54 protein-coding genes, 8 tRNA genes and 1 pseudogene (1 of these 63 running past the window's edge) are annotated in these 57,671 nt (G+C 36.3%); 30 read left to right on the forward strand and 33 right to left on the reverse strand.

The features are described from left to right. Positions 1 to 161: 161 nt before the first annotated feature. Together CQ046_RS19130 and CQ046_RS19135 are read right to left on the reverse strand one after the other, a co-directional pair. Positions 162 to 881, reverse strand: coding sequence for a hypothetical protein (locus CQ046_RS19130; RefSeq protein WP_105703821.1), 720 nt, complete (start codon positions 879 to 881; stop codon positions 162 to 164). A 303-nt stretch (positions 882 to 1,184) separates the two neighbouring features. After that, positions 1,185 to 4,901 (reverse strand): metallophosphoesterase, encoded by a 3,717-nt coding sequence (locus CQ046_RS19135; RefSeq protein WP_105703822.1) that lies wholly within the window; start codon positions 4,899 to 4,901, stop codon positions 1,185 to 1,187. A 26-nt stretch (positions 4,902 to 4,927) separates the two neighbouring features. On the opposite strand from CQ046_RS19135, the gene CQ046_RS19140 reads away from it, so the two are divergent. Together CQ046_RS19140 and CQ046_RS19145 are read left to right on the forward strand one after the other, a co-directional pair. Beyond that, positions 4,928 to 6,103: a Pycsar system effector family protein gene (locus CQ046_RS19140; RefSeq protein ID WP_105703823.1), complete on the forward strand. Its 1,176-nt coding sequence runs from the start codon at positions 4,928 to 4,930 to the stop codon at positions 6,101 to 6,103. Positions 6,104 to 6,119: 16 nt separating this feature from the next. Further along, the gene (locus CQ046_RS19145) at positions 6,120 to 7,043 is read left to right on the forward strand and encodes a bestrophin family protein (protein ID WP_105703824.1); all 924 of its coding nucleotides are present in this window, start codon (positions 6,120 to 6,122) and stop codon (positions 7,041 to 7,043) included. Here the strand turns inward: CQ046_RS19145 and CQ046_RS24075 are convergent. After that, positions 7,040 to 7,186 (reverse strand): annotated as a pseudogene (locus CQ046_RS24075) (helix-turn-helix domain-containing protein); the annotation flags it as partial. The gene CQ046_RS19145 and the pseudogene CQ046_RS24075 sit on opposite strands and share 4 nt — an antisense overlap. Positions 7,187 to 7,635: 449 nt before the next feature. Here CQ046_RS24075 and CQ046_RS19155 point away from each other — a divergent pair. The 3 genes from CQ046_RS19155 to CQ046_RS19165 all read left to right on the forward strand — a co-directional run bounded on the left by CQ046_RS19155 (position 7,636) and on the right by CQ046_RS19165 (position 9,926). Further along, a complete protein-coding gene (locus tag CQ046_RS19155; protein WP_105703826.1) occupies positions 7,636 to 8,793 on the forward strand; it encodes a hypothetical protein in 1,158 nt (385 codons plus the stop codon). A gap of 18 nt (positions 8,794 to 8,811) precedes the next feature. Continuing rightward, positions 8,812 to 9,378: a DUF6705 family protein gene (locus tag CQ046_RS19160; RefSeq protein WP_105703827.1), complete on the forward strand. Its 567-nt coding sequence runs from the start codon at positions 8,812 to 8,814 to the stop codon at positions 9,376 to 9,378. Between the two features lie 125 nt (positions 9,379 to 9,503). Beyond that, positions 9,504 to 9,926: a hypothetical protein gene (locus tag CQ046_RS19165; protein WP_123906651.1), complete on the forward strand. Its 423-nt coding sequence runs from the start codon at positions 9,504 to 9,506 to the stop codon at positions 9,924 to 9,926. Between the two features lie 31 nt (positions 9,927 to 9,957). On the opposite strand, the gene CQ046_RS19170 is transcribed toward CQ046_RS19165, so the two are convergent. The 18 genes from CQ046_RS19170 to CQ046_RS19250 form a co-directional block, all read right to left on the reverse strand. Next, on the reverse strand, positions 9,958 to 12,270 hold the full coding sequence (locus tag CQ046_RS19170; protein WP_105703829.1) for a GAF domain-containing protein: 2,313 nt from the start codon (positions 12,268 to 12,270) through the stop codon (positions 9,958 to 9,960). Between the two features lie 213 nt (positions 12,271 to 12,483). Beyond that, entirely contained in the window at positions 12,484 to 13,863 is a 1,380-nt protein-coding gene (locus tag CQ046_RS19175; RefSeq protein WP_105703830.1) for an NADH-quinone oxidoreductase subunit N, read from the reverse strand. Between the two features lie 16 nt (positions 13,864 to 13,879). Further along, entirely contained in the window at positions 13,880 to 15,373 is a 1,494-nt protein-coding gene (locus tag CQ046_RS19180) for a NuoM family protein (RefSeq protein ID WP_105703831.1), read from the reverse strand. Between the two features lie 2 nt (positions 15,374 to 15,375). Then, the gene (nuoL, locus tag CQ046_RS19185; protein WP_105703832.1) at positions 15,376 to 17,289 is read right to left on the reverse strand and encodes an NADH-quinone oxidoreductase subunit L; all 1,914 of its coding nucleotides are present in this window, start codon (positions 17,287 to 17,289) and stop codon (positions 15,376 to 15,378) included. 2 nt (positions 17,290 to 17,291) lie between these two features. Next, the gene (nuoK, locus tag CQ046_RS19190) at positions 17,292 to 17,621 is read right to left on the reverse strand and encodes an NADH-quinone oxidoreductase subunit NuoK (RefSeq protein ID WP_089696983.1); all 330 of its coding nucleotides are present in this window, start codon (positions 17,619 to 17,621) and stop codon (positions 17,292 to 17,294) included. 4 nt (positions 17,622 to 17,625) lie between these two features. Beyond that, positions 17,626 to 18,123, reverse strand: a complete 498-nt coding sequence (locus CQ046_RS19195) for an NADH-quinone oxidoreductase subunit J (RefSeq protein ID WP_105703833.1) — start codon at positions 18,121 to 18,123, stop codon at positions 17,626 to 17,628. After that, on the reverse strand, positions 18,123 to 18,680 hold the full coding sequence (locus CQ046_RS19200; protein ID WP_040996950.1) for a NuoI/complex I 23 kDa subunit family protein: 558 nt from the start codon (positions 18,678 to 18,680) through the stop codon (positions 18,123 to 18,125). The genes CQ046_RS19195 and CQ046_RS19200 overlap by 1 nt, the downstream gene beginning before the upstream one ends. Before the next feature lie 151 nt (positions 18,681 to 18,831). Continuing rightward, entirely contained in the window at positions 18,832 to 19,896 is a 1,065-nt protein-coding gene (gene nuoH / locus CQ046_RS19205) for an NADH-quinone oxidoreductase subunit NuoH (RefSeq protein WP_105703834.1), read from the reverse strand. 99 nt (positions 19,897 to 19,995) lie between these two features. Then, positions 19,996 to 20,994, reverse strand: a complete 999-nt coding sequence (locus CQ046_RS19210) for a 2Fe-2S iron-sulfur cluster-binding protein (RefSeq protein WP_105703835.1) — start codon at positions 20,992 to 20,994, stop codon at positions 19,996 to 19,998. A 41-nt stretch (positions 20,995 to 21,035) separates the two neighbouring features. Continuing rightward, on the reverse strand, positions 21,036 to 21,947 hold the full coding sequence (locus tag CQ046_RS19215; protein ID WP_185126210.1) for a hypothetical protein: 912 nt from the start codon (positions 21,945 to 21,947) through the stop codon (positions 21,036 to 21,038). A gap of 5 nt (positions 21,948 to 21,952) precedes the next feature. Next, positions 21,953 to 23,311 carry an NADH-quinone oxidoreductase subunit NuoF gene (gene nuoF / locus CQ046_RS19220; RefSeq protein WP_105703836.1) on the reverse strand — a complete coding sequence of 453 codons (1,359 nt, stop codon included), beginning with the start codon at positions 23,309 to 23,311 and terminating at the stop codon, positions 21,953 to 21,955. Between the two features lie 77 nt (positions 23,312 to 23,388). Next, positions 23,389 to 23,898 (reverse strand): complex I 24 kDa subunit family protein, encoded by a 510-nt coding sequence (gene nuoE / locus CQ046_RS19225; protein ID WP_034693429.1) that lies wholly within the window; start codon positions 23,896 to 23,898, stop codon positions 23,389 to 23,391. 91 nt (positions 23,899 to 23,989) lie between these two features. After that, positions 23,990 to 25,213 carry an NADH dehydrogenase (quinone) subunit D gene (gene nuoD / locus CQ046_RS19230; RefSeq protein WP_047096007.1) on the reverse strand — a complete coding sequence of 408 codons (1,224 nt, stop codon included), beginning with the start codon at positions 25,211 to 25,213 and terminating at the stop codon, positions 23,990 to 23,992. 76 nt (positions 25,214 to 25,289) lie between these two features. Further along, positions 25,290 to 25,784 (reverse strand): NADH-quinone oxidoreductase subunit C, encoded by a 495-nt coding sequence (locus CQ046_RS19235; protein WP_105703837.1) that lies wholly within the window; start codon positions 25,782 to 25,784, stop codon positions 25,290 to 25,292. Positions 25,785 to 25,790: 6 nt separating this feature from the next. Then, positions 25,791 to 26,351, reverse strand: a complete 561-nt coding sequence (locus CQ046_RS19240) for an NADH-quinone oxidoreductase subunit B (RefSeq protein WP_002983540.1) — start codon at positions 26,349 to 26,351, stop codon at positions 25,791 to 25,793. 92 nt (positions 26,352 to 26,443) lie between these two features. Continuing rightward, positions 26,444 to 26,815 carry an NADH-quinone oxidoreductase subunit A gene (locus CQ046_RS19245; protein ID WP_047428392.1) on the reverse strand — a complete coding sequence of 124 codons (372 nt, stop codon included), beginning with the start codon at positions 26,813 to 26,815 and terminating at the stop codon, positions 26,444 to 26,446. A gap of 272 nt (positions 26,816 to 27,087) precedes the next feature. Beyond that, on the reverse strand, positions 27,088 to 27,264 hold the full coding sequence (locus CQ046_RS23685; RefSeq protein WP_165790554.1) for a hypothetical protein: 177 nt from the start codon (positions 27,262 to 27,264) through the stop codon (positions 27,088 to 27,090). A 54-nt stretch (positions 27,265 to 27,318) separates the two neighbouring features. Next, the gene (locus tag CQ046_RS19250; protein WP_105703838.1) at positions 27,319 to 28,449 is read right to left on the reverse strand and encodes a GNAT family N-acetyltransferase; all 1,131 of its coding nucleotides are present in this window, start codon (positions 28,447 to 28,449) and stop codon (positions 27,319 to 27,321) included. A gap of 105 nt (positions 28,450 to 28,554) precedes the next feature. Between CQ046_RS19250 and CQ046_RS19255 the strand changes: the two genes are divergently transcribed. Continuing rightward, positions 28,555 to 29,265, forward strand: a complete 711-nt coding sequence (locus CQ046_RS19255; protein ID WP_185126212.1) for a zinc metallopeptidase — start codon at positions 28,555 to 28,557, stop codon at positions 29,263 to 29,265. Here CQ046_RS19255 and CQ046_RS19260 read toward each other — a convergent pair. The 9 genes from CQ046_RS19260 to rbfA all read right to left on the reverse strand — a co-directional run bounded on the left by CQ046_RS19260 (position 29,262) and on the right by rbfA (position 37,631). Beyond that, positions 29,262 to 29,867 carry an IMPACT family protein gene (locus CQ046_RS19260; protein ID WP_105703839.1) on the reverse strand — a complete coding sequence of 202 codons (606 nt, stop codon included), beginning with the start codon at positions 29,865 to 29,867 and terminating at the stop codon, positions 29,262 to 29,264. The two genes, CQ046_RS19255 and CQ046_RS19260, sit on opposite strands and share 4 nt — an antisense overlap. 116 nt (positions 29,868 to 29,983) lie before the next feature. Further along, entirely contained in the window at positions 29,984 to 30,166 is a 183-nt protein-coding gene (locus CQ046_RS19265) for a bacteriocin-like protein (protein ID WP_105703840.1), read from the reverse strand. 28 nt (positions 30,167 to 30,194) lie between these two features. Then, positions 30,195 to 30,359: a bacteriocin-like protein gene (locus CQ046_RS23690; RefSeq protein WP_165790553.1), complete on the reverse strand. Its 165-nt coding sequence runs from the start codon at positions 30,357 to 30,359 to the stop codon at positions 30,195 to 30,197. Positions 30,360 to 30,424: 65 nt separating this feature from the next. Then, positions 30,425 to 31,450: a bifunctional diaminohydroxyphosphoribosylaminopyrimidine deaminase/5-amino-6-(5-phosphoribosylamino)uracil reductase RibD gene (ribD, locus tag CQ046_RS19270; protein ID WP_105703841.1), complete on the reverse strand. Its 1,026-nt coding sequence runs from the start codon at positions 31,448 to 31,450 to the stop codon at positions 30,425 to 30,427. Positions 31,451 to 31,514: 64 nt separating this feature from the next. After that, positions 31,515 to 33,317 carry a DUF349 domain-containing protein gene (locus tag CQ046_RS19275; protein WP_105703842.1) on the reverse strand — a complete coding sequence of 601 codons (1,803 nt, stop codon included), beginning with the start codon at positions 33,315 to 33,317 and terminating at the stop codon, positions 31,515 to 31,517. Positions 33,318 to 33,391: 74 nt separating this feature from the next. Further along, complete coding sequence (locus CQ046_RS19280) at positions 33,392 to 34,129, reverse strand: shikimate dehydrogenase family protein (RefSeq protein ID WP_105703843.1); 738 nt, start codon at positions 34,127 to 34,129, stop codon at positions 33,392 to 33,394. 62 nt (positions 34,130 to 34,191) lie between these two features. Next, entirely contained in the window at positions 34,192 to 35,982 is a 1,791-nt protein-coding gene (locus CQ046_RS19285) for an endonuclease (protein WP_105703844.1), read from the reverse strand. Positions 35,983 to 36,062: 80 nt separating this feature from the next. Continuing rightward, positions 36,063 to 37,268 carry an ABC transporter permease gene (locus tag CQ046_RS19290; protein WP_105703845.1) on the reverse strand — a complete coding sequence of 402 codons (1,206 nt, stop codon included), beginning with the start codon at positions 37,266 to 37,268 and terminating at the stop codon, positions 36,063 to 36,065. Positions 37,269 to 37,271: 3 nt separating this feature from the next. Next, on the reverse strand, positions 37,272 to 37,631 hold the full coding sequence (gene rbfA / locus CQ046_RS19295) for a 30S ribosome-binding factor RbfA (RefSeq protein ID WP_027373534.1): 360 nt from the start codon (positions 37,629 to 37,631) through the stop codon (positions 37,272 to 37,274). Positions 37,632 to 37,725: 94 nt separating this feature from the next. Here rbfA and mce point away from each other — a divergent pair, with 94 nt between their 5' ends. Both mce and CQ046_RS19305 read left to right on the forward strand, forming a co-directional pair. Then, a complete protein-coding gene (gene mce, locus CQ046_RS19300) occupies positions 37,726 to 38,124 on the forward strand; it encodes a methylmalonyl-CoA epimerase (RefSeq protein ID WP_105703846.1) in 399 nt (132 codons plus the stop codon). Between the two features lie 62 nt (positions 38,125 to 38,186). Beyond that, a tRNA-Ile gene (locus CQ046_RS19305) sits at positions 38,187 to 38,260 on the forward strand. A 53-nt stretch (positions 38,261 to 38,313) separates the two neighbouring features. On the opposite strand, the gene CQ046_RS19310 is transcribed toward CQ046_RS19305, so the two are convergent. Continuing rightward, entirely contained in the window at positions 38,314 to 38,820 is a 507-nt protein-coding gene (locus tag CQ046_RS19310) for a hypothetical protein (protein WP_105703847.1), read from the reverse strand. A gap of 225 nt (positions 38,821 to 39,045) precedes the next feature. On the opposite strand from CQ046_RS19310, the gene CQ046_RS19315 reads away from it, so the two are divergent. The 3 genes from CQ046_RS19315 to CQ046_RS19325 all read left to right on the forward strand — a co-directional run bounded on the left by CQ046_RS19315 (position 39,046) and on the right by CQ046_RS19325 (position 42,770). Further along, positions 39,046 to 40,797, forward strand: a complete 1,752-nt coding sequence (locus tag CQ046_RS19315) for an alkaline phosphatase D family protein (protein ID WP_105703848.1) — start codon at positions 39,046 to 39,048, stop codon at positions 40,795 to 40,797. A 97-nt stretch (positions 40,798 to 40,894) separates the two neighbouring features. Then, positions 40,895 to 41,590 carry a hypothetical protein gene (locus CQ046_RS19320; RefSeq protein WP_105703849.1) on the forward strand — a complete coding sequence of 232 codons (696 nt, stop codon included), beginning with the start codon at positions 40,895 to 40,897 and terminating at the stop codon, positions 41,588 to 41,590. 130 nt (positions 41,591 to 41,720) lie between these two features. Then, complete coding sequence (locus tag CQ046_RS19325) at positions 41,721 to 42,770, forward strand: MBL fold metallo-hydrolase (RefSeq protein WP_105703850.1); 1,050 nt, start codon at positions 41,721 to 41,723, stop codon at positions 42,768 to 42,770. Between the two features lie 81 nt (positions 42,771 to 42,851). Here the strand turns inward: CQ046_RS19325 and CQ046_RS19330 are convergent, their stop codons facing one another. Further along, the gene (locus tag CQ046_RS19330; RefSeq protein ID WP_105703851.1) at positions 42,852 to 43,691 is read right to left on the reverse strand and encodes a DUF4822 domain-containing protein; all 840 of its coding nucleotides are present in this window, start codon (positions 43,689 to 43,691) and stop codon (positions 42,852 to 42,854) included. Between the two features lie 268 nt (positions 43,692 to 43,959). On the opposite strand from CQ046_RS19330, the gene CQ046_RS19335 reads away from it, so the two are divergent. The 3 genes from CQ046_RS19335 (at position 43,960) to CQ046_RS19345 (ending at position 46,337) form a co-directional block, all read left to right on the forward strand. Beyond that, positions 43,960 to 44,673 carry a DUF434 domain-containing protein gene (locus tag CQ046_RS19335; RefSeq protein ID WP_165790555.1) on the forward strand — a complete coding sequence of 238 codons (714 nt, stop codon included), beginning with the start codon at positions 43,960 to 43,962 and terminating at the stop codon, positions 44,671 to 44,673. A 2-nt stretch (positions 44,674 to 44,675) separates the two neighbouring features. Beyond that, positions 44,676 to 45,326: a hypothetical protein gene (locus CQ046_RS19340; RefSeq protein WP_105703853.1), complete on the forward strand. Its 651-nt coding sequence runs from the start codon at positions 44,676 to 44,678 to the stop codon at positions 45,324 to 45,326. Positions 45,327 to 45,551: 225 nt separating this feature from the next. Further along, the gene (locus CQ046_RS19345) at positions 45,552 to 46,337 is read left to right on the forward strand and encodes a TatD family hydrolase (RefSeq protein WP_105703854.1); all 786 of its coding nucleotides are present in this window, start codon (positions 45,552 to 45,554) and stop codon (positions 46,335 to 46,337) included. Positions 46,338 to 46,389: 52 nt separating this feature from the next. Here the strand turns inward: CQ046_RS19345 and deoD are convergent, their stop codons facing one another. Further along, on the reverse strand, positions 46,390 to 47,100 hold the full coding sequence (gene deoD / locus CQ046_RS19350) for a purine-nucleoside phosphorylase (RefSeq protein WP_105703855.1): 711 nt from the start codon (positions 47,098 to 47,100) through the stop codon (positions 46,390 to 46,392). Positions 47,101 to 47,362: 262 nt separating this feature from the next. Between deoD and CQ046_RS19355 the strand changes: the two genes are divergently transcribed. The 16 genes from CQ046_RS19355 to CQ046_RS19430 all read left to right on the forward strand — a co-directional run. Beyond that, a complete protein-coding gene (locus CQ046_RS19355) occupies positions 47,363 to 47,755 on the forward strand; it encodes a VOC family protein (protein ID WP_105703856.1) in 393 nt (130 codons plus the stop codon). 177 nt (positions 47,756 to 47,932) lie between these two features. Then, positions 47,933 to 48,589, forward strand: a complete 657-nt coding sequence (locus tag CQ046_RS19360; RefSeq protein ID WP_165790556.1) for a hypothetical protein — start codon at positions 47,933 to 47,935, stop codon at positions 48,587 to 48,589. Further along, positions 48,576 to 49,157: a DUF4919 domain-containing protein gene (locus CQ046_RS19365; protein WP_105703857.1), complete on the forward strand. Its 582-nt coding sequence runs from the start codon at positions 48,576 to 48,578 to the stop codon at positions 49,155 to 49,157. Before CQ046_RS19360 ends, CQ046_RS19365 begins: the two co-directional genes overlap by 14 nt. Positions 49,158 to 49,169: 12 nt before the next feature. Further along, the gene (locus CQ046_RS19370) at positions 49,170 to 50,303 is read left to right on the forward strand and encodes an AAA family ATPase (RefSeq protein WP_105703858.1); all 1,134 of its coding nucleotides are present in this window, start codon (positions 49,170 to 49,172) and stop codon (positions 50,301 to 50,303) included. Beyond that, on the forward strand, positions 50,276 to 51,019 hold the full coding sequence (locus tag CQ046_RS19375) for a hypothetical protein (protein WP_105703859.1): 744 nt from the start codon (positions 50,276 to 50,278) through the stop codon (positions 51,017 to 51,019). The genes CQ046_RS19370 and CQ046_RS19375 overlap by 28 nt, the downstream gene beginning before the upstream one ends. After that, the gene (locus tag CQ046_RS19380) at positions 51,010 to 53,388 is read left to right on the forward strand and encodes a hypothetical protein (RefSeq protein WP_105703860.1); all 2,379 of its coding nucleotides are present in this window, start codon (positions 51,010 to 51,012) and stop codon (positions 53,386 to 53,388) included. Before CQ046_RS19375 ends, CQ046_RS19380 begins: the two co-directional genes overlap by 10 nt. Next, positions 53,378 to 55,075, forward strand: a complete 1,698-nt coding sequence (locus CQ046_RS19385; protein ID WP_105703861.1) for a hypothetical protein — start codon at positions 53,378 to 53,380, stop codon at positions 55,073 to 55,075. Before CQ046_RS19380 ends, CQ046_RS19385 begins: the two co-directional genes overlap by 11 nt. Continuing rightward, positions 55,068 to 56,090, forward strand: a complete 1,023-nt coding sequence (locus CQ046_RS19390; RefSeq protein ID WP_105703862.1) for a hypothetical protein — start codon at positions 55,068 to 55,070, stop codon at positions 56,088 to 56,090. Before CQ046_RS19385 ends, CQ046_RS19390 begins: the two co-directional genes overlap by 8 nt. 225 nt (positions 56,091 to 56,315) lie before the next feature. After that, entirely contained in the window at positions 56,316 to 56,444 is a 129-nt protein-coding gene (locus CQ046_RS19395) for a penicillin-binding protein (RefSeq protein ID WP_164976820.1), read from the forward strand. Positions 56,445 to 57,019: 575 nt separating this feature from the next. Beyond that, a tRNA-His gene (locus CQ046_RS19405) sits at positions 57,020 to 57,087 on the forward strand. 8 nt (positions 57,088 to 57,095) lie between these two features. After that, positions 57,096 to 57,169, forward strand: a tRNA-Arg gene (locus CQ046_RS19410). Positions 57,170 to 57,244: 75 nt separating this feature from the next. After that, positions 57,245 to 57,318: transfer RNA gene (locus CQ046_RS19415), tRNA-Lys, on the forward strand. A gap of 7 nt (positions 57,319 to 57,325) precedes the next feature. Continuing rightward, positions 57,326 to 57,399, forward strand: a tRNA-Arg gene (locus CQ046_RS19420). A gap of 68 nt (positions 57,400 to 57,467) precedes the next feature. Continuing rightward, positions 57,468 to 57,539: transfer RNA gene (locus tag CQ046_RS23695), tRNA-Pro, on the forward strand. A 6-nt stretch (positions 57,540 to 57,545) separates the two neighbouring features. Further along, positions 57,546 to 57,620 (forward strand) — tRNA-Glu (locus CQ046_RS19425). A gap of 2 nt (positions 57,621 to 57,622) precedes the next feature. Continuing rightward, positions 57,623 to 57,671 (forward strand) — tRNA-Ile (locus CQ046_RS19430) (it continues 25 nt past the right edge of the window).

The raw sequence follows: 57,671 nt of genomic DNA on the forward strand, positions 1-57,671 counted from the left end.
TTAGCGACTCTAATTTCCTAATCCCTTTTTTTATTTCAAATAAAAAATATAATTTTTGAAAAAGTCAAGATGACTTCTTTATTATAAACAAAAAAGCCACAGATTTACTCTATGGCTTTTGAATATATGAATGTAATTGAAGTGATTGAAGTTGATGTTGGTTACGGAGTAAGGTAAGATATGTGAATATTTCCACTTGACAGTCTGAAATTCTGAGTATAACGGCAGCGTATTCTGAAGGTTTCTCCTGTATTGAAAAAGTTAATGGAAGAAAGGTTATGATTCAGTCCTGTAGTACGTTCTCCGTGACCTGTTGAAATACCGGTTAATGTTGTCTGTGTAGGAGAAACTTTCTGGATATAAGAATTGGCTGTTCCGGCGGTTTGTCCGGATGGATTCAGATTCAGGTCATAAGTAGCATAAGGAACAATATTATAAAATCCGGGTTTTACTACTGTGAATAGACCTGTCGTAGAGCTATATGTTAAATAAGCGGTATCAATCTTATTACTCACATTGAAAACATAGGTTTGTGAATAACTTTCATGAGTACTAACAGGAGTAGAGTGAGTACCCGTATAGCTTCCGCTCGCCGGGCTGATATTTGTTTTGTTTCCAACATAAACCACCTTTAAAAAATTTTCTGATTCAATCGTTTTCCAAACCGGAGTATTTCCCGCTCCATTTGACATTAAGACCTCACCTTTGTTTCCGGAATTCCCTTTTGTTTTGTCATCTCCACCTACATTCAGGTCTTTAACTACCTGCAGTGAGCCGTTAACATGTAAAGTACTTTGTGGTGTGGGAGTTTTAATCCCTATTTGCGCACATAGGTGTAAGGACATGATAGATAATACCATATATAGTAGCTTTTTTTTCATCTAATTGTTGATTTTTTGTTGGGACAAATATAAACTGTTTTAAAAATGTCTATTTTTTAAAGAATTAATAAACATATAAAACTATGTGTGGATTTGACCTATGTAGCTGAAAATATGACTTTTAAATAAAAGCCATATTTGTTTTATTTATGAAAAATGCTATTTGAAAATTAGAATTATTAAATTCGAATAAAATTCATTTTTTTTCGAATAATTGATTTTGTTTTAATGTAAATTGTTGATTTGCAATATTTTATGTATTTATTGCGTAGATTTGGGTTAATTTCTTTTTAAGAAGATCATTTAAAACTTCATTCCTATTCCTGCAGAAAGTCTTCCACCATCAGAACCATAGAAATAGTTTAATCTTGCAGACATCATTTCTACAATGCTTAGCCATACACCAGCCCCGGCAGATTGATGCCATTTTCTGGAATTTTCACTGTCGTTCCATACACGGCCGATATCATACCCGATAAGGATTCCCATATTGGCAGGAGCAATATTGTTTCTTACTCTTCCAAAATCCCATCTGATTTCCGAGTTATTGGTAAAATATGATCTTCCTGCAAATCTTTCATTTCTGAAAGCTCTCATTCCATTGTTTCCTCCAATAGCAGCAGCCTGATAGAATTCAAAATTGTTGTTATTGATCCACATGACGTTACTGGAATTGGCAAATACAAATTTCCCCTTTTTATCAATTCTGTGGTCAACGGCCAGTTTTCCTTTTACAGTTACAAAGTTTTTATTGAAGTCAGAAAGAGTGGCTTTCCAGTCTGCATTCAACATAAATTCAAGCCCAAGAGTAGGGAAGGCAGCATTATCGGCATTTTTATAATCAAATGTATAATTGGCTCCAACAAACTGCTGACTGTTAAATACCCCTGGTCTTACATCTGGAGACTGATTGATGAAACGATCAGCTTTTCTTTGTACCTTATTATCTTCAAAAGTCAGCTGAAATTGGTGGCTCAGGTTCATCCAGCTTTTCTTAGAGATAGAAGGAGCAAAGTTGAACTTAGAAATGCGGGCTCTGTTGTATTCTCTTTCGGTATTTTCTTTGTCATATTCACTGTCATTCGAAAGTCCAAAGAAGTTTTGAGAGAATCTTGGAGTGGTATAAAATGCATCAAGATTGAAATCCCAACCCGAGATGGCCTTTTTAAATACTCCTTTATACATAAGACTGAATCCTGCAGTAGCCGTATAAAAATTAGCTTTTAAGCTGTGTCTTTGGGTGAAAGGATCACGAATGAAATTATTTACAGTATAATTGGCCAAAACACCTACTATAACACCGTCATCAGGGTTGTAGTCTAAATTGGGATATCCAGCAAAAGAATTGTATTTCGGGTGCTTATAATTATAACTGTTTATGTCATAATCATCCGTAATATTCTTGGTTGCGTTTCCGGAATTGTAAGTGTTTTTTTGAGATGTAAAATCATAAATCTTTACTTTTCTTCCATCTACAACATTATAGGTGTCATGATTATATCCGCCGATTAGTCTGATCGTCATTTTAGGATTTCCGGTTCCTTTTACATCATAGATATCATCATCTTCCAGTCCGTAGATCCACAGTTCTTTCGTTTTTGAATCATGGTAAGTCTTTTCAAAAACTAGTTCATTCTTATCTTTATCCTTACCCAGTTTATATTGCTGTACTAATACAGAGTGCCCGTTTTTCGTAATAACGAATTTATCAGGATGCACGGTTCCTGCCAGTGGTACCTTTTTCTGTAATACATCATAATACTGGCTGGCGTAGCTCACAAGTTTTGTTTTTCTTGCTTTCAGTTTTCTCTGGATTTCAGCAATAGTATCGTCTTGTACTTCTTTTGGAAGATTGTTGAAGGCATCATCAATATCTGCATCAGTCAGATGTTCCTGGATATATTTTGCCTGTGCTTCCCATTCGCTCTGGTCTGCACCTTTTAAGAAAACGAGATCCATCGGATAAGGTTCCATCGCAAGCCACTTTACACTGCTGATATCTTCTGTAAAGGTTTTCATGTGACGGATTGCAGGAACATTCATAATCAATTTAAATGCTGCACCGTCATACTTGCTAAATGCCTGATCTCTATCTTTAGGAATAGGTTTGTAGACTACTTTGTCACCTACTTCATATTCTGCCCATTTCCACTGATCAGAATGTCTGTCCCAGTCACCGATCAGCATATCAAATAATCTTGCTCTGATGTAGGATTCTCTGTCAACAGAATATTTATCGCTTTTGTTGAGGTTTTTTAATACATCATCCGTAGAAACAATATCTTTTGCATGGTCGAGATAAGCTAATGTTTTCGGATCCGAAGAAAAACGTTCTTCAATCATATACATTTCATCCCCGTAATCTTCGTTGTATCTTCCCAAAGCATGCTGCTTAGGAATATAATACAGTTTTGGATTACTGTGGAAGATATTCAGCTTTTCAGACATATTTCCGATCGTAAAAGGAGTAAACGGATGATTGGTGGTATAAAAGTCCAATAGAAATTTCTCAGGGAATGTGTCCGCAAGTTCTTCTCCTAATGTACTTTTTGTGAAAGCCATATTATTTAGAAAACGGATGGCACTTTTTTTCACGCCACGCATCACAAATTCCTGTCCGTCCGTAGCTTTCAATCGTAAGCTGTTGGATTGGTTTCCACCACCTTCTCTGAAAGGGGTGTATCCGCCATTCAATTCTGAAAGATTGGCAGTTGGAGCTTCAATCGGAATTCCATAATATCTTCTGTAATGATCTCCCCAGAGCCATCTGTAAAATTTTCTCTTTTCAGTAAGCGCGACCGGATAAATGGTTGATGAAAATGTTGCCGGAAAAGAATTGGGAAAATTATTGATGAACACATCCGGTTTGGAAATCACGGAAATATGGGTTAGTTTTTTAAGCTGTGCATCTTTTGTAGAAAAATATTCAACATCTGTACTTTCATCTTTTCTGAAATTTAAAACAGCAAAACCGCTGTCTCCGTATGAAAAATCAGTTTTCTCTACAATGGTAGACGGATCTGTTTTGGAACCTGCACCACTGATGATCTGTCTTAGATTTCCATCTTCGTGATATTGCAGGTTATGATCATGTCCGGAAACGAAAATAATATTTTCCTTGTCCTGAACAATACTTTTTAATCTGTTAGCCAGATCTGCATAATGCTGGTTATTGATATCTTCCGGGCTTGCTCCGGAGGAACTTCTTAATATATTTACGACACTCGCCACTACAGGAACCGGAACTTTACTTTTGAAAGGATAAAGATGAGACTTTGCAGAATTAAAACCAGCATGGGTTCCACTGCTGATAATAGGATGGTGCAAAGCAACAATGATTTTTTTACCCTGATTTTTGATAATGAGATCTTTAAATTCATCAAAAAAAACTTCCCGGGTTTTAATATTGCAGTTCTTGTTAATTCCCGGATGATTGTCCCAGTTCGTAATTACCCATTCCGTATCAATGGCGATAAGCTTAATATCTTTAGAAATGTTGATGTCGTCAATAGGACATCCGTTTTTGGGCAGAAATGCTTTTTTATCGTCAAAATATTTTTTTACCAGACTTTCCTGGGTATTTAATCCTTCCAGCCCGTTGTACCAGTCGTGATTTCCGGGAATAACCAATGTTTTTCCCTTGAAATTTTTGGTTATGGCAAGCTGGTTTTCCAGTTTCTGTTTTGCCAGGCTATACTCTTTATCTGTTTCTTTGGGCATCCCGTTCGGATAAATATTGTCCCCAAGGAAAATCAGCATAGAGTTACTGTCGGCAGAATCCAGCTTACTTTTCAGTAAATTCAGTGTTTTTTGTGCCTGAGGTTCATCCGAGTTTCCTGCATCTCCAATCAGAAAGAGTTTAAAATCATTATCAGATTTTATTTCGGAATCTTTTACTTCATATAAGTTTTTGCCCTTTTGCACGTTATAGGTAGCACAGGAATAAAGGACTCCTGCGGACATTACTGTTCGAAGAACAATAGAAGTATTTTTTAGATGAGTTTTAAAGGATAAATTCATAAATTTACATTAACAAAATTTCAGGGATGAGCATTTTACAAAAAGCTAAAAATTATGTTGAAATCTTATTCAAAGATAAGTTATCTCCAGTATATTTTTATCATAATTTTATCCATACTGCCTATACTGTCAATAAGGCGGAGGAAATCATGAAAAACACCCCTGTTTCCGAAGAGGATCAGGAGAAAGTACTCGTAGCATTATGGTTTCATGATACGGGGTATATAGAATGTGCCTTGAATCATGAGGAAAGGAGTGTGGAGGTGATGAAGGCTTTTTTACACCAGGAAAATTATCCGGAAAATTATATTGCAGATGTTGAAAAACTGATTCTGGCGACCAAAATACAATATGAACCTCAGAATTTACTGGAGAAAATTGTAAAGGATGCCGATTTCAGCCATTTTGCAGGTCATGATTACAGCGATATTTCCGATGCTTTGAGAAAAGAATGGGAACTGACCAATGTAAGATGTTTTTCTAACGAAGAGTGGAATGCCGGAAATCTGGATATGCTGAAAAATAAGCATACTTTTTATACGGATTACGCCAAAGAAAACTGGGAACCCCTGAAAAAGAAAAACATTAAAAAGATCGAAAAGAAACTGGAAAAAGAAGAAGAGAAAAAAGAGAATAAAAAGGAGAGCTCAGAAGGTAAAAAAGACAAAGAGAAATCGGACAGAAGTGTAGATACCTTATTCAGAGTAACACTGAATAATCATACGAGGCTGAGTGATATCGCCGACAGCAAAGCGAATATTCTTTTATCTGTAAATGCGATCATCATTTCGGTTTGTCTTTCCGTTTTGGTTCCGAAGCTGGATGCTCCTAAGAATTCTCACCTGATTCTTCCGAGTTTTATATTATTGCTATCAAGTGTGCTGACCATCATATTTGCGATTTTGTCTACAAAACCAAATGTGACAAAGACTACATTTACTTCTCAGGATATTGCCAACAGAAAAGTAAACCTTCTTTTCTTCGGTAATTTTCAGCAGATGTTGTTTGATGACTACCATAATGCGATGAAAGATCTTATCAAAGACAGAGATTATATCTACGATTCTATGGTGAAGGACCTGTATTATCTTGGAAAAGTCCTTGACAGAAAATACAAGCTTTTATCTATTACCTATAAGATCTTTATGGCAGGGATTATTATTTCTGTTCTGTCTTTCGGGGTGGCATTTCTTAGTCTTTAATTAAAAATATACACAAATGATAGTCAGACAGCGAACGAATTGGCTGAAAATGTTATTTATATGGAGAGGTTCCGTATTAAAGAAAATTGTTGTTCAGCTCTCTATCATCACGCTGTTTTCCTTGGCTATCTATATTTTCAAAGGAAGAATTTTTGATTATAAAGTGCATCTTAATCCTACGATTTTTACATTGATAGGTCTGGCACTTGCCATATTTATGGGTTTCTGTAATTCTGCAAGTTACGACCGTTTCTGGGAAGGAAGAAAACTTTGGGGATTGCTTGTTATTGAAACCAGATCTTTAACGAGACAAATCTTATCATTAGTAAACGATTCTTCTCCTGAAGCCAAAGAAGAAAAACAGAACATCATTAAGCTGATCTCAGCATTTTCCTGGTCCCTGAACTTTCAGTTGAGAGATAAATCCGGAACAGAACATCTTCAGAGACTTCTTTCATCTGAACAACTAGAGCAGGTGAAGGATAAAAAATTTATTCCCAGTATTATTCTTGGGTTTATTGCCGACTGGCTTAATGAACAGAATAAAAAAGGAAATATTGATACGATTGTGATGACTTCTATGGATCACCAGCTGAATCAGTTTTCTAATATTTCCGGTGGCTGCGAGAGGATTTATAATACTCCATTGCCTTTTGCATACATTGTTCTTCTGCATCGTACGGTGTATTTATACTGTTTCTGGCTTCCTTTTGGGCTGGTAGATACCTTGGGTTGGATGATGCCCTTAATTGTTCTGCTGATCAGTTATACTTTTATTGCTCTTGATGCCATTATTCAGGAGATTGGAGAACCTTTTGGTGAAGAAGAAAATGATCTCGCCCTGAACAGCATCTGCCGTACTATTGAATTTTCTATTTTTGAGCAGGCCGGAATTCCACAAGGAGAATTGAAGAAGCCGGATACTTATTTTGTGGATTAAGATTTTTCTAAATCTTTCAAAAAATCACTTATTGAAATTTCAAGAGCATCTGTAATTCTCATAAGGCTGAGAACAGATGTATTGATAACCCCTCTTTCTATCCTTGTGATCTGTGAAATTTCTACATCTACAATAAAGGCAAGTTCTTTTGTGTAAGATTTTTTTGCAGACGAGCCTCTTGGAGACGCTTACCAATTTTCTTCAGTATTATTTGATCCGAATCTTTCACATAGCAAAGGTTGTGGTTTACTTTAAATTTTATTCTTACGTTTGTGAAAAATTTATATATTTGATCACCAAAAATTAAAAAACACATGAGAAAAAAATGAGTCTCCGGTTGTCTTTATTGATAGCCCTATTTGCTACTTTATGATCCTGCAGGAATGATTATTTCCCAGATCAGCAGGAGAATCCTAATGACAGGAATGTTCTCCGGTATACTTACAAAAAAATTTCACTGGATGAAAGTAAGCACAAGACTAATCTTATTCCTGAGCTAAAAAAAGTCAATGAGAAATTTAAAACATTAGAAACCTATGTTTCAGGGAAAGCTGTAAAGTACAGTAATGGGGTTTCTGTAAATACAGATGATGTGATTTACATAGAACGAGGGCCTAATGTTCACAGTTATACTTTTCATCTTACAAGGGATAATGCTGCTGAGGATGCACCTTTGGAAAACCTTGTGCTAAGTCTTCTTCCTGATGGGACTTACAAAGAACTTTTAATTACTTATCACTTTACTCTACAGGAAAAACAAATTCTGGCCAATGGAGGCTCTGTGGATACAAAAGGAAAACTGACCGTAGAAGAACTTCATCCGGGAACTTATAATGGTGGGTTAGTCGGAAAGTCAGATATCTCCTGTGAATGGATAGAAGAATCTTATTTTACTTCCTGCAGTGAAGGGCAGCATTTCAATGGAGAGCTTCCAAAAACGCAAGGAGGTCCCTGTAAAGCAGATCAACCTTCAACAACGGTAACAGTTGTCATCCATAGATGTAAAGCTCTTCCAGCTACAACTGGATTGGGTGATGATGGAACTGGTGGAGGTGGTGGACCTTTTGGAGGATCAGGAGGAAATAATAATGGTACACCTACAATCCCTAATCTCCCACTTCCAAATATCCCGTGTAAAAAAATAAAAAAGCTTTTGGCAAATCCAAAGACCATAGCTATTATTGATGATTTGAAGAAACATTTAGCCAAAGGAGCTAGTGCAGGAGAAAAAGGATGGAGAGATAATAAAATGGAAGAACCTACAGAAACAACACAAAATAGTGATCATAAAGTACATTTTGGTGATCCTTCAACAATGAATGGCGGCTACCACACCCACCAGGGGACAGGAGTAAATATATTTTCAGCTACAGATGTTGCTACTTTAATAGAAGTGGCCAGATATCAGGCGATAGGTGATGCTAGTAATGGGTACATGGGAGTAGTGGCTCCTGGTGGCATACATTATGTAATGTATTTTAATGGGAATCAAGATAATTTACCTGCATATGGAACTTATACAATAGATAAACTAGATAATTGGAATAATGAACAATGGAAACAATATTTAGATATTATAGGTGATAATACTATTTCGATAAATCAAAAGTTAGAACAAATCCTCTTTTCTACTTTGGAAAAAATGGGTTTAGAAAATAAAATTAATTTACAAAAGATAGAAGATAATAAAATTTTTATGGTAAATCAAAATCTTGAAGGGACAATTACAACTGTTCCATGTAATAATTAAAAAAAACAATATAAAATTATGAAGCAAATTTTTTATATACTTATTCTATTTATTTTTTCCTGTAAGGCACAACAGCAAGTACTTCCATTAAATAATTCTGCATTTAGCTCGCCAAATAATTCATACTTCAAAGATTCTAATAATGAGTTAGATTATTATGTAGGAATATGGACATCTAATTATGAAAATAAAGAAATAAAACTTGTAATTGTTAAAGAAATAAAAAAGCCATTTGAAATGTGGAAAAAGAATTTTTATACAGATGGACTAAGGGTTAGATATGAAATCAAAAAAAATGGTATTGTATCAGAAAGTACATTAAATAAAGATTTTACTAATGATATTAAACTTTCAATCGATGGTTCAAAAACTCAAGATAATGGAAATAGAATAACTTTGGTTTTTGCAGGTGGAAACTGTAGTGTAGGGATAGGTACAATAGTTCTGAAAAAAAATGATGTAAATCAATTGTCTTGGGGATATTATCCTGGTACCGCTACAATGAATGATATTTCATGTCCTCCCAATCTAGATTACACAGTCTATCTGCCGGAGACAGAAAACTTAGTATTTACAAAGCAATAGTGAGAAAAAGTTTTTTGATAGAAGTCATGAAAAAAAATATTTTAATCCTGTTATTGTTATTTCTTCTTTCCAGTTGTGCATCGAGGAAAGTCTCATTAGTTCAGCATATTTCAACATTAGAGAATATGAAGATATTTTCTCCCACTCCTGAAGAGAAGCAAATGATTGATTCATTAAAATCTGAAGTTTTAGCATCATTGGAAAAATGCCAAAGGGGAGGAGGGAACTGTATCGATGATATAGAGCTATTTGAACCTAATTATGCAGGTTTTAAGACAGGAATAGACAATTTCCGCAAAATCTTATTTGAAAAATTTAAGATTCAGGCGAATGCACAGAAAGGAGAAAACAGAGTTCGTGTAACAATAGGAAAACAAAATACTATTGAAAAAATTGATTTCATAAGGTATACAGATGAAGCTTCAAAGAAAGAAATAGAACGTTTATTTCAATCAAAAGAACTAGATAACTGGTATTCTGCTAAAGTTTATAAATATCCTGTAAAACAGGAATTTGAAATCAGTATTTTTATTGAAGAAAAACGATAAATAATCATCCGGGATGTATATTCCGGATTTTCTATTCCTGCGGAAGTGTAAAAGAAACCCTCAATGCCAGCAATCCTGTAATTCCCTGGAGATCCTCTACTCTTAAGAATTCTATATCATTTTGTAGAACTCCTTTTTTCTGAAGCTTTGAAATATAGTCAAGGTATTCTTTCTGATTTTCCATTCCGAAATAGACGATGGTGATTTTTCCGGGTGCAGTGATGCGCTCAGAAGAATCTTTGACATGTGCCTTATCCAGACGTTTTTTGATAATTTCGTAATAGGAATTATACGCTCCGTCTACATCAAAGCGTTTTTCATCCATTCTGAAGCGGATGTCTATTTTTTCATTATACACAAAAATCAGCGAAGCGATATCCAGCTGTACAGGAAGATATTTTTTGAACGACTGAAATTCAAGTTCCATTTTACAGATGGTTTTCAGCTGCCAGTATCTTAGTTTATGAACAACTTTTGAGGTATAATGAAGCTCAGGAGCGATGGAAGGTCCTATGTACAGATTATGCTCTACACCGTCAGACTTAAATCTTTCATAATAATGCGGGAAGATTTCCTGCGCTTTTATCTGGCTTTCATCCAGCATATCTGCCAGTTTTCGGTTGATCAGGGTGATAGAATCGTCCAGGTTTTTTCTGTGATGATAAAACAGGTCAGTAGGCGTAAAGATATGGGCAAAATAGTCTTTGATCTTCGCTTTTATTTCTCTTGAGGTTCTTATTTCCAGCTTTCCCTGTAAAAAAGGATGAATTTCTTCCCTTAATAATCTTTGAAAACGTTGTTCCGTATCAGCTTTGATCTCATTGTTCAGTTCATTTTCAAAAACATCCAGTGCCAGCAGAAATTTCTCAGAATCAGAATTTGTCAATACAAAAATCTCATTCAGCCATTCAATTTGCTGATTAAGATCCTGCAGCATCAGATTATAACGCTTTTCAGAAGAAGAACGGATATCTGAAACACCAAACAGTGGAGTAAGATTTTTAAAGGCAATCTGCTTTAATGTATATATTTTCTTACCAAGAGATGCTGTGAAATATTTTTCAGCTTCATTCCTGAATTTCCACACCACACTGTCGTGGATGGTTGTATATTCACGTTGAATAATAGCTTCTATCTGATAGTTTTTCTCAAAATAGAACCTGTTCAGAGAGAAAAGAACCATATCCGTGAAAAACTCCAGTTTTTTAAGCTTTAAACCATTGAAACTTCCGGCAATAGGAGAAGTAAATTCCATGATGGCAAGGAGCTCACCATCTTTCATGATAGGAATTACCATGAAACTATTGACATTATTATCCTTTAAAATGCTAAAAGAAGGAAGCTGCTTTACATTTTCATCCAGGTTGTTTACGTTGGAAACAACCACCGGTTTTGAATTGTGATTTAAATTATTAAACGTACTCTTACGCGTATCTTCGTCAAAAGCGTTGATCCAGAAATCCAGAATATGATTGGTCAAAAGGCTCTCATAAATAGGGAGTTTATCCAGTTTCTGTTCTTTCTTATTAAAAGTCATCAGTCCGAAACTCAATTCCGAAACGTCAAAATAAGATTTGAAAATTTCCGTCAGATTTTCATTAGGATTTAAATCTTCAGGATCAATTTCTATCATGCTGGATTTAAGATCGGAAAGTGCTACTTCAGAGGTGCAGTCTACCAATGAAATAATCGTAAAGCCTTTCAGTATCCAGGATTGTGAGGGGAAATATTTTTTCCACAATTTAAAATCATCCAGATTTTCCAGAAGCATATCTAAAATATCATCAGATGGAATTTTCGCCTCTTCTGTAGGGTTAATTTCAGTAAAATCTGAATTGACCGTAATTTTATAATGTTTCATGATTCCCTGTTTGTTGGGAATATCATAATAAAACGGAATGGTACTTCTAATATCTTTTTTAAAATAGCTCTGAAGAATAAGGCAGCAGCAGAACACATAAAACTCATTGTCTGTAATGTTCCTGAGTTCTATTTCGAAGTCTTTTCCGGCATCTTTAAGGATGTCTTGAAATCTTTCTGTATAATTGAACGTAATGTTGGAAAGAGGAATGCTCGCCGCTTTTATTTCGTTTTTTGTAAGCCCTGTCGGGAAAAGATCTGCAAGAAGAAGCCTGATGAGGTCTTCGTGCTGCTCCAGAAAAGCGGTGTCCTGAAAGCCATCTCTGAGCTCTTTAAAATTTCTGGTGCTCTCGATCAGAGACTCTGCATAGTTAGCTCTATATTCCAATCTGTCGTTATATCGGATATGTTCCAGAACATCCAAATATTTTTTGAATGATATATAAACCTGAAAAGGAGAGTCTTTTTTATAGAGATTAGACAAGAGCTGAGAAATTTAAAGTAAAGTTATGAAAAAAGCAGAATATTGTTAGTCTGTAAATTTTATTTTATTGTATATAATTTGCATATGCTTTGGGCTATTTTGCAACGTATTTTGTAATTCGTTGTTGTTTTTTAGTAAGACAGATAACCAGATTATTAATCATAAAAAAGCACAACTGAAAAGTTGTGCTTTTGATATTATAGGGTTCGGATTTTACAATCCGAACATTCTTGCAAATAAATCCGGGAAAACTCCAAGGATGATAATCAAAGCAATAACAACTACTGCAATGATATTGTAAGTAAGGGTTACTTTTTCTGATGATTTGAATGTTGATTCTTTAAAGAAGAACATCGCGATAATCAGTCTTAAATAGTAAGCGATGGATAGGGCGGAACCTAAAACAGCTACCAATACTAAGAAAGCAGCACCGTTCATAGCCTGGGAGAATAAAGCAAATTTCCCCATAAAACCAGCTGTTAGCGGAACTCCTGCCATTGAAAGCATGGAGATTGTTGCCGCTGTTGCTAATAAAGGTTCAGTTTTTGCCAATCCTTTGAATGCTCCGAAAGAAGTTTCTCTCTTTAATTTCTCTACCCAGATCAGACACATGAAAACACCTACTGTAGATAAAGAATAAGCAAATAAATAGAACGCCAGGTTATATGTAGAAAGGCTTGTCATTCCGAAGAATACCAATCCGATATATCCTGCGTGAGATACTGAAGAGTAGGCCAACATTCTTTTTGCATTTGTCTGAGCAAGACCCATAACGTTTGCTAAAAGTAATGTAATGATTAAGAATACTCCTAAAACGTTGATCCACTCATGAGTCACTCCAGTGAAACCAAGCGTCATCAATCTGAATAGGGCAAAGAATCCTGAGATTTTTACCACACTCGCCATGAAAGCTGTGATCAGTGAAGGAGAGCCTGCATATACATCAGGACTCCACATGTGGAAAGGTGCTAAAGCTACCTTGAATGCCAATGCACAAAGAATCAGTAATACTCCTAAGATGAACATTACATTCCCAGAATTGGCTACTCCGAAATCATGAATCTTATAAAGATCAAAACTTCCTGCACTTCCGTAGATGAACGCAATTCCGAACAGTAAGAAACCTGTTGCAAATGCACCCATAAGGAAATATTTAATAGAAGCTTCGTTGGATCTCAGATCAGTTTTGTTAGCTCCAGCCATTACATATAATGGAATAGAAAGGATTTCAACTCCTAAGAACATCGTCACTAAGTTCTGATATCCGAAAAGGATGATCCCTCCACATAATGCAAATAGCATCAATGCATATAATTCTGACTGGTGGCTTCTGTGATTGCTGAACGCAAAACCTCCCAGAAAGAATAATAATAAAGTTGTTACGATTGATATTTTAGTGAATAATGCGGTATTGTCACTGTACTCGTACATATGCTTGTAATGGTCGAAGAACGAACATTCCGGCATAAAACTTACATACAATGCAATGATTAATCCCAAAATCCCAATGTATCTTGCGAATTTTCCTTGTTCAAAAACTCCTGAAAATAACGCAATAACTGCCGTTAGGAAAACAATAATTAAAACACTCATTTCTTAAAATATCAAATTAACTTACCATTGATTGGTAGATAAACTTCACCGAACTACTCACCATGTCGATTACCGGTTGTGGGAAAATACCTAGTAAAATCACAAAAACCGCTAAACTTGCCAATACAGAAAATTCTACCGCTGATAAATCTTTTGCTGTACTTAAAACGGCTTCATCTCCTTCTCCAAACATTGCTTTTCCGTAGAATCTCAATAAATACACCGCACAAAGAATTACCGTAAGACCAGCAATTACTGCTGCTGTTCCGTTAAAATCATATACTGATTTCAACAAAATAAATTCTCCGATGAATCCATTGGTCAATGGAACTCCCATTGAACCTAATATAATGATCAGGAACAATACAGCAAACTTAGGAGCTACTTTAGCTAAACCACCCATTTGTCTGATGTCTCTTGATTTAAATCTCTTGTATAAAATATCACAACAGTAGAATAATCCTACTACGTTGATACCGTGGGCAAAAGTCTGTACCAATGCTCCTTCAGCTCCTTCCACATTGAAAGTTCCTCTAAGAGTAACTACCGCAGAAGCGAAGATCCCTGCTACCATCAATCCTACGTGAGAGAAAGATGAATACGCAATGATTCTCTTCATATCCGTTTGGATAATAGCGATCAAAGCACCGTGAACAATTCCTACGATGGCAAGAATAATCACAATTTGTCCGGAAATCCCTGCTATCGGAAGCGGAGTGATTGGAAGTAAATAACGCATTACACCATATATTGCCATCTTCAGCATGATCCCTGATAATAACATGGATCCCTGAGTAGGAGAGTAGGTATACGTGTCAGGCTGCCATGTATGGAAAGGGAATACTGGTAATTTCACTGCAAAAGCAAAGAAAATAAACCAGAATACCACAGTCTGCTGTACTTCATTCAGCTGAGCATTATACAAATCTGTTAAAGCGAATGATGCAGAGTGGTTGTACACATAGATCAATCCGGCTAACATAAATAATGATCCAACGAATGTATATACGAAGAATTTCGTAGTAAACTCGAACCTTTTATTCTCTTGTCCCCAAAGTCCGGCAATAAACCAAATTGGAATCAAAGTTACTTCCCAGAAAATGTAGAATAACAATCCGTCTAAAGAAGTGAATACTCCTACAAGACCAAACTGCATCAACAGAATCAGTCCGTAGAATGTATTTCTGTAGTTTACATTTTCGTTGAAAGATGATAAAATAATGATTGGAGCCAGAATATTGGTCAATAATAAAAGAAGCATGCTCATTCCGTCAACACCGAAGTGAAGAGAGCTCTTCATAAATTGTGACCATGGATAATTGATCTCATGCTGCAATACGCTGTCTACTGTCGGATTAAAATCAAAATCCGAAAGCATATAGAACGTAAGGAGCATTTGTACCAATGCGATTCCAAGCGCCAAATATTTGCTGGAACTATTTTTCCAGGCAAAAACTAATCCCGAACCTACTAGAGGTAAAAGTAATAATGTTAATAATAAACAAGACATTATTATTGTAATAAAAAGTTAACAATTAATATAATTCCCACAGCTAAAGACATGATAAGGATATATGTCTCTACATTTCCGTTCTGTACACGCTTCATAGCTTTTCCGCTGTCTTCAGCACCATCACCTACAAAGTTTACAAAACGGTCTAAGATACCCTTATCAAACATTTTTCCTCCGCGTCCTAATCCTTCAACAGTTTTTACAATCAATGCGTTGTAAAGTTCGTCAACGTATAATTTCTTAGCAGAAAGTTTCTCCCATCCGGTATAGCTTTCTTCTGCAACAGCCATCTTTTTCTTTTTCACGTAAGTGTTTCTAACGATGAACCAAACAGAGAAGAACATCAGGATTGTTGCTGCTAATAATATCATTTCAGTATTGAAAGGTACTCCTGAAAGAGTAGCTTCCATCTGGCTGTAGCTTTGTTCTGTAAGAACTGGCTTTAGCCATTCCATCAGCTTAGCATAATGCCCGTGACCGATGAAGTGTGGCAGGTTGATAAAACCTCCGATTACAGAAAGAATAGCTAATACGATCAATGGTAATGTCATATTTGACGGGCTTTCATGTAAGTGGTGTTTCTGTTCTTCAGTACCTCTGAATTCTCCGTGGAATGTCAGGTAGTAAAGTCTGAACATATACGTTGCAGTCATTGCCGCTAAAACAAATAAGATGACCCAATAGATAGGGTTTTTAGCGAAAGCTGCTACTAAAATTTCGTCTTTAGAGATCATCCCTGATAATAAAGGGAAACCTGAGATGGCTAATGTTCCGATAAGAAATGTAGCGTGGGTAAGAGGAATATATTTCTTAAGACCTCCCATGAAACGCATATCCTGTTCGTTGCTCATGGCGTGGATTACAGAACCTGCACCTAAGAATAATAAAGCTTTAAAGAAAGCGTGTGTCATTACGTGGAACATAGCTGTTGTATAAGCTCCAAGACCTAAAGCGATGAACATAAATCCAAGTTGTGAAACGGTAGAGTATGCCAATACTTTTTTGATGTCGTTCTGACGCAGTGCATAGAACCCTGCCAAAGCAGCCGTTAAGAATCCGATTAATAGAATTCCTCCCTGTACTGTTGGAGCTAAAGTAAATAAGAAGTTGGATCTTACTACCAAATAGATACCTGCAGTTACCATCGTTGCAGCGTGAATTAACGCAGAAACGGGAGTTGGTCCGGCCATTGCATCCGGTAACCATGTATATAATGGAACCTGAGCAGATTTACCGGTAGCACCGATGAATAAACTCGCTGTGATAAAGATAATCACTGTTCCGTCTAATTCAAATTTTGAAGCGTTTTCTGCTACAGAAAGATAATCTACAGCATTGGTCTGAGAAGCAATCATGAAGATACCGATCAATAACGCAAGGTCACCAATTCTGTTCATGATGAAAGCTTTTCTTGCCGCTTTACCGTATTCTTCGTTGGTATACCAGAATCCGATCAACAAGTAAGAACAAAGACCTACACCTTCCCATCCGATGAACAGGATAAGGTAGTTGCTTCCCATCACTAAAAGTAACATGGAGAAGATGAAAAGATTCAGATAAGTAAAAAACTTATAAAATCCTTTATCATGACTCATATATCCGATAGAGTATAAGTGGATCAGTGAACCGATACCCGTAATGATCATTACCATCATTAAAGAAAGCTGATCAATCTGGAATCCAAAATTGATTTGAACACCATTTACTCTAAACCATTCAAAAGCTTTTACAATTACAGGCTGGCTTTCAGAATTGAAATTCATGAAAAGACTTACCGCAATACAGAAAGATCCAAATACGGCTGCAGTAGCCAAAGATCCTACGAATATTTTTGGAAGATTTTTCCCGAATAGCCCGTTAATAAGAAACCCTAAAAGTGGTAAAAGTACTATTGCATATACTAGATTCTCCATTCTTATCCTCTTAATTTATTAAATATACTCACATCTACAGAACGGGTATTTCTATACAGCATAGCAATAATTGCCAGACCTACCGCTACTTCCGCAGCTGCTACCACCATAATGAAGAAAACTAAAAGTTGTCCGTCGCCGTTGCCTTTATACGCTGAAAAAGCTGCCAATAAAAGGTTTACAGAATTTAGCATAAGCTCTACACAGCCCAGAATCACAATAGCATTTTTTCTAAGCAATACTCCCATTACTCCCAAGCAGAACAATACTGAGGAAAGAATGATGAAGTATTCCAAAGGGACGCTTTGTATAAATGTATTTACTTCTCCCATAATTTTATAAATCTTTTTTACCGATTAATACCGCGCCTACAATACCTGCCAAAATTAGGATGGAAGCAAGCTCAAACGGTAAAACATATTCATTAAACAAAAGTCTACCCAGATTTTTCGTAAGACCCACTCCTCTGTCTACATTTTCAACAACAATGTGGTTATCTTTTATTCCTCTGAAAACCCCTAATACTCCTACTAAAAGAATACCTGCTGTAAAAACTCCAACAAATTTTAAAGTATTGTTCTTCTTACTTTCGTCTCCTTTATTAAGGTTAAGCATCATTAAGATGTAAAGGAAAAGTACCATGATGGCACCTGCGTACACTATGATCTGGATAATTGCAAGGAACTGTGCATTGAGAAGAATGTACATTCCGGCAATTGAAAACATCGTAACAATCAATGACAAAATAGCATATAAAGGATTTCTTGCAAATACAAAATATACAGCACTTGCCACTGCTAAAAACGCCACCAAGAAAAATAAAAACTGATCCATTATTTTACCGCATTTTTTTGTTTCTCGGATTGTCTTGTCGTGATATCAATCCTTTCATTTATTTTTTCAACTAATTTATCTTTTCCGTAAATGAAAGAACCTCTGTTGGTTTCTACATCTACCAATCTGTCTGTAAGATAGATTGCAGATTTAGGACAAGCTTCTTCACACATACCGCAGAAAATACATCTCAGCATATTGATTTCATATACTGAAGCATACTTTTCTTCTCTGTAAAGACCTTTTTCCTCTTTAGTTCTTTCAGCAGCAGTCATCGTAATGGCTTCTGCAGGACAAGCTACCGCACAAAGTCCACAAGCTGTACATCTTTCTCTGCCTTCTTCGTCTCTTTTCAAAACGTGCTGGCCTCTCCAGATGGTGGTTCTTGGTTTCTGTACTTCCGGATACGAATATACTGCGGGAGCACCCTTTATCACGGTTCTTACAGCATGCTTAAATGTAATCCCCATCCCTGTAAAGATGGCAGGAAGGTAGATTTTTTCAGCAAGGGTCATTTCTTTATTGGAAACAACTTTTGATCTGTTTGTAAGTTTCATTTAATTATAGATATTAGATGTTAGACATTAGATTTTAGACTAATCTTGTCTGTTATCTTAATTATTTAATATTGATGATTGAATATGATACGCTAAAGATAAAACTTTGATTTCATTATCAAATTTTCAAATCAGCTCATTTTCAAATTTCTTAGTTTGCAAATGCTAAAATTACAGCTCCTGTAATTAATAGGTTTACCAATGCCATTGGGATTAATGTTTTCCATCCTAAGTGCATTAACTGGTCATATCTGAATCTTGGAAGTGTCCATCTGATCCACATGAAGATCAGAATTCCGATTACTGTTTTTGTAAGGAATGCTACAACGCTCAGAATTCCTGCCGCATTTTCACCCCAGTTCTGAGTTACCCATTCAATACCAGGATAGTTATACCCTCCAAAGAAAAGGACAACCATAAAAGCATTGGAAATAAACATGTTCACATATTCTCCGAACATATATAATCCTAACTTCATAGAAGAGTATTCTGTAGAATATCCTGTTACCAATTCAGATTCACACTCAGGTAAATCGAACGGGTGTCTGTTAGTTTCTGCCAAAGCGGCTACAAAGAAAACAAGGAATGCAATCGGCTGGTAGAAAATATTCCAGTTTAATCCTGAAACCCAAGGAATAACTCCCCATAATTTTCCGGTAGTCTGACTTTCAGTGATTTCTTTTAAATCTAAACTTCCTGTCATCATAATGATAGAAAGAAGTGCTAATCCCATCGCCAATTCATAAGAAATCATCTGAGAAGAAGCACGGATAGCACCTAATAATGAATATTTGTTATTCGAAGCCCAACCTCCGATCATAATTCCGTAAACCCCGATGGAAGCCATTCCGATGATGAAAAGTACACCAACATCAATGTTTGCTACCTGAAGATCAAAAGAAGTACCTGCAATATTTAAACTTTTACCCCAAGGAATCACAGCTCCTGTAATCAATGAAATAAACATTACCAAAGCTGGTCCTAATACGAAAAGGAATCTTTCTGCATTGGCAGGCGTAAAGTCTTCTTTAAAGAAGAATTTTCCACCGTCAGCAAGAGGCTGCAGCAATCCGAAAGGTCCTGCTCTGTTGGGACCAATTCTATCCTGCATGATAGAGGCAACCTTTCTTTCTGCCCAGGTAGAGTAGGCTGCGATCGTCAGTGATAGCAGGAAAAGTGCTAGTACAAGTATAAGTTTAAATGTAAGTAAATCCATTTTTTTTATTGCAAAGATTTTTAGATGTGAGATGTCAGATACTAGATATGAGGTTAAGTCTGATGTCTTGTGTCTGAAATCTAATTGTCTTTATTAAAATTATTTTTCGTCTTTTTCACTGATTTCTTTAGCCATAGGATTGTCTAAAACTCTTAGTTCATCCTTTGGTTTTTCGTAGTGGTTCAATGAAATTACAGAATGTCTGTCGATATGTCTAGGACCTTCGATATTCCAGTCTGATAAGGCTTTTCTTTCGAAACGACATGTATCACAGATGAATTCTTCTACTTCACCCCACTGGTCTTTTCTTGCAGTTACTCTTACAATCTCATCACCCTTCATCCATACTAAAGCTTTTCCTGAACATTTATCACATTTACAAGAAGCATTCATAGGTTTTGTAAACCATACTCTGCTTGCAAAACGAGCTGTTCTGTCTGTCAATGCTCCTACAGGACAAACGTCGATAACGTTTCCAATGAAGTCATTGTCTAAAGCTTTATTTAAATACGTTGAAATTTCAGCGTGATCTCCTCTGAAAAGGATACCGTGTTCTCTTGTTTCTGTAAGCTGGTTAGCTGTCAGTACACATCTTGCACAAAGAATACAGCGGTTCATATTTAATTTGATGTTCGGTCCAAGATCATCAGCTTCGTAAGTATTTCTTTCGAATTCTGTTCTTGTACTGTCTACACCATGCTCATAACCAAGATCCTGAAGGTGGCATTCTCCTGCCTGATCACATACAGGACAGTCTAGCGGGTGATTTACCAATAAGAATTCGGTAACCGCTTTTCTTCCTTCCTGCGCTTTCTCAGAAGTAAGGTTTTTTACCTCCATACCGTCCATTACATTAGTTCTGCAGCTTGCTACTAATTTTGGCATAGGACGCGGATCTGCTTCAGATCCTTTAGAAACTTCTACCAGACAAGTTCTACATCTACCTCCACTGGTTTCTAGTTTGCTGTAGTAACACATTGCAGGAGGTACAGATTTTCCACCGATTTGTCTAGCAGCTTCCAAGATAGAAGTACCAGGCAGAACTTCGGTAGTCTGTCCGTCTATAGTTATTGTGAATTTTTTAACTTCTTCGCTCATATGATATGCTTTAAGCTTTATGCGTTAAGCAATAGGCTTTGTTATTTATATTTCTTTGTATTAAATGTATATCCAATTCCTCCCAGAACCTGTCCGAAAACAAAATCCTGACGTGCTTTGTCTGGTTTATTATTTAATGTAGTTTTAATATCCCACATATTAATATAACCGGCTTTTCCTTCTAATCTCAGCATCCAGTTTTTCCAGAATACCAAGTTAAGACTGGATCTGATATCAGTTCCCATACCTGCAACGTGAAAGCGGTCACTTCTTTCATTACCAAAAAGTTTCACATTACTTTTCGGAAACATAAATCCGATTCCGGCTCCATAAGACCATACTAAATCTATATTTTTTTTGTGAACAAGATTTTTGTACTTCTCAAGACCTAAGTTTTCATAATTAAGTCCATCTGTATGTTCAAAAGTAAGGAACTTCTCATCTGCCAGGTTTACCTGCCCGTTTTGAACCATTGCTGCATATTCAGGATCTGAAATATGACCTTTGAAACCTACTGTCTGGTTCTGATCCATTACATATTTCATGTGGTCTATTCCCAGTACCAGAGCTAAATTGTCTTTAATGAAATATCCTATTCTGAAATTATACTGTGTTACAGTAAACCAGCTTGGATCAAAATAAACGATTCCAAATTTTGTAGGTCTGTCTTGTGCGGTTACATTATTCAATTGAAAATCGTATCCGTTTCCTGTAAAATGAATGTCGGAATTGCTATAAGCAGCTCTGTTCCATCCATAAAATACGAAAACCTGACCTTTTTTGCTTAATGGTAAAGGTTTTTCCTTTTTTTCAGCTTTAATCTGCTGTTTCTCACTCACTAGATATGACAAATCCTCTTCAACGGATCTGTTATAAGTTGCAGTATCACTCTTCTTGTTCTGTGCAAATACAAGATTCGACATCATTAAGCCGACAACCAATAATTTTTTCATGTTACCTATGCATTCTTTTCAACAGCCGGGATAGGATCTGCATAATGTGCCAATCCATAATTTTGTGTCTGAGACAATTCTGGGTTTTTGATGTGCCACTCGAATTCATCTCTGAAGTGACGGATTGCTGCTGCAACCGGCCAAGCTGCTGCATCACCCAATGGACAGATTGTGTTTCCTTCGATTTTTCTCTGGATATCCCAAAGTAGATCGATATCTTCCATTTTTCCTTCTCCTTTCTCGATTTTCTTTAAAATCTTGTACATCCATCCCGTTCCTTCACGACAAGGCGTACATTGTCCACAGCTTTCGTGGTTGTAGAATCTTGCCAAAGTCATGGTGTGATCTACAATACACTGGTCTTCATCCAAAACGATGAAACCTCCTGAACCCATCATGGTTCCGGTAGCAAAACCACCATCGGCTAATGATTCATAGTTCATATATCTTGGCTCTCCGTTCACTGTTCTCAGTAATAAATTAGCCGGAACAATCGGAACAGAACTTCCTCCAGGAATACACGCCTTTAATTTTTTACCGTCTTTAATACCACCGCAATATTCATCAGAATAGATGAATTCTTCTACAGTGATCGTCATATCGATTTCGTATACACCAGGTTTGTTGATATTTCCACAAGCAGAAATCAATTTTGTACCTGTAGATCTTCCAACACCTATTTTAGCATATTCAGCACCTGTAATATCAATGATTGGAACAATTGCCGCGATAGACTCAACATTGTTTACCACCGTTGGTCTTTCCCAAAGACCTTTTACAGCCGGGAATGGCGGTTTTAATCTTGGGTTACCTCTTTTTCCTTCAAGGGATTCCAGCAATGCAGTTTCTTCACCACAGATGTATGCTCCACCACCTCTCTGTACATAGATTTCAAGATCGAAACCAGTTCCTAGAATATTTTTACCTAAAAATCCTGCTGCTTTAGCTTCTTCAATCGCTTCTTCAAGGATATCCGGAATCCATGAATATTCTCCACGGATGTAGATATAAGAAGTATTGGAACCTAAACAGTAAGAAGAAATTAGCATTCCCTCGATCAATAAATGAGGAAGGAACTCCATCAGGTATCTGTCCTTGAATGTTCCAGGTTCAGATTCATCTGCATTCACAACAAGGTGTCTTGGAACACCTTCAGGCTTTGCCAAAAAGCTCCATTTCATTCCTGTTGGGAATCCAGCTCCACCACGACCTCTCAGTCCTGAAGCTTTTACTTCTTCAAGAATTTCGTCAGGAGTCATCTTCAAGGCTTTTTCAGCTGCTGTGTAACCTCCCTGTTTACGGTATGTTTCAAAGTAGCGAATACCTTCTATATGTGCGTCTTTAAGTAAAAGTTTTTTACTCATTGTTTATTATGCTTTTAGCGGTCAGCTATTGGCTTTTGGCGTCTAACTTATGCTATTTTTAATTTGTTAAAATTTATTTAGTCTAAAGCAACTTGTCCCTGTCTGCAAAGATCAAGGATTTCATCTACTTTTTCTATCGTTAAATTTTCATGAAAGAATTTTCCAAGCTGCAGCATTGGTGCATATCCACATGCTCCAAGACATTCAGCTGGCTTTAATGTAAACATACCATCTTCAGTAGTTTCTCCGTCTTTAATATTCAGTTTGGTTCTGATATGATCCAGAATTTTTTCGCTTCCACAAACCATACAAGGTCCTGTTCTACAAACTTCCAACACATATTTACCTACCGGCTTCATATTAAACATGGTATAGAAAGTAGCCACTTCATATACTTCGATCGGCTGGATACTTAATAGTCCGGCAACATAATCCATCACAGGAACATCTAACCATCCTCCGAATTCTTTCTGTGCCAAGTGAAGTACAGGAAGAAGAGCAGATTTTTGTCTTCCTTCAGGATATCTTGCGATAATTTTGTGTACCTGTGCTAAACTTTCCGGTTTAAAAGCTATTGTTTCGCTCATTTTTGAAATTTTAGATTTTAGATTTTAAATTCTAACTGAATAACGGTCTAAAATCAATTTATAATTTATAATTCAAAATTTATAATTCCAGTTATGCGTCTAATTCTCCCGCAATAATATTCATACTACACATTGTTACAATGGCATCTGAAATTACAGAACCTGTAATCATTTCAGGGTATGCCTGATAGTAGATGAAGCATGGTCTTCTGAAGTGAAGTCTGTAAGGACTTCTTCCTCCGTCACTCACAAGATAGAACCCTAATTCTCCGTTTCCACCTTCTACAGCATGATAAACTTCTCCTTTCGGTACATCAGTTTCTCCCATTACAATTTTGAAATGGTAGATCAATGCTTCCATTTTCTGATAAACATCTGCCTTTTCAGGAAGATAAAAATCAGGAACATCCGCATGGAATGGGCCTTCCGGAAGATTTTCGTATGCTTGTTTGATAATTTTGATTGATTCCCAGATTTCTTGTTGACGAACCATGAAACGGTCGTAGGTATCTCCTGAAGTTCCTACAGGAATAATGAAGTCGAAATCTTCGTATGAGGAATAAGGCTGTGCAACTCTTACATCATAATCTACACCTGCTGCACGTAAGTTTGGACCTGTGAAACCATAGCTTAATGCTCTTTCGGCAGAAATAGCTCCCGTACCGATGGTTCTGTCCATGAAAATTCTGTTTCTTTCTAACAAGGTACAGAATTCTTTGAATCTTGGAGGGAAAGTTTTCAGGAAGTCTTTTAATAACTCATGAAACTTAGGAGTGAAATCTCTTTCAAATCCTCCGATTCTTCCCATATTGGTTGTCATTCTGGCTCCGCAGATCTGCTCATACATGTCATAAATACGTTCTCTTTCGATGAACATGTAAGTAAGACCTGTAATAGCTCCTGAGTCCATTCCGGTTACTCCGTTACAGATCAGGTGGTCACCGATTCTTGCAAGTTCCATCAAGATAACGCGCATATAGTCTACACGTTTTGGAACTTTTACGCCAATCAGCTTTTCTACTGTCATGTGCCAGCCTAAGTTATTGATGGGTGCAGAACAGTAATTCATACGGTCTGTAAGGGTAGTGATTTGAGAATAGTTTCTTCTTTCAGAAATTTTCTCAAATGCTCTGTGGATATATCCTACTGTTTGCTCTGCATGAAGGATTCTTTCTCCGTCCATCGTTAAGATATTCTGGAAAATCCCGTGAGTAGCAGGGTGGGTAGGTCCCAGATTCAGGGTATATAATTGTCCGTCAATCTGTTCCTTACTTTCGTACTGGTTTAGTATATTAGATAATGAGTTATCTTTCATAATTTAAATGCTTTAGGCGATAGGCTATAGGCTTTAAGCTAAATGCTTACTGCTTATTGCTTATTGCATTATATTTTTATCTTCCGAACATACTATCGTTCTTGTCGGTTCTTGTACCGTCTTCAAGTCGATATTCCTTCAACATTGGGTGGTATCCCAGATCTTCCATATTCAAAATAGGTCTAAGATCCGGATGTCCTTTAAATTTAATCCCATAGAAATCATACGTTTCTCTTTCCATCCAGTTTGCTCCTGCGTATAGCTCTACAAGAGAGTCTACCTCAATATTTTCTCTGGACATGAAGATTTTCAGACGTAATCTGAAATTGGCCATCATATTATGCAAATGGTAGACAACACCAATTTCCTTTTCAGGGAATTCAGGATAATGAATACCACAGATATCCGTAAGGAAGTTAAATTCCAGTGATGAATCTTTCAGATAGTGAATGATTTTCTTAATATCATCTTTCTTCACTTCAATCGTCAGCATTCCATAAGGTTCTGAGCTTGAAATGACAGATTCCGGAAATTCTCTTGTGATTGCTTCTAATACAAATTCGTTTGTCATTTCCGTTTAGTTGCTTATGTTGTAAGAATCTAATAATTTCTGATATTCAGGCATATCTCTTCTTCTGATGCTTTCGCTTTCTGCAAGAGCTTGTACCTGCATTACTCCTTCAATGATCTGTTCAGGTCTTGGAGGGCATCCGGGAACATATACGTCTACCGGAATAATTTTATCAATTCCCTGAAGTACAGAATATGTATCAAAAATACCACCGCTGGAAGCACAAGCTCCAACTGCTACCACCCATTTTGGCTCAGCCATCTGAGTGTACACTTCTTTCAGGACAGGTCCTAATTTCTTTGATATAGTTCCGCAAACCATCAGCATATCTGCTTGTCTTGGAGAGAAAGAGTTTCTTTCCATACCAAATCTTGAAGCATCATAAGTAGGGTTCAGGGTAGCCATAAACTCAATACCACAACAAGAGGTAGCAAATGGTAACGGCCAAAGTGAAAACTTTCTTGCCATCCCGATTACACTGCTCAGTTTTGTTGCGAAAAACCCTTCTCCTTCATATCCTTCGGGAGCAGGTGCATCTGTTCTTATTACTGGTTTTTTATCTGACATTTTCTTTTGTTAAATATTTAAAGACTAAAGCATTAAAATTCAATCATTGGTCATTTTAACGATTAAACTGTTCAATCTTTTAATGTTAAAATTTATTTATCCCAATCCAGCGCTCCGCGTTTCCAGACATAGAAAAACGCCACGAAGAATATCGCAACGAATGTAAGTACAGCAAGGAATCCTTCCATACCAAATTCTCTGAAGTTTACAGCGTAAGGATAAAAGAATACGATTTCAATATCGAATAGGACAAACAATACCGCAGTCAGGAAGTACTTGATAGAAAACGGTGTTCTGGCATTTCCTTCTACAGGAACTCCACATTCCCAGCTTTGGTTTTTTACAGAGTCTCCTTTTTTCTGTTGTGGACCCAAGAAATGTGCCCCAAGCAAAGAAACAGCTACAAATCCTACTGCTACACCAGCCTGGATAAGGATTGGAATATAACTTTCAGGTAAATTCATTTTTGCATTATTATCTCAATTTGCAAATTTAGCGAATAAACAAGAAAGCATGAAATTAATCAGCTTAAAAGTGGGATGAAAATGAGCTAAATCAGTAATTTAGAATCAATAAAAATTAGCATTTTGTCATTATTTTTTAAGCATATTTTTCCCCATTTTTTGTAGTAAGTACAGAGGAAAATGCTTAATGAAGTTCAATCGGGATACTTGTGATTTCTTTAATAAGGTAAGGTTTTGATTACTAGAAGGCTTGTAAACGGCTGTTTTCTTAGTTATTTCTTCATTTTTTTCAAAAGGATATAAGCCATAAATGAAATGTAACCAAAAAGAATACTGGCAAAGGTAATATTGATTACCGTATTTGTTCTGTCATCCGGTGATTGGAAAAAGAGGTTGTAACTGATAAATCCAACGATTAAAATGGCAAAAATGATGAGTTGTGGTTTCATAAAGTTCAAAAATTTAGAGTTGTAGGATTGCTTTTATATTGTATAAATGCAATATTACTTGTTCATCTCCATTGAGTATGTTCTTCTTCTCTTATGGTTCACAGGGTCGTAATCCTGCCAAAGAACCTGAACGCTTTTGTTTTCTTCCAGTTCAGGGTTGGTTTCCGCAAAATCAATTCCCATGCTGGTAAACCTTACAAAAATTTCTTTAAAAATAATAGCTGTCACTCCACGTCTTTGATATTCCGGATGAATACCGATAAGATAAAAATTGGCACGGTCATTCTTTTTTCCAGCCTGTAAAAAATGCCACCAGCCGAATGGAAATAACTTCCCTTTTGATTTCTGCAGAGCTTTAGAATAGGATGGCATTGTGATAGCAAATGAAACCAGCTGCTGATTTTCATCTACCACACAGATTACATAGTTCTTATTGATGAAAGGAAAATATTTTTCTCTGTATGTTTTGATCTGCTCATCTGAAATAGGAGTATACGTAGAAAGATGTTTATAAGTTTCATCTAAAAGCTTAAACATAGGTTCTACATAAGGAAGGATTTCTTCTTTTGATTTGAAGTTAAGAACACTCAGTTTGTATTTTTGAGCAATCAAACCGCTGAACTTTTCAACTTTTTCCGGAAGTACTTTTGGAAAATTCATTTCATATTCTACCCATTCCTTTTCTTTGGTTAAACCTAAATTTTCAAGATGTTTTGGATAATATTCATGATTGTAGATTCCAATCATCGTTGCCAGTTTATCAAATCCCATTGTCAGCATTCCTGCCTTATCAAGATTGGTGAAACCCATGGGGCCTTCAATTTTGTCAATGTTTTTTTCTTTGGCATAATCAATGGCTTTTTGAATAAGTGCCTTTGAAACTTCAGCATCATCAATAAAGTCGATCCATCCAAAACGGATTTTTTTAATTCCTAGTTCTCTTTCTTCTTTATGATTAATGATTACTGCAATTCTGCCAACCACCTTACTGTCTTTTGTTGCCAAAAACTGTCTGGATTCCGAATACTGTAAAGCCGGATTTTCTTTGGGATCCCAGATTTTCATTTCGTCTTTTATAAAGGATGGGACATAGTACGGATTATTTTTGTACAAATCCATCGGGAATTTTACGAATTGTTTGAGTTGATCGGCTGTTTTTACTTCAATAATTGAAACCTTAGACATAACTTTTGATGGTGATTTAGTGACAAATATAAATAATATTATCTTATACTTTGGCACAGTTTTTACATCATTATGGGTAAAAAGTAAACACAAAATTTATAAAAAATGATAGGTTATTATATCATTATTGGTATTTCGATGCTGGTGAGCTGGTGGGTTTCTTCCAGGTTGAAATCTAAATTTGAATATTATTCCAATGTACACCTTCGAAACGGACTTTCGGGGAAAGAAGTAGCAGAAAAAATGTTGAGAGACAACGGGATCAATGATGTTCAGGTAATATCTGTTCCCGGGCAGTTGACGGACCACTATAATCCGGCAGATAAAACAGTCAATCTTTCTGAAGGAGTTTATATGCAGAGAAATGCGGCGGCAGCGGCAGTTGCAGCTCATGAATGTGGGCACGCTGTACAACATGCGGTAGGATATTCTATGTTGAATTTACGTTCAAAACTGGTTCCTATTGTTAATATAAGTTCCAATCTGATGCAGTTTGTCCTTATTGCAGGTATTGCTGTAATGGCTGCATCAAGAACAATTGAGAATCCAAATGGAAATACTACGGTTCTTGCCATTGGGGTAGCCATGTTCGCAATGACTACGCTTTTTGCTTTTGTAACCCTTCCCGTGGAATATGATGCAAGTAACAGAGCTATGAAATGGCTTAAAGATACCGGAACTGTAACTGCGGAAGAGTTTGTAGGTGTACAGGATAGCTTAAAATGGGCAGCAAGAACGTATGTTGTTGCAGCTTTAGGTTCTCTTGCACAGCTTCTCTACTGGGGATCTTTACTTCTTGGTGGAAGAAGGGATTAATCATTAAATTCAAATGAAACATATTGCATCTCAGAAAGCTTTTCTGAGATGCTTTCTTTTTGCGCAAGTTTCAAAGAGGCTGTCAGAATGCAGTTTTCATTCGCATCGAAATTCAAAACCTTAGCGTCAAATTTTGAAAGCAGAGTGAAGATGGTGTTCTGCTGATTGAAGTTAAACTGAATCTCAACTTCAGCTTCCAGTTCTCTGGTAATGATATTAGCTTCTTCCAGTGTGATTTTTGCAGATTCCTTATAGGCCTTTACCAATCCTGAAACCCCCAGCTTGGTTCCGCCATAATAACGGACGACAATAACAAGAATATTTGTGATTTCATGAGCCAGCAGTTGGTTATAAATAGGTAATCCAGCACTTCCGGAGGGTTCACCATCATCATTGGCACGATAGTTTTCACCATTTAAACCCATTCTGAAGGCATAGCAGTGGTGTGTAGCCTTTGGATGTTCTTCTCTCACTTTCTCCAGTGCACTCTTTAATTCTTTTTCATTGGTAACCGGGTAAGCAAATCCGATAAACTTGCTTCCTTTTTCTTTTAAAAGAGTATTTTCTATGGGTTTTTCTATGGTTTTGTACTCAAACGTCATTGGAGTTCCTGCTTTGTTTATGCAAAAATATTAAATGCTTTACTATTCTGCATCATAATCATAAATTAAGCCGTCAAAATTTGACGGCTTATCTTTTTTAATGTAAAATTAATCTCTTACATTACTTCTCCGCACAGATCCATTGGGATCAGGCACATATAGCTTGTTGGACCACAGAAATCCTGAGGGCATCTGTCTCTACATCTTGTAGGCTCGCCATTAGGCAGCGTACAGGTTACAAAAATACCTCCTTTAATGGTTTTCATATTGGCTCTGGATACCTTTTTCAAATTTTTCATGATAACATTTTTTGTTTGATTGATAATATTAGCATGGGAATGTTCCTTCTACCCAAGGTGGTGGGCAGCTCATACTTGAAGGAGTTGCACAGCAGTTTTGTAATGAAGGTGGATAGTAAGAACAGCATTGAGGAGCGATACCACCCTGAACTGTTTTCAAGTCCTGTCTTGAAACTTTCTTTAGATTTTTCATAGTATTAATTTTTTTTGTAAAACTAAAGTAAAGAAATTATTTCATTTGACGGTGATAAAATGGTTTTATTTTGCTCTAAAGAATGAAATTGTATTATCTCTGAATGTTTCAGTTTTTACAGCTGTATGGTTGAATTCCGGAGCTTTTGTTCCGTTTTCAAGCTTTAGGTTTTCATTTTTAATGATCATCGCTTCATCCCAAAGTTCAGCATTGATAAACTGCTGAAGGGTAAACCGGCCGCCTTCAATAATGACAGACTGTATCTGTTCTTTATACAAAGCTTCCATAAGTTCGGGCAGGAACTTATTCTTATCGATTTTAATGAATTGAATATGTCCTTCGGTGCCTTCCTTCATAGAATTTAAAACCAAGGTTTTTGCTTCAGTATTGTAAATATTAAAATGAGAAGGAACTTTTAAATCAAAATCAATCAGAATTCTTACAGGGTTTACACCTTCAGCATTTCTTACCGTAAGACTTGGATTATCATGTAAAGCGGTTTGGGTTCCTACTAAAATAGCATGCTCGTCAGCTCTTAACTGATGAACAAACTGATTCACTAATGTATTGGAAACTGCGGTTGGTTTAAAATCTTTGTCCAGAAAACCATCACCGGATTCTGCCCATTTTAGAATGATATAAGGTCTTTTCTTTTCATGATAGGTGAAAAATCTTTTGTTCAGTTCAATACATTTTTTTTCAAGAATTCCTGAAATGGCTTCAATTCCTGCATCCTGAATAATCTTCTTTCCTTTACCATTCACTTTATCATGGGAATCCATAGCGCCAATCACTACTTTTTTAAAGCCTAATTCTTTAATCTTTAAAGCGCAAGGCGGTGTTTTTCCATAGTGGGCACATGGTTCCAAAGACACGTAGATTGTAGACTCCGGAATAAGGTCTTTATTTTTAACGGAACTGATGGCATTAATCTCTGCATGATTTTCTCCTGCTTTATGATGGTATCCTTCACCAATAATTTCTCCATTGTGTACGATCACACTTCCTACAAGAGGGTTGGGGTAAGTGTGGCCAAGGGCTTTTTGAGCCAGTTCGATACATCTTTTGATATAAAGTTCGTCGTTGTTCATATTGTATAAAAAGAAAAAGCGAAGACAAATTGCTTTGCTCCGCCTTTATTTATTTTGTTATGTATTAGTCTCCGCTGATGATCGTGTGGAGATTTTGTTTCAATGTTTCCAGATGAGCTTTTTTCTCATCAATCGTATTGTAGGTATCTCTTAAAAGAGGGTTTTCTCTTGATGGTTTGTTGAAGAAAGAAAGGTTGTTTTCCAGTTTTACGATTTCTGCTTCAAGATCTGAGATTTGATTTTTGATCTTTCTTGCTTTATCGGTAAGCTGGTTTTCAGACAGACCTTCTTCTTTCAATTCAAGTTCATTGATCTTGTTTATTTTCAATTTCTCTCTTAATGTCTTGTTGAATTCAGAGTTGATTGAAATTTTATCTCTCGGAACTTTACCGATATTATTCCAAGAAGTTTTGATCTGTTCAATTTTTTCGATGCTGCCTTCTTCATTGGAAACTTCTTTCAGTTCATCAAGAAGCGCTTTTTTGTTCTTGTAGTTTTCCTTCCAGTTGTCGGTAGAAGTATTACTTTTCTCTCTGTAGTTATTGAAAAACGCGTTACAAGCATCACGGAATTCATCCCAGATTTTATTAGTCATACTCTTTGGAACATGGCCTATTTTTTTCCAGTCTTCCTGTAGTTTTTTGAATAACGGAACGGCAATATCCCATTCTTCGTTGTTCATATTATCCTGTGCAGTCTGGATCAGTTTTAATTTTTCTTCAAGATTGGCCTGCTGAGATCCTTTCAACGATTTGTAATAGTTGTTTTTCGTTGTATTGAAACCTCTCAGGGTTGTTTTGAAATCATTCCAGTTTTGATTGGATAATTTTCTTGGTACACTTCCCGTTTTTAAGAATTCAGAACGTAGATCTTCAACTCTTTTGATGGCATTTTGCCAGTAGTTGTGATTAGGAGTTTCTGATGGCTCAGAAAGTTTCTTGATTTCAGCAATGATCTCGTTTTTCTTTTCAAGATTTACACCCTGTTCTTTTTCAATAGATGCGGAAAGTTCAGATTTTCTTTCGTGAATTTTGTTGGAAATCTCTTTGAATTCTTCCCATGTTTTCTCACGAAATTCTTCTGCTACAGGCTCAGCTTCTTCTTTCCAAAGTTTATGAAGGTACTGAAGCTCATTTAAAGCTTTCTGAATCACCGGTTCATTTTCCAGTTCTTTAGCGCGGGCAATAATATGCTCTCTTTTTTCAAGATTATGGCTGTACTCTTGCTCCAGGAATTCTTTGTTTAGATCCAGCATCTGATAAAATTGATTCAGGTGGTGAAAATAATTATTGTTAAGAATTTTGAATTCAGATTTGGCAACCTGTCCGGCTTTTGACCATTCTTCTTTAATTTCACGGATGGATTTGAAAAGGTTGATTCCCGGTTCGGAACTTGTGTATAGATTTTTAAGTCTTTCGATAATGCTTTGACGGTGCTCAAGATTTTTCTTCTGCTCTTCTTCCTGTCCTTTCTGGAAATCGTCATGCTTTTCTCTGAAAATATTAACCAAAGCAGAATATTTAGCTTGAGAAGGATGTTCATAGCTGAAGCTTTCAACAGGGTTTCCTCCTTCTATATATTCATGTTTTTTATCCTCCACTTCATCATGAATATAATGACTTGCTTTCTCTTTCAGCTGGCTGAATCTTTTGAAGTTTTCACCTGCGTTGGGAGTGTTGATGATTTTTTCCATTTCCTTTAAAGCATCAGCAAGGGAAATTTCTTCCTCTTCATGTTCTTCCACGTGCTCTGTATCCTCTTCATGTTGGTTTGCATCATGAGAAACTGCGTTTTCTGATGGGTCCTGAGATACTTCGTTAGGAATTTTCTTTTCTTCGTTTTCAGAAAGATTGTTTTCTGTAGTCATAGCAAATCTTTTATGTGAGTGGCGTTAATATCCTTTATATATAGCTTTAAGGCCAATTAAAGTACTAATTTATGTTATTTTTTTTGAAAATTCCAAATTTCCCAAGCTTTTTCTGCTTGTTGTTCAAGCATATAATATCCGTTGACTGTCTTTGCTCCTTTTTCAGAGGCATTGATGATGAATTGGGTGTAATTAGGATTGTAAATCAGATCAATAACCAGATGCTCAGAAGAAAGTCCGTCAAAAGGAAAATTAAGACAGTCTTTAACATTTGGAAAAGTACCTACTGGTGTACATTGAATGATTATTTTATGTTCTGCAACAGTTTCTTTATCCAGGTTTTCAAAGTTGATTTCAGTACTTCTGGAAATTGTTATAGAAGGAATGTTGTGTTTATCCAATGCATATTTGACAGCTTTGGCAGCCCCTCCATTTCCCAGAATAAGTGCCTTGTCCTGTGAAGGTGTTTTGTGCAAAAGCAAGGTCTTTTCAAATCCGAAAGCATCGGTATTATAACCTTTTTTTTTGCCATCCTGAATAAGAACACAATTCACAGCACCTATTTTTTCTGCTTCATCGCTTAACTCATCAAGATAATCAATTATTTTCTCTTTATAAGGAATGGTAACATTGAATCCTAGAAGTTCCGGAGAAGAAAAAAGGTTTTCCACTTCATTGATTTCTTTCAGATCAAAAATATCGTAAGAGAAGTTTTTCAGCATAAGCTTTTGAAACTTATTTTCGAAGAATTTTTTAGAAAAAGAATAAGAAATATTTCGTCCTATCAATCCTAATTTTTTATTGGAATCCATAGATCAAAAATAAAAAAAAGACCGGATAAATCCGGCCTTTGATTTGAAATATTTTTTAATAATTAATCTACAATAAATTTAGTAGAGAAATTATCTGTTTTCAGAATGTAAGTTCCTTTTACAAGACCTTTAAGGTTGATTTTATTTGAATGTCTGAAAGGATTTGAGATCGTTTCAATCAATTTTCCGGAAAGATCATAGATATCAGCTTTTGAAACTTTGCTCAGGTTTTCTCCTTTTACAAATAGCTCATTATTTCTTACCGGGTTAGGGTAGATGGTGAATTCTGATTTGTCTTTTTTAGTTTCCAAGGTTGCCAATGAAGTAGCGCACGTCCAGCTAAGGTCATCCATAGCAACTCTGTCATTGTTTGGATTTACAATTTTAATAGTAACATCACCACTTACATTTACATTTATCGGAGTTGTTGTTACGGTAGTGCTGTAAGGAATAGTTCCAACCACAACATCATTTACTAAGACATTTAGGCTGCCATTATTCCCGCTGTACTTTCTTTGGGTTGTCAATGTTAATGTCTGAACTCCTCCTGAAATAACGGAACTTGTTAAAATCCCTTTTTGAGTACAAACTGCTTTGCCATTGATGGTTTCGTCAGTTCTTGCTAATGTAGCGGTCCATGTTATATTGTTGTTTGTCCATGTTCTTGTTGCATATTGAGATGCTAATGATGATCCATCCAACATTGTGCTGAAGTCTTCAGTTCCACAGCTTCCGCCTCCTGCGGGTCCGTCAAGAGTAGTTTCAGTAGCAGTTGTGCTTTGTGGAGAAGAGTTTCCTGCAGCGTCTTTCGCAATTACATAGAATGTATATTGAGTCAATGGAGATAATCCTGATACAACAGTAGAAGTAGTTGTACCTGAAACGGTAGCTCTTAGAGTACCATTTCCATAAACCTGATAAGAAGTTACTCCTATATTGTCAGTAGCAGCTGTCCAGCTTACTGCGATAGAGTTTGAAGTAGGATTGTTGGCCACAATGTTTGTTGCAGCTGTTGGTGCCTGTGTATCTACAACCGGAGTCCCCCAGATTTGGGCAACATATTCTGGATGGTCAATAAATGGATTTCTGTTTCCCTGGTAGGTATAAGAAGCGTTGTTTCTTGCAATTTCTTCCGGAGATACAGGATCCATTGCATTCCAAGCTAAATATTGATTCAAAGCCCAAGCCTGTAGCCCTGGAAATGCTGTATTTCCAAGCATTCCCCCTGAAGTGAAACCTTGAAGTTTATCTTCATATCTTGTTACAAAATACAGGATCATTCTGGCAACGTCTCCTTTAAAAGCATCGATAGGTTCAAATACAGTACCTGAATAGCCTGGAGAAACTGAAGTACCTAGTTTAGATTGGTTCTGAGATAAATAGGAAACATTGCTTCCGACAACTCCAAATGGGTAGTCAGATCTGATTCCATTAACCTTTCCATCTACTGCACGGATAAAATGAATATCTGAAACCATTGGAGAGTCCTCATTAAATAAACTTTGAGGAATAATGTGTTCTCTATTGTAGCAACTTCCTTCACCTGAATAGTTTCCACATTGATTGGTGATGGGAGTGTAATTATAGGGATCAGGTCCATTTGGCTTTTCAGAATATATGTCTAGAATTGTACCATCATTTTCGTAAAAATAATCACGATCTGTAGTAAGATAGCCAGTCCATAAACCTCCATACCCATGATCTACATGTCCATTGGTAATAATAATTTTAAGAGCTGTTTTAAGAGCTGCTCCTGATAAACCTGCTGCTGGAGTGTAATAATCTGCTGGTGCCTGTGCAAAGCCACCAATAAATATTATACTTAACAGGAAAAAAGATAAAATTCGTTTCATTTCTTTAAAATTGGGGCGTAAAGGTACAAAAAAATGAAAACGAGATATATTAATTTAATGTAATATATAAACTTAAGATATTAGTTTTTAGTAATGTATTCTTTACTGATTTTTGAAAAGAACCATGAAATCGTGAATCCAAATAGGGAAGCAGTAAGCGCCACAATAAAGTAATTTTTCCCTACAATTTTTACCGGGAAAGGCAGAACTTCATTAGCTCTGAAGAATTCAGTATAAAGCTGGAAATAACAAAGTGCCGTTCCAAGAATCAATCCTGTGATTACTCCGGAAACAACAATTAATAATCCGGTGTAGAAGTAGGTCATTCTTAAATGGCTTAAAGGAAAGCCGAGAGATATCAAAGATTTTGCCTGTTCCTTTTTATCAAGTTGAAGAATAATGATGGCTCCGGCAAGATTAAAGGTGGTAATGAAGATTACCAACGCAAAAATCAGGTAGATGAATAGTTTTTCTGTATTGATCATTTTCCAGAAAGCAGCATTTTCTTCTTCCTTAGTTTTGATCTCTATGCTTTTTCCCAGAGAAGAAAGCAGGCTTTGCTTTACAGCATCTGCATTCTCAGGATTTTTTAATTTAATAACAATCTGGTAAGCTGATTTTTTTGGTAAGCTGAGCAATTCCTCTGTAAGTTCAATGGGAGAAATGATATAACTGTCCAATTGATCTTTTCCGGGGAAAATACCTGTTACTAAAATATCTTTTTTATTATAAATATCTTCCTCCTTATTGATGATTCCTGTTCCTGGCTTCGGCATGAATACCGTTGCATAATGATTGGAAGAATCCACAGGAATAGAAAGTCTGTTGTCCAGACTGTTTTCCATCAATACTTCATTAGAATATTTGAAACTTGGATAGGTTCCGTAAAATACTTCTTTATTGATTGGATTTACCTTGATGTAAGCAGAATCAACACCTCTTAAATAAGCAATATCACCTTTTCCGTTGAAGCTGATGTATACTTTTTCTTCAATAACACGGGAGAAGCTGCTGATTTCTTTATTACTGCCCAGCACTTTATTAACATTATCCAGATTTTTAATAGTTTTTCCGGAAACACTTTTTAAAGTAAGGTCTGCATGAAGATTTGAAATAAGGTCTTTGTTCAGGTCTTCAAGCCCTGAAAAAACGGAAATAATGACGAACATTGCAGCCACAGCAACCGTCATGGCACCTACAGACAGCCACGTAATGAACGTGACAGCAGTACTGCCTTTTTTAGCCAAAAGGTATCTGGATGCTATGTAAAATGCAATATTCTTCAAGATCTATAAAACAGGATTGTCGCCTTCGCCTCTTAATTCTCTTTCCAGTTTTTCAACATCATCAAGAGCGGTATCCAGATAAAAGTTAAGTTGTGGAATGATACGTACCTGTTTTGCCATTTTCTGGCCAATGAAGTTTCTGTACTGAGGTTTGTTTTCTTCAATCTCCTTCATCACAGCGGTGCGGAATTCCTGCGGGAAAATGCTTAAATAAATTTTAGCAATTCCTAGGTCAGCAGTTACTTTTACATCTGAAACAGATACTAATATGCTCTGTTTGCTTTCTGAAGCCTGTTTGCGGAAAAGCTCTGCGAAGTCTTCCTGAATAATCTGTGCTACTTTTCTTTGTCTGTTACTTTCCATAATTTCTGCAAATTTAGTACTTTTGTTTGAATTGATACTTTGAAATTCAACTGGAGTATCAAATTTACGATTTAATTATATCTATATAGTATTTATGAAGCTAGAACATATTGGTATTGCTGTAAAGTCTTTAGGTTTTTCTGATGAACTTTTTGCCAAATTATTAGGAAAAGAATCCTATAAAAAAGAAACTGTGGAAAGAGAAGGGGTTGTAACCTCTTTTTATGAAACAGGGGAGAGTAAAATTGAGCTTTTAGAAGCTAGTAATCCCGAAAGTCCAATCTCAAAATTCATTGATAAAAAGGGAGAAGGCATCCATCATCTGGCATTTGGAGTTGAAAATATCCTGAAAGAAGTAGAAAGATTAAAAAAAGAGGGATTTCAATTTATCTCTGAAGAACCGAAAGAAGGTGCTGATAACAAATTAGTTGTATTCCTTCATCCAAAGTCGACAAACGGTGTGCTGGTAGAACTTTGCCAAGAAAAGCAATAAAAAATTTTGTAGTGAAAGAAATTTTACTATTTTTGCAAACACAAAATTTAACCAAGTTTTGAGGTCCTATAGCTCAGTTGGTTAGAGCACCTGACTCATAATCAGGTGGTCCCTGGTTCGAGCCCAGGTGGGACCACAGAAAATCAACCGCTTACAGAAAAGGAAGCGGTTTTTTATTTTTAAACATGCCTACTTTATAATTAGGATTGGTAGATTGTAACTGTCAAACCGACTTATAATATTTAAAAGTTGATGATTATCCAAGAGAGTCACCCAACCAGTTGATCTATTTTGAAGTCCCAAACTATTTTTATCTAACGAAATTTCGCTTTCAAAGACTAATGCATCGTTGGAATATACATACATTTTACTTTGTATTGTTGAAACATCTACGTTGTTATATTTGAAATCACAATTAAGCAGATCCTGTACTAAAGCTGTATTATCAGACTTTAAAACTTTCCATTTTGGGATTGTGGGGCTTAAATTTTTTCGGTCTTCCTGGGCTAAAACAATATATACAACACTATTTTGGGAACTTTTCAGTTCCGGAAGATCTTTTAATTTAAATGTCTGGCCAGATTTTAAATTAATGGATTCAGGATCTTTTACTGATGTTAAAGATATTATCATTGGATTATATAAGAAATATCCGGTTATCAGCATGAATAGCGAAAGAATAATTTTTTTAGTCATATAGCTTGATCATCATTATTAGTGTTGTGAATGTAATAAAAAGCAGAATAACTTTTTAAAAACATTTATACAGTTTTTCATTCTTATTTTCTTAAAAAGAGACATTTTACAAAGTCTGAATTTCCTATGTATAACATTAAACATTTGTTTAAAAAACCATAAAATACATTTAAAATTTAGTTAACAGCCTTCTTCCTCGGATATCGTTGCTTTGCAAAAAAAGTAATGATGGAAAACAACAACCAATTCAACAGAAGAAGATTTCTTAAAAATTCACTATTAGCAGCCGGGGGAATTTTCATTGCTCCTCTAATTGAAAGCTGCAGCGATGATTTTACTGAAAATGGAAATGCTCCCGACGATCTTAAAAACGGAGGTTTTGAATCCGGAGTGGCAAGTTTTGATCCCAGTGCAGCAGGAATCATTATCTGGACCCGATATTCAAAAGGAACTGATGCGGAAATTACATGGGAAATCAGTAAAAACAGTAACTTTTCAGATGTGGTAAGAAGAGGTCAGGCGAATGCCACGGTAGTCAATGACTTTACAGTAGCAGTAGATGTTCAGAATATTTCTTCCAATACAAAATATTACTACAGATTTTATAACAGTAAAACAAAAGAAGTCAGCGTAACAGGAGAAACCCTTACTTTACCCTCAAAATCAGATGCAGTAAGTGAGGTGAAAATAGCAGTGGTTTCCTGTTCTAATTTTCCTGCTGGTCTTTTTAACGTGTATGGAGCCATTGCAAAATCTGAAGCTGATGTTGTAGTACATCTTGGAGACTATATTTATGAATATGCTCCGGGGCAATATGGAACAAACCCTTATACGAATCAGTTGGGAAGAACCCATCTCCCTGCAAAGGAAATTCTTAATCTCAGCGATTACAGAGAGCGATACAGGCAGTACAGAGGAGATAAAAATCTGCAGCTTCTTCACCAGAAAAAGCCGTTCATTTGTGTTTGGGATGATCATGAATTTGCCAATGATACCTATAAATCTGGAGCAGAAAACCATCAGCCTAATGAAGGAGACTTTCAGGCAAGAAAAATGGCAGCTTTTCAGGCGTACAGTGAATATATTCCCCTTAAAACAGGAAAGGATATGAGAATTTATAGAAGTTTCAACTTCGGAAATATCGTTTCTCTTTATATGATGGACACAAGAGTAATTGCCAGAGATAAGCAAATGGAGTATTCCGATTATCTGGATAACGCAGGGAATTTTAACCAGGTAAAGTTTAAGACAGACTTTTTAAGTACAAACAGAAAACTAATAGGAAGCGAGCAGATGTCATGGTTGGGTTCTCAGATCAATGGGGATACCGCAAAATGGAAAGTACTTGGACAGCAGATTTTAATGACTAAAATGATGGTTCCAGCCGAATTATTAATGCTTTTGAATCAGATTCTGGCAGAAATAAAGCAGCAGGGAAGCGCACAACCTGCCACTATGCAGGCTCTTCAGAATACCATTACACAGTTGATTATCCTAAAAACAAGATACAAACAGCAGGATCCTACTTTAACACCTCAGGAAATTGCCAGAATTACAACTACTTTACCTTACAATTTAGATGCATGGGACGGATATTTCATGGAAAGAGAGCAGCTTTACTCCATTCTTGCCGGGAAAAATGTCGTAGTATTGGCAGGGGATACCCATAATGCCTGGTTAGGAAAACTAACTGATGCTCAGGGCAAATTTATCGGAACAGAACTGGCTTGCAGTTCCGTTTCTTCTCCAGGTCTTGAAGGTTATCTGGGAATAAGCGCAGATCCTACAAAAGCAATAGAACTGGCGCAGGCATTTTCATTGCTGATTGATGATCTGGATTATGCCAATCTTTATAAAAGAGGATATCTGCATGTGAAATTTACTTCCGGAAGCTCAGTGGCAGAATGGAGATTTGTAGACAATATCATTTCTGATACCTATAATGTAAGTACAGAAAAAACCTATACAATTTCATAGTTTCAATTATCATATCTTATTTTCAATGTAGTGAAAAGAGCCATGGTGTGCCACTGTGGCTCTTTTGTATTATTTAGTTTTTTCGTATCTTGAACAGATGGGAGAGGATGTAAGAAAAGAATTTTTACCGCTGGTTTCTAAAACATGGTGGTTCATGACATGGCTGACGAGAACTTTTGGGATACTTTTATTGTTGGTGGCATTTCTGCTGGTATTGGGATTACCCATTGTATTGAGTAATAAAGTTGTATTATTTATTATTGTAGCAATACTTTATTATCCGGCTCTTGCTTTTGGCCTGTATCGCTTTATTCTTTATCAGAAGAAAATCCGAAAAAGAGTGGTCAGAAAGATCGTGGTTGATGATCTGGGTATTCATTATGAAAGAGCAGACGGAACCATAGATGAAATTCTTTACAGTAACCTTGAAAAATATTACTTTTCAGATGAATATGATGTAAGTGTGACTCCCAGAAGAAAAACTTACGTACTGCAGGTATATGAAAATGGCTCTGTAAAAGAGGTAGATTTTGACGGAATGGAGGCAGGATACAGTTCCTATATTGGAAACTTGAAAACCTTACGCAGAAGGTACATCCAGGGAATTGTGTACTTTAGACCAGACGTGCGTATCAATCCATGGGTTTATGATGTTTACTATATTAACCCTGTTGATTTTACATTCGATCATAAAAAATTTTGGATAGCATTAGGACAGACTTTTGCTATAATGATTGTATGCTGCTTAATATTAGGAGCTATTATGCTTGGATTGGTTAAATGGCTTTTTTAAGAACACTTCATTTTAAGTTTATTTTTACATCTCAAAATCTTATGCTTATATTTATTTTAAATTAAGGTTTACCAGTCCATAAAAAAGAGATTATTTCTTTATAGCTAAGGCTGGATTTAAAATTAAATGGATGAAAAATTTAAAAAAACAGCTTGGGCAGTTTCCCGATGAAAAAAGAAAAGAGTACTTCAATACACTTCCCAATTATCTCAACGGAAGATTTCAGAATATATTAGAAACACCGGCTTTATTAGAAGGCGAAAGTATGACCAAATTACTTCTTCAAAGCCTTTGTAAAGTAGAAAATACATCACCCAAAACAGCGCTTCCGTTTGTGGTGACCGATCTTAAGAATCTTCAGCCGGAAGAAAATGTTTTGGTGTGGTTTGGGCACAGCTCTTACTTCATACAGGTAGATGGGAAAAAATTTCTGATAGACCCTGTCTTCAGTGGCAATGCATCTCCAATGCCCGGTTCTATAAAAGCTTTTCAGGGAGCGGATTATTACAAACCGGAACATATGCCGGATATAGACTTTCTGCTTATCTCCCATGACCATTGGGATCATCTGGATTATAAAACCGTTCAGGAATTAAAAGATAAAACAGGCAAAGTGATCTGTGGTTTAGGAACTGGACAACACTTTGAATACTGGGGCTGGGATCTTGACAAAATCATCGAAAAAAACTGGTGGGACAGTATAGACATTGCAGAAGGTTTCAGAGTCACGCTTACTCCGGCAAGACACTTTTCCGGGAGATTATTGAACCGTAATATCTCACTCTGGACTTCCTTTGTTTTAAAAACACCTACGAAAAATCTGTTTTTAGGAGGTGACAGCGGTTATGGAAATCATTTTACAGAAATTGGAGAAAAATATGGCCCATTTGATCTAGCTATAATGGAAAACGGACAGTATAACGAAAAATGGCCTTACATTCATACTTTACCGGATCAGTTGATGACAGAAATCAAAGAATTAAAAGCCAAAAACTTTATCCCGGTACATAATTCCAAATTTAAGCTGGCTCAGCATACCTGGTATGAACCTTTAGAGTTAGCCGCGAAACATGCAGAAGAAAACAATATTTCTATAAGTCTTCCTATGATCGGAGAAAAATTAAATCTGGATCAGCTGGGAACAGTAAGCTGGAAAAAATGGTGGGAGGAATATAAGTAATAGATTCCTTTTAATTGTAAAATATAAAAAACCTGCCCATCAACTGAGCAGGTTTCTTCCTTCTTATCAAAAAAATAATCACTACAAAGGTTCCTTATGGCTAACCTTGGTATGAATAATATCGTAAAATACAGCTGGGTTAGCAGCATCAGGGGTAATTCTGTAAGTAAACGTTGTTTCATTCAAAACCAAAATATCCACAACACGGGTGAACGTAGGGGTAGTCAATGTTCTCTTTTTCCCATCCGGAGAAATAGACCACGTTCCTTCGGATCTCAATACATCATTTAAACCGAAAATTTTAAAAGTTCCGTTGGCTTTGAAGTAAGAAAATCCAACAAATCCGGCTACACTGGCATCATTTAATGCAACATTATTTCCGCTTTTATCCTTTGCGCCAGTTGTTTCCCATGGAGTAGAAGCAAGAGCAAGCTGCCCGTTCGTTGGTTCAGCATGAGAAGTTCTCGTATGGATAATATCATAATAAACAGACGGATCACTGGAGTTGGGACGGATTCTGTACGTGAATTCATTTCTGTTTAAAACAAGAATCTCCACATCACGGGTGAAAATAGTTGTTCCATCCGGATTCAATGCCGCAATAGTTCTGGTTTTTCCCTGTGCATCTACAGACCATGTTCCCATAGATCTCAGAACATCTGTAAGGTTATAAATAGCAAACTTTCCATCTGCCTTGAAATAAGCAAAACCTACATATCCGGAAACGCTGGCATCAGTAAGAGCTACATTATTTCCATTTTTATCTTTGGCTCCGGTAGTTTCCCATGGAGTAGAAGACAGTACCTGTGAGGGAGTCTGCTGTTCAAAAACAATTTCATTATCATCATTTGAACATGAAATGAAAGAAGCTGATAACAGCATTGCTGCAGACAGATAACATAATTTTTTCAGTGTATTCATAAGGGTATTTTTTAAGTCTTTACAAACTTATTCCTAATAAATATCAATGCGTTGTACGAAATATCTCTTTTGTTGTAGAAAACATAACAGATTTCTGATTAAAATGATAAAAATAATATGATTGACAAATTTAACAATCAAAGGTGTGAAATTCCCCTCCATTGGAGGGATGTCAAAAATTTTTTGAATTTTTGACGGGGGGGTCTAACATCCACAATTAAAATCAATTTCCTGCCACAGGAATCCACCAAAAATTCTATTTTTGAGTATGAATAACAGAAACCGTGGAAAAAATACCGGCGATGATACCCTGTTCGGCTCAGAGAAACAGATCAGCAAGCTAAAGTTGGCTGTTGAAGACATGTATTATCTGTTGAGTAGAGAGTACCCGGAAAAAGCGGCTTCTGATCTTGTAGGAAACAGATACAGGTTGAAAACCCGTCAAATACAAGCTTTGAGGGGAGCATCTGCATCTGCTGTACAGCTTCAAAACAGACAGATGAAACGGTTGGAAGCCACAGATTTAAAGGGGAAAACTATTTATCTTGATGGTTTTAATGTTTTGATTCTGCTGGAAAGTCTGCTTTCCGAAGCTTATATTTTTGAAGGATTGGATGGCTGTATTCGTGACCTTTCAGGTGTACATGGAACTTATAAAAGAGTTAATCAAACCTTAAGAGCAGTGGAACTCGTTGCTTCTTTTTATCAGAAAAATCAAATTAATCAATTGGTATGGATCTTTGATAAACCGGTTTCCAACAGCGGAAGAATTAAACAGATTATTCTTGAATTTGCCGAACAGCACCAACTCAATTGGCAAGCAGATCTCCAGTACAATCCGGATAAATTTCTGGCAGAAAGCTCAGCACTTATTGTCTCTTCTGATGCATGGATTTTGGATCACTGTAAAGAATGGTTTAATCTGATCGGATATTTGATCACAGAAGAAAATCTTCCCGTTAATCTGATCAAAACGAAATAAATATGAATCTGTTTGAACCCTATATTCCCATGTTTTCTGAAAAATGGAAAGGCCAATACAAGGCTATTCTCGTACAAGAACATCTGGCCAATCTGGAGAAAAATATTCATAGGTTTAAGGAGGAAGCCTTAGAATGGAATTTCCCCTATTTTAATGAAGAAATAAAGATCAACAGACAGGAAAGTTTTGAAAAATTTATTACGATTTTTGAAAGTAGCGATTCAGATGAGGTAAAATCCAGACTTTTAGAAGCCATTTCAATTGATCATTGGCTGAATATTTTAGGACAACGGCTGACCTCAGCAAGTATCCGTGATGAAAAAGCAATTCCACCTTTGAAAGCAACGTTGATCAATGCGTGTCAGGAACCCTTCAACAATGAAATTACCATTGCACAGAGAGCCTGGGAAAAGCATATTGGAAGAATAGATGATGATTTCTGGGGAGAAATAAAAGGAAATAACCAGCAGAAACAGGAAAAAGTAATGGCAAAAATCAATAATATTCTTGAAAATAAAACATGGTGGAATGTTTTCTTCCATTACAAACACGAACTGGTGTTTGAAGTCCGCGAAAAAGAAGGCCATGGAATCCGTTGGAGCCATGGAGGAACAAAACTGATTGGTTTTCTGGAAAAATTCATCAATGAATAAGTAATCCACAAACATCTGCCTCATTTGTAAAATCTGAGGGAAAATAAAAACTTTCGCAATTTCACCCATTTGTCTTTTCAGCTTTTTTCTCCTACGTAAAAACATTGCGTACCAAACTTCTACTTTTGCAGCGATAAATAGAAGCTATAAATCAATCAGAACAGAATATTATCAGCTTCCATTTTATATTTAGAAATAACATTTAATAAAAAAGTAAAAAAACAAATGAACACTTACATTGATATTGGCATTAATCTGACCAATAAACAGTTCTATAATGAACACGAAGAAATTATCAACCGAGCCTTAGATCATGGTGTTGAACATATGATTCTCACAGGAACCAGCATCAGAGGAAGCAAAGAATCAGCGGAAATTGCAGAAGAATATCCAGAAATTTTATTTTCAACAGCGGGAATTCATCCCCATGATGCCAAATCTTTTAATGAACAAAGCATCAGCGAACTCAGGAAGCTATTGAAACAGGATCACGTAATCTCAGTAGGAGAGTGCGGCCTTGACTTTGATCGGGATTTTTCTCCAAGACCTATTCAGGAAAAATGTTATCAGGCACAGCTGGAGCTTGCCATAGAAGTGAATAAACCCCTTTTTCTTCATGAAAGATCAGCATTTAAAAGGTTTAATGAAATCACAGATGACTTTCTTTCAAAGTTACCTGAAGCCGTAGTACATTGTTTTACTGGAACATTGAACGAAGCAAAAATTTATCTGGATAAAGGATTTTATTTAGGATTTACAGGATCCATCAGTGATGAAAAAAGATTTAAACATCTCGAAGACGTTATAAAATACGTACCTCTCGACAGAATGATGATTGAAACTGACGCCCCTTTTATGCTTCCGAAAAATATGCCCAGAACGCAGAACAGGCGAAATGAACCATCCTTTTTACCTTATGTAGCACAAACCATTGCGCATCTGAAGAAGATCAGCATCTCTGAAGTGGCAGACGAAACTACAGAAACGGCCAGAAATTTTTTCAGACTATAAAAAAGAGCTCTACTGATAAAGTAAAGCTCTTTTTTTATAATGAATATGTTTCTTACAAACTCTTTATTGCCGATTCCAAAGCCAGTTCCATCATTGGATTCAAAGCTGTTTCTCTTTCATCAGCAGAGATTTTTTCGTGTGTAGGGATAATATCCGTTACCGTAAGAATAGTTGCTGCATTTTTTCCTAAATACTGAGCATTGGCAAATAAACCAAAAGCTTCCATTTCTACTGCAGGACAGTTGTATTTTGTAGCAATTTCCGGAGTATTAGGATCTTTTCTGTAGAAAATATCACTACTGTGGATGTTGATTGCTTTAGCATTTAAAGATAAATCTTTAGCGGTTTCATTAATAGTGTTAAAGATATTCCCCTGGTGAGAAAGGATTTCATCTTCAATTCCCCATGCATATTTGGCATAAGTACTTTCGCTGGCCGCTTTATCGATATTTAAGATATCAAAAAGTTGAAGATCCGTATTGTAAGCACCACAAGTCCCGATTCTGATGATTGTATCTACTTCATATTCCGTAAACAACTCAAAAGAATAGATTCCGATACTTGGGAAACCCATTCCACTCGCTCCTACAGTAATTTCTTTCCCTTTATAAAGACCTGTATAATAAAAAATACCTCTGGTTTTGCTTACCAGTTTTGCATTTTCTAAATAATTTTCAGCAATATACTGTGCACGAAGCGGATCCCCCGGCTGCAATACTACTTTAGCAATTTCTCCTTTTTTTGCACTGATGTGAATACTCATAATGTTTTTTTGAATGGAGCAAAGATAATAACTTTTAGTTTGTTCCGGTTATTGCGATAATAGAAACAATGAAGCTATCTCTTGTTAATAGAATGTATAAAATATTATTAATAAATATTTTAAATGAAATTTTAGATAAAGTATTTTGTATGAATCAAAAAAATAAGTTGGTAAATACAGAACAACAAAAGAATAATGTGGAGCAGGTATTGTGAAAGCAGCCCGGCTACTTTTGCAGAAGTAAATATTTAAAATTTTAAAAATGAAAATTGAACATATTGCCATTTGGGTGAAAGATCTTGAAAAATCCAAAGAATTTTATCAGAAATACTTCGGAGCGGTTTCCAATGAAAAATACCATAATCCTGTTAAAAACTTTCAATCCTATTTTTTAAGTTTTGAGAATGGCTGCCGGCTTGAGATCATGACCAGACCGGATATCAAAGAAAGTGAAAACTCTTACGAATCCCAGCAGTACGGGATTATTCATCTTGCATTTTCCGTAGAGAATAAACAAAAAGTGGATGAACTTACGGAAGTATTGAGAAAAGACGGATATACAGTGGCTGGAGAACCTCGTACAACAGGAGACGGATATTATGAAAGCATAATCCTTGATCCCGAAAATAATATCATTGAAATCGTATCGCAGTAAGTTATTGCGAGGAGCTTTAGCGACGAAGCAATCTATTATTTTCTTGCGCCTTAAAAACAGGATAATACATTTCGAATTTGCGTCCTTGCATTTTCCAACACTTTAACTCCATATTTAACACGAATCTTCTTCACAAAAATTTTATTCTCAACGAAATAATTTTATTTTTGTTAGATCATGGAAACCAAGTCACCGTTTTTAGACACGATCTTTTTGCTTCGTAAGGAAGAATGCATTACTCTTTTTTCAAGCTTACAGCAAATTTCCCCTCAGGAAGAGGCGGAAGCAGGAGATTATTTTGAAACAGAATTCGAAAAAGAACGACTTGAGTTTTTGTCAGACCAATTATCCTGCAACAAAGAGACTGCTGTTTGGGCAGCAAAAGTTTTTTACCACAGCGCACAGCTTTACCTAATCAGAGAAAATACAGTAAAAAATATTGAAAATCTTATTCCCGGATTCAAAGGAACTCGGGATATTTCTTCTATCTTATCCGCAGATTTGTCACTGAGATTTTTACCACAGGTCATCGTTGCTTTAAATACGGTTGATCCTGAAGATCCATTGATTGCCATGCTGGAAAATATTCTGATGCAGTTTCACTATTCGGGAATAGGGTATGATCTTGATCTGAAGAACGTGAACTGGAAGGAAGAATTAAAAGACAGTACTTACAGAAAACTATATCTGGAAAGAATTGTCGAAAAAAGAGATTATAAACTGGCGGAAATTCCGTTGATTAATAAACTACTGACAGCCGAATTTGGAATGCACAAAAACGTATTCTGGAGAGAACTAAAAACTATAACCGAAGATAACAATGAAAATGTATGAGAAAGTATTTGAATTTTTAACCGACCCTACAAAAGAAACATTCCTGAAATGCCGTGAACTGGTGATCAATGATCCAGAATATGATCCTTATTCTGAAGATATTGAAAACATACAGGATTTACTCAATGAAGGAAAATTTGAAGAGGTTATACGGTATACCAATGTCAATATTCTACTGAGTCCAAGAGCCCATATCTATAAATATTTTGCTTACAAAGAATTGGGTGATGAAAAAGGAAGGAGTATTGAAATGACAATAGCACAGCTTATTTTTGAATGCCTTGAAAAAACAGGAAGCGGAACAAAAGATTCTCCTTATATTATCACCAGGATTTCTGATGAAAGAGATTTAGTAAGACATCATCTCAATAAACAGGATGTTTCACAAAACCTGATCAAGGACGGAGATAAAATCATGGATGCACTTACACTGGAGGACGGAACGCAATTGTATTTCGATATCAAAGTGCCTTATCAGAGACTTGCTTTTTCATTCAGCAAAAGAAACGAACAGGCAGAAAATAAAGAAGAAGAGAAGCCTCAGAAGAAAAAGTGGTGGAAATTTTAATTTTTTAAATCAATGAACCAGAATATAAATCAGCTTAATACAGTTCTTAACTACGTAAAAGACACTTTTGTAGGTAAAAATGATGTCGTAGATCTGTTGGGAATATGCCTTTTGGCGAGAGAAAATGCCTTTTTATACGGACCTCCGGGTACTGCAAAATCGGCGATTGTTAGAACGCTGGCAAAAACAGTGAAAGATGGCAAAAATTTTGAATATCTGCTCACCCGTTTTACAGAACCCAACGAGATTTTCGGACCTTTTGATATCAGAAAACTGAAAGAAGGCGAACTTTTGACCAATACAGAGGGAATGATGCCCGAAGCTTCCATGGTTTTTCTTGATGAGATTTTCAATGCCAATTCAGCTATTCTGAATTCCCTTTTAATGGCACTCAATGAGAAGATTTTTAAAAGAGGAAAAGAAACAAAACACTTACCTGCGCTGATGTTTGTAGGTGCAAGTAACGTTCTTCCGGAAGATGAAGCACTGAACGCGTTATTTGACCGTTTTTTGGTGAGAATTAATGTAGACTACGTCAATCCCGAACTCTTGCAACAGGTACTTTTAGCTGGAAGAAAACTGGAAAACGAAGAAGAAACAGAAATTCCGGAAATTCATGCTGATGAAATCAGACAATTACAGAATCTCTGTAAAACAGTAGATCTTAAACCGATTTATGAAGTCTATCTGAATACCATTATGAGCCTTCGAAATACAGGAATTGCCATTTCAGACCGTAGAGCGGTAAAACTTCAAAACCTGATTGCGGCAAGCGCACTGATTTGCGGAAGAAAAGAAGCTGTACTTTCTGATCTGTGGGTTTTGAAACATATCTGGGATACAGAAGAACAAATTGAAATTCTGGAAGGAATTATCAACAGAACAATTGAGAAAGATGATCACCCGGATTCCCATCCTCAAGCTATGCAGAACAAAACTCCTAATCCCGAAGAGGTCATGAAAGACGTAAAAATTCTTGTGGAAAAATGGAATGGTGGGACATTGAGTTTCGAAGAACAAAATGTAATAAAAGATAAACTGAGATATCTGCAGACCCGTTGCGACTGGATCAGAAATCCGGAGCAAAAGCAATATATCCAGCAAGAAATTGAAAGCTTATGGCAGAAGATTCTTCAAAGCGTTTAAAAGAATTCTGGGCGGAAATTCCCCGTGCTGATGAAGATTTTCTGGGCTCAGTCAGAGACTGGAAAAATGTTCAGATTGCCCTAGATGATGACACGATCTGGCTGAAAGGTTTTACCGAAGAACAAGCAGCCGCTTCAGAAATACAGCAACTGCCGGATTTTATTTTATACGAACTTCGTGATGGCCTTTTATTCAGGAAAGAAGCTTTGGTTCCGAGCAAAAAAATGAGAACAGCATTGCTTTGGATACCTATAGACAAAGCGCTGCAGCTTAGTCTTCCGCCTTCGAACCAAAACTATTTTGGAATTCACGAACAGGTTCAGATACAACTGAAAGAAAGTAATGAAGAACAGCCGGTAATCGCTTTACTCAGCAATATTGCTGATATTAAGGAAACTATCGTAGCATTGCCCAAATTTAAACTTGAAAAAATAAAATGGACTTTACTGGGAGATAAAGCACTGTTTATAGGAGTTCCGCTTCTAAGCTTTCCCGGGAAAACCTATTGGACGAAAGACAGACATCTATTGCCTGCCGGTCTGGATTTTGAATTTAAAAATGTAAGTACGCTGTTGCAGCAGAAATATAATAAAGAACCGGAAGACTTACTGTTATGGGACGAAAAAGGAAACAGCCTTTTAATTAAAGAGACCGATTTCCGCCCGTTGTCCGTAAGCTCATTCCGTCTTACCGAAAAATCAAGAGAATGGAATTAAAGGCTTATTTCCAGTCCTACGAAAATTACTTTTGGGAATGGAAAACAGATGAAGATGTTCCCGGAGATTGCGGGTATCATGACAACAATCTTCTCTCCGTTCCGGAGGTGGGAGCCATTGCTTACAGGCCTTATGTAATGGAAATTCTGAACCAGCTTCAACCCGTGGGATGGCCTCCTTTCGGGGCATTGCTTATGGTTTTATATGCCATGCAGGACGGCTATACAGATTTTGCCGGCCCGTTGAGACGTACAGCTGAGTTTTACAGTGGAGAAGATTTTGAATTCCGTGTGGAAAAGCAAATTGAATTCCTTGAAAAAATAAAATCACTTCCCAAAGTTTATAAACAGAAACAGACCAGAATTGTTCTGTTGCAAACTCTTTTTGGAGACGGTCATAACAGATTATCTCCCAGTCTTTCTGATGGTTTCTTAAGATTCTACTATAAAAGACCACAGGAACTTGCAGTCAGCGCAGAAAAATACGACGATGGTTCAACAGCTTTAAACAAAGATTTGAGCGCTTTGAATCTTAATGAAAAGTTTCCCACTGTACAATCCATCATTGATGCGATGAAGGGTTTGATTCATGAACCTGAATTGGAAGATGAGGTAGTAGAAGAAGAAACTACAGCAGAGACCAGTAAAGATTTTATCAAAGAATTAATTGAAGAACCAAAGACTTTTCAGATAGGAAGCCTGATCAAGAGAATCTGGAGCGGACTGAAAATCCCTATGCGTCATCTTTCTCCCGGTGAACAACCCATTGGAGGAATTTCCGATATGACCAACAAAGGCGATTTCCACAGAATGCTTCTCTCCGAATTTGCCAATGAAGATGACATCTTTATGAATCGTGTAGCCAATAATGAGGCACTTTACATCCAAAGAGAAATTCCACCTGAAGAAAATATTTTTGAAAGAATTATCCTGATTGATACTTCCCTTAGAAACTGGGGAACTCCAAAAGTATTAGCCTATGCCTCGGCAATTGCCGTTATCAAACATCCGAAAGCTCATTCCGAATGTAAAGTCGTTGCACTAGGACAGGCAGCAATTCCGATTGAGCTTAACAAAGTGGAAGAAGTAGTGGAAAACCTTAATCAGGTTAGTCCTGTTCTGGAAGTTTCGGAAGCGCTGGAGAAGTTTTTTAATGAACATCATTCAGAAAAAGATATTGAAGTGTTCTTCATTACCCATCAGGATAATATGGAGGATGAAAAAATTCAGCGGGTTGTACATCAGAACAGAGATCAATTGAAATTTTTGGTGACAACGTCTTCGGATGGAGAAATCAATTTTTATAAACATAACAAAGGAGCAAGGAAACATATTCAGAAAATAAAACTTCCGTTGCAGGAGTTGTGGGCTAACCCACCGCAGCAAAAACAATCTACTCATAATTTCAATGGAAAGAAAACAGATCTCCCACAAAACTATCCGATTTTATTTCCAACACCTGTTAATAAGATTGCTAAGTTTTTATATGAAGGAGAATTTTTCATTCTGAGTTCAAAAAAACAATTGCTGAAGACTTATCTTTCTGATAATTATTACGACAGACATTCCTACGATTATTATAAAACCCATCATGGCTGTGAAGTTTTGTTTGATAAAATTTCCATAAAACCGAAAGGAAAATTTGCTCTTACAAAAAACAGACAGCAGCATTTTATTCTGTGTCAGTATCAGCCTGATCAGAAATTAATTTCAAAGCTTAATCTTAATACCGGAGAATATTCTGAGCAGAATCTTACAGGGATGTATATTCCGGAATCTTATAGACTGATTTATTTCGGGCGAAATTTTTATCTGCATCATCCGGACAATGAAACGCATTACAAAATCAATATGGATGGGAATATTTCTGTAGAGCCAATTACCGGAAAAGATAAAGAATTTGAAAAAAATAATATAAAAGCTGAAGCCGAAGTTGCCAAGCTGAAAGGAAGCGGATTAAAAGTGATCAATAATTTCAATAAAATCGGAATCAATCAATATGAAAATCTGGTAGTTTCCGGAAACGAATTATTCAGTGCTTCTGAAAATACGCTGAATTTTTCCAAGAACAAATATGATATCAGACTTTTCGCAGAGCAGAATAAAAATAAATTTACATTCCCCGATGGAAGTGAAATTATAACCGATTCGCGAGGAATGCTGACTTTCCGAAGCAGTAACAAGAGCATTGAAGAATTCTTTATTCCCTCCACATTGGGCGGTTTTCTCTCGTTGGCTACCTACACGGAATTTGGTGGGTCAGAATATTATCTTCCGGAACATGCATTGTTGAAAGTAAGAACAATGGATGATATGTGTGATAGGTTTTTAAAACCATTTATAGAACAGATTTTGGAGTATGGAGCTTAGAATAAAACCTTTCCCGAAAAATAACTATCCCAAAAAAGGACTTTTAATCAAAGGTTCCTCACCTGTGATATGGCTTCAGGAAATGGAAATGCTTGGGATTAATTTAAGTCAGGTGAGATCTTACGCTATTCCGGCAAATAGTCCTAATGTGCTGTATGGATGTTTTCTTATTTTTAATGATCATGCCCCACTGGAAATAGGCAGAAACGCTTATTTTCAAAGTGTGGATGACAGGTTTTTTATCCCTGAGAATACAACTTTTTATCCCAAAATAAATCAGGAAGACTGGGCACAGCTTGATTCCCGTTTTCTGATTATGCATCCAGAATTCGGATTGGTAAAACTGTCTGAAGAAATTGACTGGATTTCATTAATTCAACATCCTGGAAAGATAAATGAAAGTATCAGAAAACCTCTGAATGGCGTTTCAATTCCTCAGAAAATAGAAAGCTATACGGTGGAAATGGATGATGAAAAAGTAATGGAAGCATTACAGCCAAAACAAACCGAAGAAGAATGGATGAACAACCTGCCGTTTGACCTTAAAAAAGTAATGGCCGGGAATAAAAAAGAAATAGAAAAATATTTAAAATACATTGAAAAATACCCTGAACGAGCCGTAGAATTAGGCGTTTCTTTGGATGTTATGGGAACTTCCAGAGGAGATGGTTTTGGAAAGTTTATCTGGCTGGAAGGATTGTTTGGCGGAGGTTCTGCAGGTAAAACAGAAAGTGCAGGAACAAAGAATTTCCGCAGAGTATTCTGGGCGCTCATTATTGCAGCTATTGTACTAAGGATTGCATTGCCTTCAGATAAAAATAATTTGGAACAGGAAAAAATAGGCTCTTCTTCAGGAAAAATTGAAAGTAATGCAGTAAAGGCACCTTCGGACATGATTGCTTTCCAGTCCGGAACTTCGGAAATTGATCTTAAGATAGATTCAATGTATCACCAGCAGAGAAAAGGATTATCCAAAGAACTTATTAACGCAGGAATCATAGAATCTAAAACAGACAAAGACAAAGAAAATTATAAAAAAGCAGGTGGAAGAGATGTCAGCGAAATAGGGCGTGATATCGGGAAGCTTGTTGATAAAGAAAAACAAAGCAGAGATTCTCTTAAAACTATTTATACCCAAAAAATTACAAAACATGTAGAAGAAAAAACCGAAAAGCTGCAACGTAAAATTTCAGATTCTCTAAAACAATATACCAGAGGAAAGCCTGTGAATGGGGATGTCGTAAAATATCTTCTGAAAAAAAGAAAAGCTTTAATGGCAGATTCTTTAGGGAAACTTTATGGGACACTGGATATTGTAGATCCTTCTTCTGCATCCATTGATAAAGCAAAAATAAAAGCGATAGCTCCGGAAGGAAGCCCATTAGAGAAAAAGGCTCCGGTTTCAGATATTATGTACATGGTGATCCTGATGATTGCCGGAGTAGGACTGTACTTATTCCTGTTTAAAAATAAATCGTTAAACCTTGGCGGAGACAATGTTCCGGTCTGGATAAAGTTGATTTTAATTGCGATCCTTGTGGCTATGCTGGTGTACTTATTTTATCCGCTGGTCAAAATGTTTGGGTACAACTGGTTTGTATGGGTGCTTGTCATTTGTGTGATGTTACTCCTTTATCGTCTGTTTAGAGAAGATAAAACCATTTTAAACTCTGATGATGATGAATAGACAGAAATTTATAGACAAATTTATAGCAGCATTTGTGCTGTTGGCCATGTTTAAGGTTGTTGGAATTGTAGCCCAGCTGTTCCATGAAAGTTTCTGGAGTGTGATCGGGACTTTAATCATTTTCCTGATTGTAGCTTTTATCATTCTTTTGGTGATCACTTCTTTGAAAGATAAAGAACAAAACAACAGAAACTCAACAGGAAGAAAAGGCAGCGGAAGCAGTAGTTTTTATCTGGAAAATTCACTTTTTGACAGAATCAGAAGCAAATACGAAGAACTTGCCGAAAAATATATTTCCGAAAATGACTATAAAAAAGCAGCCAGAGTATACATGAATCTTTTGCAGGACAATTACAGAGGAGCAAAAACGCTGGAAAATGGTGGATTCTATAATGAAGCAGCCGTAGTATATCTTAAAAAACTGAATAATAAATCCGATGCCGCCGTCTGCTACGAAAAAGCAAAACAGTTCAAAAAAGCCATTGACCTTTATAAAGAAATGGAGCAGAAAGAAAAAGTAGGAGATCTCTATAAAGAAATCAACGATCTTAGAAACGCCCATTCCTATTATCAGATGGTTGCAGATGATTATGTAGGCAACAGCCAGATGGTAAAAGCTTCCTTGGTTTATCGTAAGAAGATGGAAAAAACAGAAGATGCTCAAAAAATACTGTTGAAAGGATGGGAAGAAGATAAAGACGCCTTCAACTGTTTGAATAGCTATTTTGCCAATATTTTTGATGTTAAAAAATTAGAATCTGAAATTCTTAATTTATATGAAAACACGCCGGCCTACAAAAAGATCACCTATCTGGAAGCCATGAAACATGAATTCAAGAAAGATCCGAAGTTACAGGCTGCAACCAGAAATATAGCCTACGAAATCATTGCGGAAAAAGTAAATACCCGTTCAGAGATTGTCAATGAACTGAAATTTTTTAATCCCCATGATGATGTGATTCTGAAAGATATTTCAAGATTCAAAACAGGAAGAAACAAAATGTTTAGAAATTAAAACAGGAAAGTGATGAGCTTGTATTAGGAAATATATAACATCATCTTCATCTAATCAATGTTAATTGATTCCTCTTAGCTCCCTAAAAATAAGATACTCCTGAAATTAAAACTTTGCGTTTAAAAAAGCATTATACATAAGTATCAGAAACATCCTTTTTATTACCCTTCCTTGTGGAAATAATAAAATAAAACCAAAAAAGATTTATCTTTGCACCAGAAAATTATGACAATACAAAGAGCACATATCAATGCGGAACTATTCGAAAGTCCTTCTAATAAAGGGTTATTCGGGCGTGATGAGGTGATATGGAATGAGGCGAAATGTGCTGACTTTGGAAATTATTTACTATAAACTTGTAAAAAATTAATCAAAATACAACAGAAACGCCTCGGAAAACCGAGGCGTTTTTTGTTTTTTAGGTCAGAAATTATTTAGAATGAAAAAAAATAACCATAAACATGAAAATTTTTTAATCAACAATGAAACTTTAATACGATAAAATAGAGTGATAAGCAACCCGGTGAGAGACAGTCATTTAGGTAATTAAGATATCTGCAAAATATTGCGGACAGAAATTCTCTATTCTAAATTTAAATTGTAATTAATTGATTATCAATGTTTTAATTTGAAAATTTATTTGCAGGTTAAAAAAAATCATATTTACTTTGCAACCGAAAATTGAAAGCAACAGGTTTTCAGGATTCAATTAAAAATAATTTAGAAACAAACAAAAATAAAATGAAACAGTTACACAACATATTCAATCGATATTCAAGACTATTCGGACAGGAACCGACAGGTGTTGCGTGTATTCTTGAAAGTGGAATTGTGGATAAAAGGTGCTTATATACGTGGGTCAGCTAATGATCTCTTACGTTTAAATATATGAAGCGCCTCCCAAAAAGAGGCGCTTTTTTTATGGTTTCTTTAGCTTATTTGGTAAAGCGCCGGTCTGTGGAGCCGGAGAACAGGGTTCGATCCCCGGAGATACCCAAAATATAAAATCTCATGGCTCAACTGGATGGAGCGTCGGTTTACGACACCGGAGGTTGAAGGTTCGAGTCCTTCTGAGATTACAAAGAATGTGAATTGTGAAATTTAAAATTGACAGGTAAAACGAATTGATTATTCACGATTCACAAAACCAAAACAATCTCATAGCTCAAATGGTTAGAGCACCGGTCTTTTAAACCGGGGGTTGAAAGTTCAAATCTTTCTGGGGTTACAAAAACGGTTCCGTAACTCAACTGGATAGAGTATGGGTTTTCTAAACCCAAAGTTAGAGGTTCGAATCCTCTCGGAATCACAAAAAGGTTCATGGAAAATTTCCCATCCGGCTGTCTCCCGGAAAAGAAACAGAAGTGAACCCTAAAGCTGGAAAGATAACGGTGGTTGTTTACCCGTCTTGGACGCGGGAGGTCGCAAGTTCGAATCTTGCTTTCCAGACAATTTATTCCATTAGCATAGTGGTGAGTGCATTCGGCTTTCTACCGAACGACAAGGGTTCGATCCCCTTATGGAATACCAATGATTTCGTAGCTCAAGTGGTTAGAGTGTCGGTCTGATACACCGAAGGTT

It is taken from the genome of Chryseobacterium sp. MYb7, assembly GCF_002979455.1.
GTDB lineage: Bacteria > Bacteroidota > Bacteroidia > Flavobacteriales > Weeksellaceae > Chryseobacterium.

Excerpts from the sequence above, each read along its gene's own strand:
- CQ046_RS19130 (WP_105703821.1), bottom strand. The coding sequence starts at position 881 with ATGAAAAAAAAGCTACTATATATGGTATTATCTATCATGTCCTTACAC.
- CQ046_RS19135 (WP_105703822.1), bottom strand. The coding sequence starts at position 4,901 with ATGAATTTATCCTTTAAAACTCATCTAAAAAATACTTCTATTGTTCTT.
- CQ046_RS19140 (WP_105703823.1), top strand. The coding sequence starts at position 4,928 with ATGAGCATTTTACAAAAAGCTAAAAATTATGTTGAAATCTTATTCAAA.
- CQ046_RS19145 (WP_105703824.1), top strand. The coding sequence starts at position 6,120 with ATGATAGTCAGACAGCGAACGAATTGGCTGAAAATGTTATTTATATGG.
- CQ046_RS19160 (WP_105703827.1), top strand. The coding sequence starts at position 8,812 with ATGAAGCAAATTTTTTATATACTTATTCTATTTATTTTTTCCTGTAAG.
- CQ046_RS19165 (WP_123906651.1), top strand. The coding sequence starts at position 9,504 with ATGAAGATATTTTCTCCCACTCCTGAAGAGAAGCAAATGATTGATTCA.
- CQ046_RS19175 (WP_105703830.1), bottom strand. The coding sequence starts at position 13,863 with ATGAGTGTTTTAATTATTGTTTTCCTAACGGCAGTTATTGCGTTATTT.
- CQ046_RS19180 (WP_105703831.1), bottom strand. The coding sequence starts at position 15,373 with ATGTCTTGTTTATTATTAACATTATTACTTTTACCTCTAGTAGGTTCG.
- nuoL (WP_105703832.1), bottom strand. The coding sequence starts at position 17,289 with ATGGAGAATCTAGTATATGCAATAGTACTTTTACCACTTTTAGGGTTT.
- nuoK (WP_089696983.1), bottom strand. The coding sequence starts at position 17,621 with ATGGGAGAAGTAAATACATTTATACAAAGCGTCCCTTTGGAATACTTC.
- CQ046_RS19195 (WP_105703833.1), bottom strand. The coding sequence starts at position 18,123 with ATGGATCAGTTTTTATTTTTCTTGGTGGCGTTTTTAGCAGTGGCAAGT.
- CQ046_RS19200 (WP_040996950.1), bottom strand. The coding sequence starts at position 18,680 with ATGAAACTTACAAACAGATCAAAAGTTGTTTCCAATAAAGAAATGACC.
- nuoH (WP_105703834.1), bottom strand. The coding sequence starts at position 19,896 with ATGGATTTACTTACATTTAAACTTATACTTGTACTAGCACTTTTCCTG.
- CQ046_RS19210 (WP_105703835.1), bottom strand. The coding sequence starts at position 20,994 with ATGAGCGAAGAAGTTAAAAAATTCACAATAACTATAGACGGACAGACT.
- CQ046_RS19215 (WP_185126210.1), bottom strand. The coding sequence starts at position 21,947 with ATGAAAAAATTATTGGTTGTCGGCTTAATGATGTCGAATCTTGTATTT.
- nuoF (WP_105703836.1), bottom strand. The coding sequence starts at position 23,311 with ATGAGTAAAAAACTTTTACTTAAAGACGCACATATAGAAGGTATTCGC.
- nuoE (WP_034693429.1), bottom strand. The coding sequence starts at position 23,898 with ATGAGCGAAACAATAGCTTTTAAACCGGAAAGTTTAGCACAGGTACAC.
- nuoD (WP_047096007.1), bottom strand. The coding sequence starts at position 25,213 with ATGAAAGATAACTCATTATCTAATATACTAAACCAGTACGAAAGTAAG.
- CQ046_RS19235 (WP_105703837.1), bottom strand. The coding sequence starts at position 25,784 with ATGACAAACGAATTTGTATTAGAAGCAATCACAAGAGAATTTCCGGAA.
- CQ046_RS19240 (WP_002983540.1), bottom strand. The coding sequence starts at position 26,351 with ATGTCAGATAAAAAACCAGTAATAAGAACAGATGCACCTGCTCCCGAA.
- CQ046_RS19245 (WP_047428392.1), bottom strand. The coding sequence starts at position 26,815 with ATGAATTTACCTGAAAGTTATATTCCAATCCTTATCCAGGCTGGTGTA.
- CQ046_RS23685 (WP_165790554.1), bottom strand. The coding sequence starts at position 27,264 with ATGAAACCACAACTCATCATTTTTGCCATTTTAATCGTTGGATTTATC.
- CQ046_RS19250 (WP_105703838.1), bottom strand. The coding sequence starts at position 28,449 with ATGTCTAAGGTTTCAATTATTGAAGTAAAAACAGCCGATCAACTCAAA.
- CQ046_RS19255 (WP_185126212.1), top strand. The coding sequence starts at position 28,555 with ATGATAGGTTATTATATCATTATTGGTATTTCGATGCTGGTGAGCTGG.
- CQ046_RS19260 (WP_105703839.1), bottom strand. The coding sequence starts at position 29,867 with ATGACGTTTGAGTACAAAACCATAGAAAAACCCATAGAAAATACTCTT.
- CQ046_RS19265 (WP_105703840.1), bottom strand. The coding sequence starts at position 30,166 with ATGAAAAATTTGAAAAAGGTATCCAGAGCCAATATGAAAACCATTAAA.
- CQ046_RS23690 (WP_165790553.1), bottom strand. The coding sequence starts at position 30,359 with ATGAAAAATCTAAAGAAAGTTTCAAGACAGGACTTGAAAACAGTTCAG.
- ribD (WP_105703841.1), bottom strand. The coding sequence starts at position 31,450 with ATGAACAACGACGAACTTTATATCAAAAGATGTATCGAACTGGCTCAA.
- CQ046_RS19275 (WP_105703842.1), bottom strand. The coding sequence starts at position 33,317 with ATGACTACAGAAAACAATCTTTCTGAAAACGAAGAAAAGAAAATTCCT.
- CQ046_RS19280 (WP_105703843.1), bottom strand. The coding sequence starts at position 34,129 with ATGGATTCCAATAAAAAATTAGGATTGATAGGACGAAATATTTCTTAT.
- CQ046_RS19285 (WP_105703844.1), bottom strand. The coding sequence starts at position 35,982 with ATGAAACGAATTTTATCTTTTTTCCTGTTAAGTATAATATTTATTGGT.
- rbfA (WP_027373534.1), bottom strand. The coding sequence starts at position 37,631 with ATGGAAAGTAACAGACAAAGAAAAGTAGCACAGATTATTCAGGAAGAC.
- mce (WP_105703846.1), top strand. The coding sequence starts at position 37,726 with ATGAAGCTAGAACATATTGGTATTGCTGTAAAGTCTTTAGGTTTTTCT.
- CQ046_RS19310 (WP_105703847.1), bottom strand. The coding sequence starts at position 38,820 with ATGACTAAAAAAATTATTCTTTCGCTATTCATGCTGATAACCGGATAT.
- CQ046_RS19315 (WP_105703848.1), top strand. The coding sequence starts at position 39,046 with ATGATGGAAAACAACAACCAATTCAACAGAAGAAGATTTCTTAAAAAT.
- CQ046_RS19320 (WP_105703849.1), top strand. The coding sequence starts at position 40,895 with ATGGGAGAGGATGTAAGAAAAGAATTTTTACCGCTGGTTTCTAAAACA.
- CQ046_RS19325 (WP_105703850.1), top strand. The coding sequence starts at position 41,721 with ATGAAAAATTTAAAAAAACAGCTTGGGCAGTTTCCCGATGAAAAAAGA.
- CQ046_RS19330 (WP_105703851.1), bottom strand. The coding sequence starts at position 43,691 with ATGAATACACTGAAAAAATTATGTTATCTGTCTGCAGCAATGCTGTTA.
- CQ046_RS19335 (WP_165790555.1), top strand. The coding sequence starts at position 43,960 with ATGAATAACAGAAACCGTGGAAAAAATACCGGCGATGATACCCTGTTC.
- CQ046_RS19340 (WP_105703853.1), top strand. The coding sequence starts at position 44,676 with ATGAATCTGTTTGAACCCTATATTCCCATGTTTTCTGAAAAATGGAAA.
- CQ046_RS19345 (WP_105703854.1), top strand. The coding sequence starts at position 45,552 with ATGAACACTTACATTGATATTGGCATTAATCTGACCAATAAACAGTTC.
- deoD (WP_105703855.1), bottom strand. The coding sequence starts at position 47,100 with ATGAGTATTCACATCAGTGCAAAAAAAGGAGAAATTGCTAAAGTAGTA.
- CQ046_RS19355 (WP_105703856.1), top strand. The coding sequence starts at position 47,363 with ATGAAAATTGAACATATTGCCATTTGGGTGAAAGATCTTGAAAAATCC.
- CQ046_RS19360 (WP_165790556.1), top strand. The coding sequence starts at position 47,933 with ATGGAAACCAAGTCACCGTTTTTAGACACGATCTTTTTGCTTCGTAAG.
- CQ046_RS19365 (WP_105703857.1), top strand. The coding sequence starts at position 48,576 with ATGAAAATGTATGAGAAAGTATTTGAATTTTTAACCGACCCTACAAAA.
- CQ046_RS19370 (WP_105703858.1), top strand. The coding sequence starts at position 49,170 with ATGAACCAGAATATAAATCAGCTTAATACAGTTCTTAACTACGTAAAA.
- CQ046_RS19375 (WP_105703859.1), top strand. The coding sequence starts at position 50,276 with ATGGCAGAAGATTCTTCAAAGCGTTTAAAAGAATTCTGGGCGGAAATT.
- CQ046_RS19380 (WP_105703860.1), top strand. The coding sequence starts at position 51,010 with ATGGAATTAAAGGCTTATTTCCAGTCCTACGAAAATTACTTTTGGGAA.
- CQ046_RS19385 (WP_105703861.1), top strand. The coding sequence starts at position 53,378 with ATGGAGCTTAGAATAAAACCTTTCCCGAAAAATAACTATCCCAAAAAA.
- CQ046_RS19390 (WP_105703862.1), top strand. The coding sequence starts at position 55,068 with ATGAATAGACAGAAATTTATAGACAAATTTATAGCAGCATTTGTGCTG.
- CQ046_RS19395 (WP_164976820.1), top strand. The coding sequence starts at position 56,316 with ATGACAATACAAAGAGCACATATCAATGCGGAACTATTCGAAAGTCCT.